Origin of the sequence: Gordonia sp. ALPHA1B1, from assembly GCF_005502615.1 — a bacterium.
GTDB classification, from domain to species: Bacteria; Actinomycetota; Actinomycetes; order Mycobacteriales; family Mycobacteriaceae; genus Gordonia; species Gordonia hongkongensis.
Genome location: NZ_SCOC01000004.1, coordinates 1 through 56931 on the forward strand (window position 1 = coordinate 1; position 56931 = coordinate 56931).

A 56931-nucleotide genomic window follows, 5' to 3' on the forward strand; every position below is an offset into this window, starting at 1 on the left:
GCCCTGCTCGCCATGACGATCGACTGGCTCGGCCGCCTCGTCGAACTCGTCGCAACACCACGGGGGATCGCATGATGACACGGTCGCAGTCGGCCCGCTCGCTGCGCTCCCGGCGCCGGTCGCAGTCGGCCCGCTCGCTGCGCTCCCGGCGCCGGTCGCAGTCGGCCCGCTCGCTGCGCTCCCGGGCACTCGCAATCCTGGCCGCGTCGGCGGCCCTCGTGATGACGCTGTCGGCGTGTGGTCTGGTGAGTTCGTCCGGAACCTTCCGTCCCGCTTCCCTTCCCGGCGGTGAACGCCCGCTGGAGGGTACGTCGGTCGCCGTGACGTCGAAGAACTTCACCGAACAGGTCCTGCTCGGCAAGATCACCGCGACCTATCTGGCAGCGGCCGGGGCCGACGTCGACGACCTCACCAACGCACCGGGTTCGATGTCCTCGCGGCAGGCGGTTCTCAACGGTGACGCCGACATCGTGTGGGAGTACACGGGCACCGCCTGGCAGACCTATCTCGGTGAGACCGAGACCATCGCGGATCCGCAGCAGCTGTACGAGCGCGTCCGCGACGCCGAACGCGCCAACGGTGTCGAGTGGCTACCGCCGTCGTCGTTCAACAACACCTACGCCTTCGCCGCCTCGGCACCGACGGCCGAGCGGTTGAACGTCACCAAGATGTCCGACATCGCGAAGCTGCCCGAATCCGAGCGGACGTTCTGCATCAACGACGAGTTCCTCTCGCGCGCGGACGGTTTCATCCCCATGCTGGAGGCCTACGACATCCCGCTCGACGCCCCCGGCGGCGTGCCCAAGAGCAACGTGACGACCATGGACTCCGGTGTCGTCTACACCTCGACCGCGCGCAGCGAACCCTGCAACTTCGGCATGGTCTACTCCACCGACGGCCGGATCAAGAACCTCGAGCTCGTCGTCCTGGAAGACGACAGGAAGTTCTTCCTGCCCTACAGCGGGTGTGTCGTCATCGACACCGGCCTCAACGAGGCCAACCCGGAGATCGCCGAACTCATGGCACCGGTGTCGGCGAAACTCACCGACGAGCTCATGCAGGAACTCAACGGACTCATCGACATCGATGGCGCCGACCCCTCCGACGTCGCCTACGACTGGCTCGTGAAGGAAGGCTTCATCGTCCCGGTCGACTGACCGTCGACTCGGAGTCAATGAGACTGGTTCGGTGCCTAGACCGTCATCCAATGCGGGTGCAGGCGAAAGTAGATGACCTCGACGTCCCAGTCGAACGCATCGTCGCCGTAGATCTTCTGGAAGTGGGCCACCAACTCGGGCCAGTCATCGGCGCGGTCGCCGTCGAGCGGGTTGAGGATCTCGACCGTCCCGTGGGTGAACACTCCGAGCTCCTCGCCCTGGATGTGAGCCGCGCTGGCGGCCGGACGGGCGGTGAGGTGCCGAGCCTTCGCAGCTGTGCGCGCCGTGCCGAAGATCCACTTCCCGTGGAGGAAATGCCCGTCGACGGCGCTGATTCTCGGCTCGCCCGCCGCGGTCACGGTCGAGAGCGCGAGAACACGCATGCCCGTCAGGATCTCGACCAATTGCGGTGCGCCGACCGTGTTCTGGCTGCTGATGATGGACCGCAGATGATCTGTCGATCGGGACAGGGACGCGTCGAGAAGGGTCTGCAGTTCGTGTAGTTCATCCGGGGTCTCGTACATGGTGGGCGTTCCTCGTGGCTGCTCGTCGGCGACGACCGTCGTCACCGGAGAACCTCATGGTGCCACCGGGACCCGGTTATGAGACCTTTCCGCGGCCGACCGTTCTTGCTGACTCCAACGGGAGACCCAGGGGCGGTGCCTCCGGATGCAGCGCCGCACACACGGCGAGTAAATCCACGTCGACGCGACGCCGGATGCCGGTGAACAGCACCCTCAACGACGACCGCACACCGGCGCGTCGTCCGAAACCCTCTGCCGCGTAGCCGGTCATCTCACTTCCCTCGCAATCCCCATGCGGCCGCCAGCAACTCATGCGACGCCAGCCGATGGTCGAAGTCGTGGGTGACACTGGTGACGAGCAGCTCGTCGGCGCCGGTCACCCGCACGAGGGTGCGCAGCCCGTCCACCACGGTGTCGGGGTCGCCGACGAACTGGGTGCGCACGCGATCGTCGACCAGCGGGAGCGCGTCATCGTCGAGCGGCCGTGCCGTGTCAGGGTCCGGGTACGGTTGCGCGCCCGCTCCGCTGCGGATGCCGTACACCCAGTGTCCGTAGGTGGATGCACGGTGCCGTGCGGTCGATTCATCAGCGGCGACAACGACATCCGCGGAGACGACCAGATACGGCTCGGCCAGTACCGGCGACGGCCGGAACGCACTTCGGTATGCCTCGACGGCCTCCAGGACCGTGCTCGGGCTGACGTGATAATTGGCGACGAACGGCAACCCGCGCGCACCTGCGGTCTGGGCACTCTGCCCCTTGCTGCTCCCGAAGATCCAGACCGCCACGTCGGCGCCCTGCCCCGGCACCGCGGTCAGTTCGACGTCGCGGTGACTGAACCCGCCCGTCAGGAGCGCCAGGACATCACCGACGGCGTCGTCGAAGTCCGGCGGCGACGCACCGTCGAACTGCGAGGCCTCGAACGCGGCGACGACCCGCGGCGCGTTCAGGATCGACTCGACGGGGAACGGCGACGGTATGAGCAGGCCGTCGACGACCTCGTCGGGCTGTCGGGGTGCGGGCTCGCGGGGTGCGGATTTCCGGTCGGCGGTCGCCAACTCGGTGCGACGCTGCGCGGAACGACCGAGACCCAGGTCCAGTCGGCCAGGGTGGAGCGCGTCGATGGTCCCGAAGGCCTCCACGATCGACACCGGGGTGTGCAGGCCGCTCTGGACCGCCGCAGATCCCACGCGGATGGACTCGGTCGCGCCGGCGATGAGTCCGATGAGCGTGGTCGTCGACGAGCTGGCCACTGCCACGAAGTGATGCTCGGCGAGCCAGAAGCGGTGATATCCCAGACGTTCGGCGTGCCGGGCCAAGGCAACGCTGCGACGCACCGCCGTCGCCGCGTCACTTCCCTCGGTGACCGGCGCGAGGTCGAGCACCGACAGCGGTATGGGTTCATGTCCCGTCATACCGCTCCCCGACCGTCTCGAGTCCTGTGCCGAACACACCTCATCCTGATCACCGAAGCGGCATCGGCGGGACATCGGAAGGGTTAGGCCCACGCCGATCCGATGACCGGGCCCTGGAATCCCGTGTCATGCCGCCACTGTTCGAGACGGAGACACACATCGACGACACGACTCGAGGGGAGACTCGATGACCGAACACGTACGCGTCGCCGTGGCGCTGGACGGTTGCGGGTCGCATCCGGGTGCGTGGCGTGCGCCCGGGGCCCGGGCAAACGCGCTCACGACAGCGGCGCACTGGCAGCAACTGGTCGGCGAGGCCGAAGCCGGGGTCCTGGACTTCGTCACCCTCGCGGATACCTTCGCCCTGCATCGCGGGCATCCCCGCACCGACCGGGCGACGGGAGGACTCGACTCGGTACTACTCGCCTCCCGTCTCGCTCCCACGACCCGTTCGATCGGGCTGATCCCGACGGCGACCGCCACCCACACCGAGCCGTTCCACGTCTCCAAGGCGATCGCGACCCTCGACTATGTGAGTCAGGGTCGCGCCGGGGTCCTGCTGCGTACGACCGCGGACCCGGACGAGGCCGCGCTGTTCGGCCGACGACGATTTCCCGACGATCCGGCGGTGCTCGCCGATCTCGCGTCCGAGGCCCTCGACTTCGCGACCGTGCTCGGTCTGCTCTGGGATTCGTGGGAGGACGACGCCGAGATCCGCGACGTCGCAACCGGTCGCTTCGTCGACCGGGACAAGCTGCACCACATCGACTTCGCCGGGGATCATTTCTCGGTGCGCGGCCCCGCCATCACGCCGCGCCCGCCGCAGGGCCGGCCGGTCATCGCCGCGACCGGCGCCCACCCCACCGATCTGCGGCTGATCGGTCGGGGCGCCGACCTCGGGTTCATCAGCCCGCGCGACGTCGACGACGCCGTACGCGCGGTGGACGCCGTGGGCACCGCACACTCCGACGCCGGTCGCGAGATCACCGATCCAGCACTCCTGTTCGTCGACCTGTTCGTCGTGCTCGCCGCATCGGAGGCGGAGGCCGACGACCGTCGGGCGCGGCTCGACGACTTAGCCGATGGACCGTTCACGCCCGACAGCGCGGTCTTCACCGGCACACCGGTCGGGCTCGCGGACGAGATCGAGCGCTGGGCCGCGGTGGCAGGGATCAGCGGAATACGACTGCACCCGGCCGCCTTGCCCGAGGACCTGCGCGCGATCACCCGAGAGCTCGTACCGGAACTCCGGCGCCGCAACCTGTTCCGCGATGAGTACAGCCATTCGACGCTGCGCGGGCACCTCGGCCTGGCGCGCCCGTCCAATCGTTTCGCCACTGGAAAGGCCGGTGTCGCATGACCAAACAGGTCCATCTCGCCGCCCACTTCCCCGGGGTCAACAACACCACGGTGTGGAGCGACCCGGCGTCGGGCAGCCAGATCGAGTTCGACTCGTTCGTCCACCTCGCGCAGACCGCCGAGCGCGGGAAGTTCGACTTCTTCTTCCTCGCCGAAGGACTGCGGCTCCGCGAGCAGAACGGGCTGATCTACGACCTCGACGTGGTCGGCCGACCGGACACCTTCACCGTGCTGTCCGCGTTGGCCGCGGTCACCACCCACCTCGGCCTGACCGGCACCATCAACTCGACCTTCAACGAACCCGTCGACGTCGCACGGCAATTCGCCACCCTCGATCACCTGTCCGCCGGACGCGCGGCCTGGAATGTGGTGACCTCGTGGGACGAGTTCACCGGCGAGAACTTCCGCCGTGGCGGCTATCTGCCCGAGGACCAACGGTACGCACGCGCGAAGGAATTCTTCACCGCCGCCGCGACGCTCTGGGACTCATGGCGCGACGATGACGTCGTCGCCGATGCCGAGAACGGCCGATTCCTGGCACGCCTCGAGGCGGGTGAATTCGACGTCACCAGTTCGCAATTCGACATCCGCGGACATTTTCCGACGCCTCGTCCGCCACAGGGGCGGCCGGTCATCTTCCAGGCCGGGGACTCCGACGAGGGCCGAGAGTTCGCGGCCGCGACCGCCGACGCCATCTTCTCCCGGCACGCCACCTACGACGCCGGCCGGGCGTTCTACACCGACGTCAAACGACGACTCGCCGCATACGGACGACGCCCCGAACAGCTCCTGGCACTGCCCGCCGCCACCTTCGTCGTCGGCGACACCGACGCGCAGGCAGCCGAACTCGCCCACGAGGTGCGCCTGCAACAGGTCAGCGGTCAGACGGCGATCAAGTTCCTGGAACAGCTGTGGAACCGGGATCTGTCCGATCACGACCCCGACGGTCCGCTGCCGCAGGTGGATCCGATCCCGGGCGAGAACACGGTCGCGAAGGGACGCGCGAGCGTGCGCATGCACCGTGACCCGGTCGCCGTGGCGCGCGAATGGCGCGACCTGGCCGAGGCGAAGAACCTGACGACGCGTGAACTCATCATCGAGGTCACCGGCCGCCAGTCTTTCGTCGGCTCGCCGCAGACGATCGCGCACACGATCAACGATTTCGTGCAGGCCGACGTCGCCGACGGTTTCATCCTGGTGCCCCACATCGTGCCCGGCGGGCTCGACCGGTTCGTCGACGAGGTGGTGCCGGCGCTGCAGGAGCTGGGCGTGTATCGCACCGACTACGAGGGATCGACGCTGCGGAACAATCTGGGACTTGCGCGCCCGGGGGGTTGAGCCTCGCCTGGGACCGGGCTGCTCGTCGTGAGACTCTCCGGAGGCCGCGGCTGCGCCGCGACTCATGAGCTCCGCCACCAGGACTCGAACCTAGAATGCCTGAACCAAAATCAGGAGTGTTGCCGATTACACCATGGCGGATCACTGCGCTGACGATTGTGCCACAGCCCGCGGGCACTCACGCCAGGTGACCACTCGACGTCAACTCGACTCACAGACTTCGATCGAGGTCTGGGAGTCGAGTCGACGTCTGGGAGTGATCAGTCCTTGGGGCCGCCGGCCACGTAGACGACCTGCCCCGACACGAAGCCGGCACCTTCGCTGATGAAGAACGACGCGGTGTGGGCGATGTCCTCGGGCACGCCGACGCGGTTGACCGGGATCTGGCCGGCGGCGGCGCGCTTGAAGTCCTCGAAGGGCACGCCGACGCGCTCGGCGGTGGCGGCGGTCATCTCGGTCTCGATGAACCCGGGCGCGATGGCGTTCGCGGTCACGCCGAACCGGCCCAGTTCGATGGCGAGGGTCTTGGTGAAGCCCTGCATGCCGGCCTTGGCCGCCGAGTAGTTGACCTGTCCCCGGTTGCCGAGTGCCGAGGTGCTCGACAGGTTGACGATGCGTCCCCACTCCGCCTCGACCATGTACTTCTGGGCGGCCTTGGTGACGTTGAACGCGCCCCGCAGGTGCACGGCCATGACGGCGTCCCAGTCATCGACGGTCATCTTGAACAGCAGGTTGTCGCGGGTGATGCCGGCGTTGTTCACGACGACGGTCGGCTTTCCGAGTTCGGCGACGACCTTGTCCACGGCCGCGTTCACCGAGGCCTCGTCGGCGACGTCGGCGCCGACCGCGACGGCCTTGCCACCGGCGTCGGTGATGGCCTTGACGGTGTCGGCGCAGGCGTCGGCGTCGAGGTCCAGGACGGCCACCGCGAGCCCGTCGTCGGCCAGGCGCTTGGCCACCGCCGCACCGATCCCCCGTGCGGCCCCGGTGACGATCGCCGTCTTCTGCGTGCTCATTCACTACCTCCGTGTGGTCGTTTCGCGAGCCGGACGACTCCGGCGCGCATGGTTGGTTCCCCCGCACCCACCCTGTTCCGTCAGCGACAACGGCAATGATCTACCGATTGATCGCTCGGCGTTGCGGTCCCTATGTGTTCTATCAGGCCCGGTCGCGAGGTTTCGCCACAAACAGCGCGCTGCATTTCTGCCATCGGGTACCGATGCGTAGGATCGCACCCGACGTGCGACCGCGAACCCGGTCAGCGACCCCCGCCGGCGCCGTCGGAGAGACATGATCGTGGCAGTCACCGATCAGGAAGAGGGTGGGCATTCGATGACGGGAACGTCGCCGTCCGTGGCCGTGATCGTCCTGGCCGCGGGTGCCGGTACCCGTATGAAGTCCAAGACCCCGAAGATCCTGCACACCATCGGCGGCCGCTCGCTCGTCGGCCACGCGCTCCACGGGACCGCGGGCATCGACCCCGAGCATCTCATCGCCGTCGTCAGCCACGAACGCGAACGGGTCTCGGCTGCCATCGGCGAGATCGGGGCAGGCCTCGGCGTCGAGATCGGGATCGCCGAACAGGACGCGCCCCGCGGGACCGGTGACGCCGCCCGCGTGGGACTCGGCGGACTCCCCGACGACTTCGACGGCACCGTCGTCGTCACCGCTGCCGACGTCCCCCTCCTCGACTCCGAAACCCTCCGCGCGCTCATCGACACCCATCTCGCCGACGGCGGGGCCGCGGTCACGCTGACGAGCTTCGTCGCCGACGACCCGACCGGATACGGACGCATCATCCGCGACGGGAAGGCCGTCACCGCGATCGTCGAACACAAGGACGCCTCCCCGGAGCAGCGCGCGATCACCGAGGTCAACGCCGGCGTGTACGCCTTCGACGCCGCTGCGCTGCGCGACGGGTTGTCGAAGCTGTCGACTGACAACGTGCAAGGCGAGTACTACCTCACCGACATCGTCGAGATCGCCCGCGGCGAGGGCCGGGCCGTCCGCGGACACACCGTCGCCGATCCCGTGCTCGTGGCCGGCTGCAACGACCGTGCCCAACTCGCCGCCCTGGGCGCCGAACTGAACCGCCGTATCATCCGTCGTCATCAGCTCGACGGGGTGACCGTCGTCGACCCCGCCACCACCTGGATCGACACCGACGTCACCATCGAGCCCGACGCGCACATCGCGCCCGGCACACAGCTGCACGGACGCACGCACATCGCCGCCGACGCCGTGATCGGACCCGACACCACTCTCACCGACGTCACCGTCGGACCCGGCGCGCAGGTGATCCGCACGCACGGCAGTCAGGCGGTCATCGGCGCCGAGGCCACCGTCGGGCCCTTCGCCTACCTGCGACCGGGCACGGCCCTCGGGGACGCGGGCAAGATCGGCACCTTCGTCGAGACCAAGAACGCGACCATCGGTGCCGGGTCCAAGATCCCGCACCTCACCTATGTCGGCGACGCCACCATCGGCGAGCACTCCAACATCGGCGCGTCGAGCGTCTTCGTCAACTACGACGGGGTTGCCAAGCACCGCACCGTGATCGGCGACCACTGCCGCACCGGCTCGGACAACATGTTCGTCGCGCCGGTCAGCGTCGGCGACGGGGCATACACCGGCGCCGGAACCGTGGTGCGGCAAGATGTACCGCCGGGAGCCCTCGCGGTCTCGGCGGGCGAACAACGCGTCATCGAGGACTGGGTCGTGCGTAAGCGGCCCGACACCGCGGCGGCGCGCGCGGCCCTCGATGCACGCGACAAGAACCCCGGGACGGCTTGACACCCCGACCCGCGCTCGACCCTGCAGATCCGAAACGACACGAACAGAAGAGTTTTCATGACCTGGACCACTGACAACCAGAAGAACCTGATGCTGTTCTCTGGTCGTGCCCATCCCGAACTCGCCGAAGCAGTCGCCGATGAACTGGGCATCAAGGTCACCCCGCAGACCGCCCGCGACTTCGCCAACGGCGAACTGTTCGTTCGTTTCGAGGACTCGGTCCGCGGATCGGACGCCTTCGTCCTGCAGAGCTGCCCGTACCCGCTGAACCAGTGGGTCATGGAGGCGCTCATCATGATCGACGCCCTCAAGCGCGGCTCGGCGAAGCGCATCAGCGTGATCCTGCCGTTCTACCCCTACGCCCGCCAGGACAAGAAGCACCGCGGACGTGAGCCGATCTCGGCCCGCCTCATCGCCGATCTGCTCAAGACCGCGGGCGCCGACCGGATCATCACCGTCGACCTGCACACCGACCAGATCCAGGGCTTCTTCGACGGCCCTGTCGATCACATGCACGCTCAGGGACAGCTCGCCGAGTACATCCGGGGCAAGTACGGCACCGACAACATCGCCGTGGTCTCCCCCGACTCCGGTCGCGTGCGTGTCGCCGAGAAGTGGGCCGACACCCTCGGTGGCGCGCCGCTGGCGTTCATCCACAAGACGCGTGACCCGCTCGTGCCCAACCAGGTCAAGTCCAATCGCGTGGTGGGCGAGGTCGAGGGACGCACCTGCATCCTCATCGACGACATGATCGACACCGGCGGCACCATCGCCGGCGCCGTGCGGGTCCTCAAGGACGCCGGCGCGGGTGACGTCATCATCGCCACCACCCACGGCGTGTTCTCCGATCCCGCGGCCGAGCGTCTCGCGTCCTGCGGCGCCAAGGAAGTCATCGCCACCGACACCCTGCCGATCCCGGCCGAGAAGCGGTTCGAGAACCTCACCGTCCTCTCCATCGCGCCGCTGCTCGCGCAGACGATCCGCGAGGTCTTCGAGAACGGTTCTGTCACAAGCCTTTTCGACGGCATCGCCTGAGTGTCCCCGCTCCCTGAGGTGCGAGCGAAGCGAGCCTCCCCCGCTCCCTGAGGAGGCCGGAGCTTGCGGAGGCCGTCACGAAGGGTCCTGGCGAGATGACGTCGCCAGCCCTTCGAGGCTCGTCGCTTGCGCTCCTCGCACCTCAGGGAGCAGAGGGATTGGCGCTTCTCAGGGAGCAGAGGGATTGACGCTCCTCAGGGAGCAGAGGGATTAGCGCTCCTCAGGGAGCAAGCTGCGGCTCCCCGCACCTCAGCCAACAAGCGGCGCCCCGCCGGGTACCGTGTCACCCGTGGACGCGACGATCTATCACAACCCGAAGTGTTCGACCTCGCGGAAGGCGTTGCAGGCCCTGCGCGACGCCGGGATCGAGCCGGCAGTCGTGAAGTATCTTGACGAGCCGTACAGCCGCGAACAACTCGTCGAGCTGTTCGCCGACGCCGGGATCACACCTGCGCAGGCCGTCCGCAAACGCGAGGCCCTCTACAAGGAGCTCGATCTCGCATCGGCCACCGACGAGCAGATCCTCGACGCCATGGTCGAGCACCCGATCCTCGTCGAACGTCCGATCGTGGTGACCGACAAGGGCACTCGCATCCCCCGGCCCATCGAGAAGCTCGACGAGATCCTCTGACTCCGGGGCGCGGCAGCGCTCAGGTCAGGCCGACACGGCCGGCGCGGGCAGCGGCCGCTGCACCGACGGCACGGCCAGTGCCGCGACCCCGCGCACCAGTGCCTTGGTCATGTCGAAGTAGTCGAAGTAGTCGCGCCACACCGTGATCCGGCCCTCGCGTACCTCGAACCGGCCGCACACCCAGAACTGGAGATGCAGCCGACCGAATCGGAGTTCGTCGACCCGCTCGGTCAGCACCACACCGGCGTCGTCGGCGCTCACGTTGATCATCCGGTAGTTGAATCCCACCGAGTCCTTGCGCGCCACCCCGCCCAGGACACCGGCCACCTTTCGCTTGCCGCGGATCGTCGGCAGCGAGACGTTCGTGTAGGCGATGTCGTCGTCGATGGTCTCCAGTGCTGCGGGGACATCGCCCCGCGCGAACTCGGTCAGCAGGGTCGTCACGATCTCGATCGGCGTCTGTGAGGTCATGGCAGACCAGTATCCCCGAGCGCGGCGTCGGTAGCGGGCGATGTGACATCCCGGCTGGTCATCGACTACTCTGGTCGCCGTTGTCTCGGCGAGGGTGACCCAGTCACCGTGATCGGCGCGGCCATCGCAGTACTCCTCACGCCCTCGGGGCAGGTGGATGCCCGCGGTCGGAGCTCGTGTCCGGTGGTGCTCGTCGCGACGCCGACAGAACACACCCACCGATCGCGAGGAGACCGTCATGGCCACCCAGACCAGCAAGCTGTCCGTCAGCACCCGTACCGAGAAGGGCAAGGGCGCAGCCCGCCGCGCGCGTCGCGAGGGCAAGGTCCCCGCCGTGCTGTACGGCCACGGAACCGACCCGCAGCACCTGCACCTCCCGGCCCGTGAGTTCGCCGCCATCCTGCGTAACAGCGGCCTCAACGCCGTCATCGACCTCGACATCGAGGGCTCCAGCCAGCTCGCGCTCACCAAGCAGGTCGACGTCCACCCGATCCGCAACTACATCGAGCACGCCGATCTGCTGATTGTCCGTCGTGGCGAGAAGGTCACCGTCGAGATCGCGATCATCGTCGAGGGCGACGCCGCCCCGGGCACCCTCGTCGTCCAGGACGCCAGCGTCGTCGAGGTCGAGGCCGACGCCCTGTCGATCCCCGAGCAGATCGTCGTCAGCGTGGAGGGTGCCGAGATCGGCCTGTCCGTGCACGCCTCTGATCTGGACCTGCCCGAGGGTGTGACCCTCACCGCCGATCCCGAGACCCTCATCGTGTCGGTCACCGAGGCGCAGCTCGCCGCCACCGAGTCCGACGCCGACGGCTCGGCAGACGCCGCGGCCGAAGGCGACGCCGAGGGCGAGGCGACCGAGGAAGCCGCCGAGGAGTCGGAGTAATCCGACCCCGGACTGCCCGGCTCGGGTGGTGAAACTGCGTAAGTGGTGAAACTCATTGTCGGACTCGGCAACCCCGGGTCCAAGTACGAGAAGACGAGGCACAACGTCGGCGCGATGGTCGCCGACGGCCTCGTCGCCTCGGCCGGCGAGCGCTGGAAGGTGCACAAGAAGTCCGGCGCCGAGGTCGCCGAGGTACGCCTCGGCGGCCAGTCGGTACTCGTGGCCAAACCCCGCACCTACATGAACGAGTCCGGCCGTCAGATCGGCCCGCTCGCCAAGTTCTACTCGGTCACGACTGACGACCTGATCGTCGTCCACGACGAACTCGACATCGACTTCGGCGCCGTCCGTCTCAAACGGGGCGGCGGCGAGGGCGGCCACAACGGGCTGCGGTCGCTCAGTCAGGCACTCGGTACGCGCGACTATCTGCGCGTGCGCATCGGCATCGGCCGGCCACCCGGCCGGCAGGATCCCGCCGATTTCGTGTTGAAACCGTTTCCGTCCTCGGCTCGGAGCGAGGTCGAACTCCTCATCGCCAACGGTTGCGACGCCGTCGAACTATTGCTCGGACAGGATCTGGAGTCCGCGCAGAACACCGTGCACGCCTGGTGAGGACACCGAATTCGGCGGCCGCGCGGCCGTAGAATCGCTGCGGCGGGCAATGCGAAGGGATCGGCAACAGTGGTCAACCTCTCGGTGAAGACCGGACACCAGAACGTCTCGATGCTCGGCATCGGCGCCTACCGTCCGCGACGCCTGGTCAGCAACGACGAGGTCTGCCAGGTCCTCGATTCCTCCGACGAGTGGATCTTCGAGCGGAGCGGTATCCGCAACCGCCGATGGATCAGCGGCGACGAGTCGGCGCGTTCGATGGCCGCCGCGGCCGCCGAGCGGGCCATCGCGAACTCCGGGGTGGCGAAGGAGAAGATCGGTGCGCTGATCCTCGCCACCAACAGTTGGAAGACCAAGATCCCGCACGGTGGCCCGAGCGTCGCCTCCGACATCGGGCTCAACGGCATCCCCGCCTACGACGTCGCCGCCGGGTGCGGCGGCTTCGGCTACGGACTCGGCGTCGCCGCCGACACCGTCCGCGCCGGCAGCGCCGAGTACGTCCTGCTCGTCGGCGTCGAGACCATGTCGGTGGTCATGGATCCCACCGACCGCAACACCGCGTTCATCTTCGGCGACGGAGCCGGGGCCGTGGTCGTCGGGCCGAGCGCGGACAACGGCATCTCTCCGACCGTCTGGGGCAGCGACGGCGAGAACGCCGAGGCGATCGGCCAGAACTGGGACATCCCCGAGTACATGGACCGCGCGCAGGCCTACCAGGACAAAGACCCCGAGACCGACCCGGTCGGTCGGATGGTGGTGACGATGGCGGGGCCCAAGGTGTTCCGCTGGGCGGCCGTCACCCTGCCCCGGGCCCTCGCCACCGTGCTGGAGACCTCCGGCGTCGGCGTGGAGGACATCGAGGTGTTCGTGCCCCACCAGGCCAATGCCCGCATCAATGACCTGATGAAGAAGAACCTCGGCTTCCCCGACGACCTGCCGATGGCGAACGACATCGAGAACACCGGGAACACCTCGGCGGCCTCGATCCCGCTCGCCATGGAGGAGATGCTCGCCACCGGCAAGGCGAGGGGCGGACAGACCGCGCTGCTCCTCGGCTTCGGCGCCGGCCTGAGCTACGCGGGTGCGGTCGTCACCCTTCCCCCGGCCCCGGCGATCACCAGTTTCGACTGACCCCCGGCTCCCTAATCCGAAGGAACGACAAAGCCATTGCTCCCTGAGGTGCGAGGAGCGTTAGCGACGAGCCACGAAGGGCTTGGCGACGAATCTCACCAGGACCCTTCGTGACGCTCGCAAGCTCGCTCCTCAGGGAGCAGGGGGCGGGCTCACGCCTCAGGCGTTCTCCTTGCGGAACACCGAAGTGCCCCACAGGGTTCCGAGTCCGGCCAGGATGAGCGACGCGAGGACGCCCCAGAGGACCTGAGCACTGGCGAGGTCGCCGGAGAAGGTGTCGCGCACCGCGTCGACGATCCACCGGAACGGCATGAAGTCGCTGAGACTCTGCAGCCACGACGGCCCGAGGGTCATCGGAAGCAGGATGCCCGACAGCAACAGGACCGGCATCATGACCATGTTGATGAGCGGCGCCATCACGTCCTCGCTCTTCGTGGTCAGTGCCAGTGCGTTCGACGCCGCGGCGCACGCGCCACCGATCAGCATCGTGATGATGATGCCGAGGATCACGCCGATCACCGAACCGCGCATGCCCATCAGATAGCCCAGCACCACCAGGATCAGCGCCTGCACGAGAAGTTGCAGCATGTCGCGCATGAGTCGACCGGTGAGCAGGGCGGTGCGGCTGGCCGGGGTCACCCGTTCGGCCTCGATCACACCCTCGCGCCATTCCCCGATCAGGCTGAATCCGGCGAACAACGCGCCGAACAGACCGAGTTGCACGAGCAGACCGGGGACCAGGAACGTGTACGGATTGTCGGCGCCGCCCGGGAACTGCGCGACGAGGGGCTTCAGCAGCGGCCCGAAGAGGACGAGGTAGAGGACCGGTTGCATCACCCCGATGAGGACCCAGGCCGGGTTGCGCAGGTTCATGCGGATCTGTCGGCGGAACACGATGGTGCTCTCGCGGAGGAACGTGGTCATCGGCTGACTCCCTGCTGGTTGAGTTCGACCGACGGGGCGTCGGCGCTCGTCGAATCGGTTGTTTCCGAATGGATCTCGTTGCCCCGCTCGGTCTCGGCGTCACGCAGCGACCGACCGGTGAGGGTGAGGAAGACGTCGTCGAGGGTCGGGCGGATGACCTCGATGGAGTCGAGGGTGATGCCCGCGGCGTCGAGGTCACGCAGCAGTCCGGGGACGGCCCGGCCCGCCCGCGGCACCCGGCTCCGGACATGCCGGCCGTCGATCTCGATCCGGCCGTCCGCGCGGCCACCGGTGACCGAGGCCAGTTTCTCCGCGGCGGTGGACACGGCCGCGGAGTCGGCGACCTCGAGTGCCACCAGGTCGCCGGACACCTGCGCCTTGAGGTTGTCGGCGGTGTCCGCGGCGACGATCCGGCCGTTGTCGATGATCATGATCCGATCGGACAGTTCGTCGGCCTCGTCGAGGTAGTGCGTCGTCAAGAAGACCGTCGCGCCGCGTTCGGTGCGCAACCGCCGGATGTGGTCCCAGAGATTGGCCCTCGCCTGCGGGTCGAGGCCGGTGGTCGGCTCGTCGAGAAAGACCAGGGACGGTTCGTGGACCAATCCCATCACGATGTCGAGTCGGCGTTTCTGCCCGCCGGACATGTTCTTGGGCTGGCGTTCCCACAGGCCGTCGAGTTGGAGCTGGGAGAACAGGGCGTGGCCGCGGCGGGTCGCCTCGGCCCGGGACAGCCCGTAGAGCATGCCGTGATCGACGATCTCATCGCCGGCCTGCGCCTGGCTGAAGGTGCCGCCGGCCTGTGACACGTATCCGATGCTGCGCCGGACCGAGACCGGGTCGGCCACCACGTCGAAGCCGTTGACCGTCGCGGTTCCCGCGGTCGGGCACAGGAGCGTCGTCAGCATGCGCAGCGTCGTCGTCTTGCCCGCGCCGTTGGGTCCGAGGAACCCGACCACCTCCCCTTCGGCGATGTCGAGGTCGACGCCGTCGACGGCCCTCACCTCGCGCTTTTTCTTTCCCTTCCCGGTGCTGAACACCTGGACCAAACCGCGTGCGTGGATCATGCGGACTCCCCTTCTCGATGTCGTCGAATGGTGTACTGACTCGTGCGTTCGGCGCTGCGCGCACGTCATCGTGTGCTGATCGTCGTGACCGCGGGCCGCTTTCCGACGCCCCGGCGGTGTTCGATCGACCTGCGGACCAGCATCCCGCTCATCGAGGACGACTTCGGTCCGCGTTCCGCGACCCCGTAACGATTAGGGGCGGGGTCCCGCTACTTCCCAGTAAGAGGCGGTGTGAGTACCGTCGTATGTCGGGTCACATATTCGCCGGGCACGTTTTGGGAAGGGTTCACCATGGCGGTCATCGCAGACACCACTGGCATCAACAACATCGGCATGCTCGGCATCGGCGCGTACCGCCCCGAACGCGTCGTCACCAACGAGGAGATCTGTCAGCACATCGACTCCTCCGACGAGTGGATCTACACCCGTACGGGGATCAAGACCCGCCGGTTCGCGCGTCGCGACGAGAACGTCATGGAGATGTCGGTCAACGCCGGACGCAAGGCGATCGCCAACGCGCTGCTGCAGGGGTCCGACATCGACGCCGTCATCCTCGCCACCAACACCCACCTGCTGCTGACCCCGGCGGGCGCGACCAAGGTCGCGACCGAACTGGGCTGCAACGGCGTGCCCGCCTTCGACGTCACCGTCGGCTGCGCCGGCTTCGGCTACGGCATGGCACTCGCCTCCGACATGATCCGCGGCGGCAGCGCCACCCACGTGCTGGTCATCGGCGCCGAGCAACTCTCGGTGACCATGGACATGACCGACCGCACCAACTGTTTTATCTTCGGCGACGGCGCCGGCGCGGTCGTCGTCGGACCCACCGAGCAGCAGCAGCTCGGCCCGGTGATCTGGGGCTCGGACGGCTCCCAGTTCAACGCGATCCGCCAGGACTTCGACTGGGTCACCTTCCTCGACAGCGACCGTACCCAGCGTCCCTACCTGCGCATGGAGGGCACCGCGGTGTTCCGCTGGGCCGCCTTCGAGATGGGCAAGGTCGCCCACCGCGCCCTCGAGGCCGCGAAGCTCGGCTCCGAGGACCTCGACGTCTTCGTGCCGCACCAGGCGAACGCCCGTATCAACGAACTGCTCGCCAAGAACCTCAAACTCCGCGACGACGCGGTCGTCGCCAAGGACATCGAGTACACCGGCAACACCAGCGCCGCCTCGATTCCCCTGGCCATGGAAGACCTGCTGTCCACCGGCAAAGCACAGCCCGGCCAGACCGCGCTGCTCCTCGGCTTCGGCGCCGGACTCTCCTACGCCGCGCAGGTCGTCACCATGCCGCCGGTTCCGTTCGAGTAGGGCGCCGTATCGAGTCCGGGGGCAATTTGATCCGCTCAGCGGCTCATGATGCCCCCGGATTGGTCATGCCGGCCGGTCGCGCTGCAAGCCGAGCGCCTGGCGGACACGCGCCACGACGTCGTCGGGCCGCTCCCGCAGATCACTCCACGTGAAGTTGAGGACGGTCCAACCCAATGCGATGAGGTCGTTTCGGCGTCGGCGGTCTCGCTGGAACGTCTCCGCGTCGCGGTGGAACGCCATCCCGTCGATCTCCACCGCCAACAGCCGATCCGGGAACGCGAGGTCGATGAAGTACCCGCTGGCCGGGTGACCGCACGACCAACCGCTCACACCTCCGGCGCTCAACACGTCGACAGCCAGCCGCTCCGCCACCGAGCGCGCGCCGGATTCGACGCCGTCGACGAGGGCCGCAATCGCGGGTCCATCCTCCTTGCCACGTCGACGATCAGCGGCGACGCGCAGCTGACGCAGCGAGACCTTGCGAACGAGCAGCGCGTTGTCGAGGACTCCGCTGTCGCTCTCGAGTGCGGCTTCCAGCACGGACAGCGGCAAGGCTGTCACGAGCAACTCCTTGCGGGTCACCACCTCCGCGTCCGCGAGGCAGCGGCGCCGGACCCGAACGCCCTCGACCGGAGAGCCATGCCGCGATCGCGGTGCGGTGACCGTGAACTTCTTCGGCGGCTCGTCGAGGAGCCCGTGCCACCACGCCGCTCCCGCTCCGGACAGCGCCGCACCGCGGCCCACGCTCGCGACTGCCAGTCGCGCACGGGTGGCCGGCGTCGTCGGATGATCGGCGAGCGAATACACCCCGCGCGTGTGCGGCATCCAGTCTCCGCAATCGACTCGACGCCGGACCGCGGACCGCGTGAGGCCGAATTCGAGCGCATCCGCCACGGTCAGTACCCCGTCACGGGCGAGAACGCGGCGCCGAAGGCCCGGTGGAAGCTGCACGACCATCAGACGCACAGCAACGGTGACGGGTTCCCAGTTCTCGGGGCGGGGGCACAAGGTGCCGCATACCGGCACAACCTGCCCCGGCACTCCACCGCGAGCGAGTTTGGCCGCCCCCTGCACGCCCGGTAGCCTGGAACCTCGTGAGTTCCGAGGTGATCAGTCGCGAAGTGACGCGTCGTCGTACCTTCGCCATCATCTCCCACCCCGACGCCGGTAAGTCGACGATGACCGAGGCGCTGGCGCTGCACGCGCGGATGATCAGCGAGGCCGGCGCCGTCCACGGCAAGGCCGGACGTAAGTCGACCGTCTCCGACTGGATGGAGATGGAGAAGGCGCGCGGCATCTCCGTCAGTTCGACGGCGCTGCAGTTCAACTACTCGGCCGCAGCCCAGGCCGACCCCGAGATCCCGAGTGTCATCAACCTCGTCGACACCCCGGGTCACGCCGACTTCTCCGAGGACACCTACCGCGTGCTGACCGCGGTCGACGCCGCGGTGATGCTCATCGACGCCGCCAAGGGACTCGAGCCGCAGACCCTCAAACTCTTTCAGGTGTGTCGCCACCGGGGCATCCCGGTCATCACGGTGATCAACAAGTGGGACCGGCCGGGGCAGAGTCCCCTCGAGCTCATCGACGAGATCACCGAGCGCATCGGCCTCACCCCGACCCCGCTGTTCTTCCCGGTCGGCATCGCCGGCGACTTCCGTGGTCTCCTCGACCGGCGCACCGGCGAGTACGTGCACTTCACGCGTACCGCAGGGGGCGCGAAGATCGCGCCCGAGGAGATCATGTCCGCCGACGACGCGCTGGCTCGCGAGGGCGACGAGTGGACCTCGGCACTCGAGGAGAGCGAACTGCTCACCGAGATGGGCCAGGACCACGATCAGGAATTGTTCCTCGCCGGGCAGACCTCGCCGATGATCTTCGCTTCCGCGATGCTGAACTTCGGTGTGCGGCAACTCCTCGAGGTCCTCGTGGAGCTCGCTCCCCCGCCCGGGCCGCGGGCCGACGTCGAGGGCATTCCACGGCCGGTGACCGACCCGTTCAGCGCGGTGGTCTTCAAGGTGCAGGCCGGGATGGACTCCAGCCACCGGGATCGCCTGGCGTACATGCGGATCGTGTCCGGCGAGTTCGAACGCGGCATGGTCGTGACCCATGCGCAGACCGGAAAGCCGTTCGCCACCAAGTATGCCCAGGCCGTCTTCGGCCGCGACCGCTCGACGGTCGACACCGCCTACCCCGGTGACGTGGTCGGTCTGGTGAACGCGACCGCGCTCGCGCCCGGCGACACTCTCTACGACGGCCCCAAGGTGCAGTTCCCGCCGATCCCGTCCTTTGCGCCCGAACACTTCTCGACCCTGCGTGCGACCACCGCAGACAAGTACAAGCAGTTCCGCAAGGGCATGGACCAGCTCGAGAGCGAAGGCGTGGTCCAGGTCCTGCGCAACGACACCCGCGGTGATGCGTCGCCGGTGCTCGCCGCCGTCGGGCCGATGCAGTTCGAGGTCGTGACCGCGCGGATGAAGGCCGAGTACAACGTCGACACCATCATCGAGCCGCTCGGTTACACCCTCGCCCGTCGCACGGATGCCGACAGCGCGCCCGAACTGAATCGGCAACGCGGCGTCGAGGTCTTCACCCGCACCGACGGCGCCGTTCTCGCGCTCTTCAGCGACAAATGGCGCCTGCAGTACATCGAGAAGGAACACCCCGACCTCACTCTCGAACCCCTTGTCGCGGCAGCGGACTGACCGGTCGACGAGCACACGGCGCCGGCCGGTGCGCGCCGCCGTGCTGATGTGCGCGGCGGTGTCGTCGCTCGTCACCGCCTGTGGCTCCGACGCCCCGCCCCAGTCCACGCCCACCACCTCGACGCCGGTGCCGACCGCACGCCCGGTCGACCCGACGCTCTGCACCGAGAAACCACCGCAGGGCAACGTCGACCGCAGTGGCCAGAACTTCGAGTTCCGTCACGGCGACATCAAGATCGCGGTCGCGGACACGCCGGCGGACTCCCGACGCGGACCCGCGGTGGGCGCCACCCCCGCCGACGAGCCCAACTGCTATGAGTTCGACCGGTGGGGCCCGGCGCGGCCCGATGTGCCGCCGGACTCGCTGCTCTTCGTGTTCAAGGACGCCGGCACCGGCGGCGCGCAGATCGAGTTCCTGATCAGCGAACTGACCGGCGGCCTGTTGCCACCGGTGGGCGCGACACGTCCGACCGTCGGGCCGTTGACACGACCGATCAACGCCCAGATCGGGGTCTCGATCAACGGCGACTACCACCACTCGTCCGCGTGCCAGCTCAGCGTGAGCGGCATGTCTGGCTCACTCGCGGCCGGCTCGTTCACCTGCCCGACGGCGACACGGGTCGAGGCCAACCCGCTCGCGCCCGACGACGACGTCCGCTACGACCTCGACGAGTCGTCGGCCACGAAACAGCCGGAGTCCGAGGGCAACTCGACCGACAGCGTGTCGTTGTCGGGGTGGTTTTACCTCACGCCCTGAGATCTGCCGGTCGAGCAGCGTCGAGCGAGCGTAGTAAGGACGCCAACCCCCGCTGGTCGAGCAGCGTCGACCGAGCGTAGCGAGGACGCCGCGTCCGTCGAGGCCACCTCGGCAACCGACCTCGCAAACCCGACCAGTGGCTTCGACAAGCTCAACCAGCGGGGAGGCGGCTCAACCAGCGGGGAGGCGACTCAACCAGCGGGGAGGCGACTCAACCAGCGGGGAGGCGGCTCAACCAGCGGGGAGGCGGCTCAGCCAGCGGGGAGGCGGCTCAACCAGCGGTGGCACCGACGATCCGGGCCACGACGGCGGGATCGACGTCGTCGATGCGCGCCGGGTCGAATTCGGGACTGCGATCCTTGTCGACGAGCACGGCCCGCACGCCCTCGCGGAAGTCGTGGGTCTTCGTGATCTCCTCTGCGGCATGCAGTTCCCGGTCGAAGCACTCGTCGATCCCCGACCTCGCCCCGGCGCTGATCATCGCCGCGGTGACCCACAGACTGGTGGGTGAGGCGCCCTCGAGCAGACCGACCATCTCCTGGGCCCAGTCGTCGCCGACCGCGCCGCGCAGGCCGCCGAGGATGGCGTTGACGTTGTCGTCGGCGAAGTACTCGCCGATCTTGCGCAACGGCACGTCGCTGGTGTCCTCGGTTCCCGACGTGGCCAGCGCGTCGGCCAGCGGGGCACCAGAACGGATGCTGTCGGCGACCGCCGGCAGGTCGGCGGAGGACACGAAATGCGTTGCCAGGCCGACGGCGACCGCGTCGACTCCGCGGATCCGGGCGCCGGTGAGTCCGAGCCACATGCCCACGCCCTCCGGGAGCCGCGGCAGGAAGTAGGTCGAACCGATGTCGGGGAAGAACCCGATCGCGGTCTCGGGCATGGCGATCATCGCCTTCTCGGTGACGACCCTGATTTCGCCGTGCACGCTGATCCCGAGACCCCCGCCCATGGCCGCCCCGTCGATCAGGCTGATGTAGGGCTTCGGGTAGTCGGCGACGAGCTGATCGAGCCGGTACTCGCCGGCGAAGTAGCGGCTGATCGAGGCGTGGTCGCCGTCGATGGCGTGCTCGCGGATCGCACGGATGTCGCCTCCGGCGCAGAACGCCCGGTCGCTCGCCGAGGTGACCAGGACGGTGTCGATCGCGTCGTCGTCACCCCATTCGCCGAGCGTGACGTACATGTCGTCGATCATGCTCTGGTCCAACGCATTGAGAGCCTTGGGCCGGTCCAGGACGATCTCGCCGACGCCGTTGGACACCGAGGTGCGGAGAAATGACATACCCCAACCGTAGCGGTGAGCCCGGATCCGACTCGTCGGCGGATAATCCGTTTGCAACTCCGCGCGCGTCCGCTACGGTGGTCACCACTTGCCCCCAGACCCTCCAGGAGTGATCCACGCGATGAAGAACTGAAGTGGCCCCGGCCGTCGGCACCGCCGACGGACCCCACCGACGCCCTGTCGGTGTACCCGACCCACTTCAGGAGCGCTCATGCCATCTTCCATCGTGCTGTCCGATGTCTCGTTCGCCTGGCCCGACGGGACAGTCGTCTTCGATCACCTGGACCTCGCCCTGGGCGCCGAGACCTACTCCCTCATCGGCGCGAACGGTGCGGGCAAGTCCACCCTCCTCGGCCTGATCGCCGGTCGATCACGCCCGGCGTCGGGCAGCATCACGATCGCAGGCGACACGTCGACGACCGATGTCGCTGTGGTCGTGCAGGACCCGCAGTCCGATCCGTCGTCGACCGTGGCACAAGCGCTCGGCATCGACGAGATTCGTTGTGCGATACGACGAATCGAGAGCGGCTCGGTAGATCCGCAGGACTTCGACGCAGTCGGGGACGACTGGGGCGTCGAGGAGCGCGCCATCGGACTCCTCGAGCAGATGGGACTGCCGCCCGACCTCGACCGCACGGTCGGCGCCATGTCCGGCGGGGAGGCGACCCTGCTGGCGATCGTCGCCGCACTCATCGCCGACCCGGCGATCCTGCTCCTCGACGAACCGACCAACAACCTGGACACCGACTCCCGCGCCCGGCTCTTCGACGCCATCGAGTCGTTCCCGGGCACGGTGGTCGTGGTCAGTCATGACCTCGAGCTCCTCGAACGTGTCGATACGACAGTCGAGCTGTACCGAGGTCGAGTGCGGCTGTTCGGCGGGCCCTACTCCCGGTACCGCGAGATCATCGACGCCGAACAAGACGCCGCCGAGGCAGCGGTTGCCACCGCCGCCGGCGATCTGCGCAAGCAGCGCCGCGAGATGACCGAGGCGTTGATCAAACTCGATCGGCGGGCCCGGACGGGCGCGACGGCCGAACGCGAGAAGCGGGTGCCGAAGATCGTGGCACACAACCGCCGGAGCGAGGCGCAGGTGTCGGCGGGCAAACTGCGCAACGCCCATCGTGACGACGTAGCCTCTGCGGCAACGCGTCTCGACGAGGCCCGCGAGGACATCCGCACCGACCGCACCGCACGGATCGTCGTGCCGACGCCGGAGGTGGCCCCGCGCGCCCAGATCGTCGTCGATGACCGCCTGCGCATGGACGGACCCGAGCGGGTGGCTCTGGTGGGGCCCAACGGTTCCGGGAAATCGACGCTGATCGCGGAGTTGATCGCCTCCGAATCCGTCGTCGTACCGTTCGCCTTCGTACCGCAGCAGATCACCTTCCCCGACCCGACCGTCTCGATCGCGGAGCACCTCGCGCGGACCCACCCGGACATCTCGACGCAGGAGGTGCGGGCGCATCTCGCGCGGTTCCTGTTCCGGGGTGCGCGCGCCGATCGCGCACTCGCCGAACTGTCCGGCGGCGAACGGCTGCGCGTCGCACTGGCCGATGCACTGCTCGGTGACCCGACACCCAAACTGCTGATCCTCGACGAGCCGACGAACAACCTGGATCTCGACACCGTCACGCAACTCGTGGACGCACTCGAGGCCTGGACCGGTGCGCTGCTGGTCGTCTCCCACGACGCCGGGTTCCTCGACCGCATCGGCATCGGTCGGCGCGTGTCACCGGTGCCCCCACCGGGCGAACCGTCGGGAACGCCGGGGCAGATAGGTGCCGAACAAACCGACGTCGAAGCAGATCGCTGACGAACAGTCGGTGACGCCGGCGGCGTCGAGAACCGTTCGGCGGCATACTGCGTGCGATGGCCGAGCCCGTACCCGTTCCCGTCGACGCGGCGGTGGTCGAACCCACGCCCGTCGTCCTCGTCCACGGTTTGCGCGTGAGCGGCGCGACCCTGCACCGGGTCGCGGCGGCTGTGGCCGGTCCCGACTCGAGGCGCGCGGTCGCCACCCCCGACCTCCCTGGCCACGGGCAGCGCCGCGACGAGACGTTCACGATGTCCGGCGCGGTGGACGCCGTGCTCGCCGAGATCAGCAGGTTCGGCCGGCCGGCGGTCGTGGCCGGGATGTCGATGGGCGGTTATGTGGCGATGGCGGTCGCCGGACGCCATCCGGAAGCCGTCGCGGCCCTGGTCCCGATGTGCGCGACCGCGCAGCCCAGTCCGCTGCTGGCCGCGCCGTTCGAGACGTTCGGTGCGGTCACCGCGTTCCTGCCGCGTCAGGCGGCGATCATCAGTCAGGTGGCCACCCGCCTCGCCGTGGGACGTCGGGTGTCCGCCGACATGGAGATCGGCGGACTGGCACTGGGGTCGATCGCCGACGTCGTCGCCGAGATCAAGCGGTTCGACGCGCTCGGCGAGGTCCGGCGCTACCCCGGCCGAACGATGTTCGTCAACGGTAGCCAAGACCAGTTCCGGGTCCACGAACAACGTTTCGTCGAGGCAGCACAGCACGCGTCGCTGACCGTCGTCCCCGGGGCAAGCCATCTGTTCCCGCTCATCCAGCCGGAACTCGCCGGGCGACTGGTGCTCGACGTCGCGGCGAGCTGCGACGGGGCCGCGGCCGGACTCGCCGACCTGGATCCATAGGTCCTACCTCAGGATGTCTGAGCCGCCCACAGCTTGAGCGCGATCGCCTCTCGTGATCGGATGACTGTTGATCACTGCAACGATCATCAGCGGTGTCACCACGCGACGGACCCGGCGGGAGGCTGGATGGGCACGATCGAGGTCACCGGCACGCTGCAGAAGCAGGCCTGGGCCGACAAGGTGTTGCCCCCGGTCGAGGAGGTCCGGCCGCAGCTGTGGTCGATCCCGGTCCCCATGGGATCCAATCCGTTGCGATACGTCCTGGTCTACGCCCTCGGATTGCCCGACGGCGGTCTCGCACTGATCGACGCCGGCTGGCCGTCCGACAAGTCGTGGGACATCCTCGTCGCAGGCATCCACTCCACCGGCCACGACCTCGCCGACATCAGGTCTGTCGGCGTGACCCATCTGCACCCCGACCATTTCGGGCTCGTGCCGCGTCTACTCGAGCACGTGGACGCCGAGCTGTGGATGCATCGCAACGATTCCCGGTACCTGCGCCACTACTCCGATGCCGAGGTGGAGACCCAACTCGGCCAGGCGCGATCCGAACTCCGCGCTCTCGGCGCACCGACCGAGGTCGCCGACGAGGGGCTGGTCGGTTTCATCCGCCTGCCCGACGGGCGGACCGTCGACCGCGAGCTGACCGGGGACGCCCCGCTCGACATCCCCGGCTGGGATCTCCGCGCCGTCTGGACCCCGGGCCACACCGCGGGGCACCTCTGCTTCGCCGACGACACCGCCGGCATCGTCTTCACCGGCGACCACCTGCTGCCCCGGATCAGTCCGAACATCTCGACCAATCCCATGCAGACCGACAGTCCCCTCGCCGACTACCTGATCTCGCTGGCCAACACCGAGAAGATGCGTGACCACGAGGCGCTGCCGTCCCACGAGTACCGGTTCCGAGGCCTCGGCGACCGCGTCACCGGTCTCCTCACGCATCACGAGGAGCGGCTCGATGAGATCGCCTCGACCGTGACCCGGTATCCGGAGAGCACGGCCTGGGAGATCACCCGGTCGGTGACGTGGTCGCGTCCGTTCGAGGAGCTGTCCCTCACCCTCAGCCGACTCGCGTTGCGGGAGACGCACGCCCATCTCGTCGTCCTGCAGGAACGCGGCGTCCTCGACGCCCACGTTCCCGATGAGACGGCGACCGATCCGACCACCCCGGAACCGATCCGCTGGTTTGCCGCCGGCGAGCCCACACCGGCTGAGCCGCAACAGATCTCCACATCCGAGAACACCTGACCGCCCATCCCGTCCACCAACTCCAGGAGTCCCCATGAGTGCCGTGCTCACCGAGTTCGCCGACGGCGTCGCCGTCATCACGATCAACCGCCCCGAGGCGAAGAACGCCGTGAATCTCGAGGTGTCGGAGGGTATCGCCGCCGCGATCGACGAACTCGAGTCGCGCGACGACCTCACCATCGGCATCATCACAGGTGCCGGTGGCACGTTCTGCGCCGGGATGGACCTCAAGGCCTTCGCTCGCGGCGAGAAGGTCGCGCTGGACGGACGCGGGTTCGGCGGCCTCACCGAGGCCCCGCCGACCAAGCCCCTCATCGCCGCCGTCGAGGGCTGGGCGCTGGCCGGCGGATGCGAACTCGCGTTGTCGGCGGACCTCGTCGTCGCGGCAAACGACTCCAAGTTCGGCATCCCCGAGGTCAAGCGCGGACTCGCCGCCGCCGCCGGTGGCCTCCTACGCCTCCCGAAGATCCTCCCCTACCAGCTCGCCATGGAACTCGCGCTCACCGGCGACCCGCTCACCGCGGCACGCGCCCACCAGTTCGGCCTGGTCAACCGGATCACCGAACCCGGCGAGGCACTCGCCGGGGCCCGCGAACTGGCCGCCGTCATCGCCGCCAACGGCCCCCTTGCCGTCCGCGCCACCAAACAGGTCACCTCCATGGCGATCCGCTACACCGATCCCGAACTGATCAAGAAGCAGTGGGACTTCCTCGGTCCGGTGTTCGTCTCCGACGACGCCAAGGAAGGTGCGATCGCCTTCGCCGAGAAACGCGCGCCGCGCTGGACCGGCAAGTGACAGATCCGGGCGCAGTACTCATTCGGCCCGCTCGCTCCGCTCCCGGCGCCGGGCTGATTCGGCCCGCTCGCTCCGCTCCCGGCGCCGGATAGAGTGACCGGGGTGGACCTGCACCTCGTGACCTACTTCGTCGCCGTGGTCGACCACGGCGGCATCACGAAGGCCGCCCAGTCGCTCTACATCTCACAGCCGTCGCTGTCCCAGGCGATCCGCACGCTCGAGAGACGTCTCGGCGTCACCCTGTTCGACCGCACCGGACGACGCCTCGAACTCACCGAGGCCGGACGCAAACTCGACGTCGCCGCCCGGCGCATCCTGGCCGACGTCGACCGCGCGAAGGCCAAGGTCGACGCCGTTCGGGAGCTGCGCGCCGGTCGTGTCGACATCGTGACCTACGCGGCGTTCAGCGTGGACCCGGTGGTCAACATCGTCCGCCTGTTCCGGGAACGGTTCCCGCGCTTGTCGGTTCGAGTCGTCTCCGCCGACAGCCCCACCGGGGTGTTGTCGGCGTTGCGATCCGGGGACGCCGAGGTCGGGATCATGGACTCGGCCGCCGAACACGCAGCCTTCACCGCCATCCCGATGGCCGAGCAGGAACTCATCGTCGCGGCGCCGACGACGCTCGCCGACGGTCTGCCCGAACCGATACCGCAGTCTGCGGTGCGCTCGCTGCCACTCGTCGTCGATCACAGCGACCCGATCACCGCGGAACTCCTCGGCGGACTCCTCGACGACAACGCCAAGAACGTGGTGGTCGACTGCCAATTACCGTCCGCGGTGTGGAGTCTGGTCAAGAAGGGCACGGGCGCAACGATTCTCCCACGCACCGTGGCCGACCGGCAGCTTGCGGGACTCCGTCGACTCGCGCTCGACCCACCACTCACCCGACCGTGGGGTCTCGTGCTGCGATCCGGGCTCCCCTCACCGGCCGCCCTCGCCTTCATCTCCGCGGCGAAGGTCCACTGCGGGATCGCGCCGGACCACGCCGAACCACGGGATTGGTGACACACCATGGAATTGCGACAGGTCGAGTACTTCCTGGCGGTGGTCGAGAACAAGGGCATCGGCGGGGCCGCGTCGGCTCTCGGTGTCGCGCAACCCACAGTGTCCCAAGCACTCCGGGCGCTCGAACGCGAACTCGGAGTCCAGCTGTTTCACCGCATCGGTCGCGGGATGGTCCTGTCGGCGGCCGGGCGCACGATGGTCGGTCCCGCGCGACAGATCGTGCGCGACATGGACGCCGTCGACGATCTGCTCTCCGCCTCGGAGGACGAACTCACCGGCCACCTCGAGATCCTGGCCTTCGCCGCGACCGCGGTCGGGCCCGTCGTCGATCTGGTCGCCCGGTTCCGGGCCGCCTATCCGCGGGTTTCGGTGCGACTCGGCGAGTTACGCGATGAGACCAGGGCCGCGTCGGCCATCGAGGACGGTCATTGCGAGTTCGCCGTCGCCCACCTACCCATCGCCGGCGACGACCTCGAGGTGATCGTGATCGGCGAACACGAACACGTGCTCGTCTACCCGCAGGGCACCGACGTACCCGAGGGCCCGATCCCGCTGAACAATCTGCCGGCGATCCCGATGGTGTTCGTGCCGCGCGGCTACTCGGTGGCCGACGAGTTCGAGGAGGCGATCCGCGTCGGGGGCGTCCGTCCGCCGCTGGCCGTGCTGTCGGAGATCCGCGAGGAACGGCTCCCGATGGTGGAGTCCGGAATCGGCGGCACTCTACTCGAACGATCGGTGGCGGAGTCGGCCGACGAGCCGGTCGTGATCCGTGAGATCGAACCGAATGTGGTGCGACCCTTTGCCATCGCATTCCACCCGCCGTCGCTGTCGGCCGTCGGTCAGGCCTTCGTCGACCTCGTGCGCGAAACTGCGGGATGACGGGTGGAACACCGGGCCCCACCGGTGCGGATCAGGTGGGGCCCGGTGAGTCTCGAGGTCAGCTGACGCGTTCGAAGACCGCGGCGAGGCCCTGGCCACCGCCGATACACATGGTCTCCAGGCCGTAGCGGGCCTCGCGCCGGTGCAGTTCACGCGCCAGGGAGGCCAGCATGCGTCCCCCGGTGGCGCCGACCGGGTGGCCCAGCGAGATGCCCGAGCCGTTGACGTTGGTGCGGTCGAAATCGCCGCCGGCACCGAACCGGCCGAAGCCCCACTCGCGGGTGACGGCGAGTGCCTGGGTCGCGAATGCCTCGTTGAGCTCGATCACGTCGATGTCGGCTAGCGTCAGACCGGCCTTGGCAAGCGCCTTCTCGGTCGCGGGGACCGGCCCGATCCCCATGGTGCGCGGCGGCACACCGGCCAGACCCCACGACACCAGCTTCACCAGCGGGCGTAGACCCAGCTTCTCGGCGACCTCGGGGGTGGTCACGATCGCCATCGACGCGGCGTCGTTCTGACCGCTGGCGTTGCCCGCCGTCACGGTTGCGTCCGGGTCGGTCTTGCCCATGATCGGCTTCAGCTTCGACAGCGATTCGACCGAGACATCCGGGCGTGGATGCTCGTCGGTGTCGATGACCTGATCACCAGATCGCGAAGCCACGGTGACCGGGACGATCTCTTCGGCCAGTACGCCATCCTTCTGGGCCCGCACCGCTCGTTCGTGCGATGCCACAGCCAGCTCGTCCTGTTCTTCCCGGGAGATCTCGTAGTCCTTGCGCAGGTTCTCGGCCGTCTCGATCATGCCGCCGGGCACCGGGTAGTTCTTGCCGCCGGCGGTCGAGCGCGCCCGGACGAGGCTGTCGTGCATGGCAATTCCGGTCCGGGCCCCACCCCACCGCATGTCCACCGAGTAGAACGACGCGTTGCTCATCGACTCAGCACCGCCGGCGACCACGACGTCGTTGTCCCCCGAGGACACCTGGTAGGCGGCCTGGATGACGGCCTGTAGTCCCGACCCGCAACGACGATCGATGTGCATGCCGCCCACTGTGATCGGCAACCCGGCATCGAGTGCGATGACTCGTCCCAGGGCGGGCGCCTCGCTGTTGCCGTTACAGTGACCGAGGATGACGTCCTCGACCTTCTCCGGGTCGAGTCCGGTCCGGTCGAGCATCCCCGTCAGCGCGGCGACCCCGAGATCAACGGCGGTGAGATTCTTGAACATCCCGCCGTAACGGCCGATCGGGGTACGGACCGGTTCGCAGATGACGACGTCGCGCATGGGTGACCTTTCGGTGTCAGAGGAGGCATGGAGCAGGGCCGGCGGTCACATGAAACGGCCGCCGGTCACCTCGAGGACGGTGCCCGTCATGTACGACGACATGTCACACGCCAGGAACAGCGCGACGCTCGCGACCTCACCGACCTCGCCGGCGCGCCGCATCGGGATCTCCGCCATCTTCTGGTCCCACGCTTTCTGCGGCATCGCCTCGGTCATCGCCGACCGGATGAGGCCGGGCTGGATCGCGTTGACCCGCACGCCGTGATGGGCCATCTCCTTGGCCGCGGCCTTGGTGAGGCCGACGATGCCCGCCTTGGCGGCCGAGTAGTTGGTCTGCCCGACCATGCCGACCTTGCCCGACAGCGACGAGATGTTCACGATCGCACCACGCTTGGCCTCGCGCATGATCGCCGCCGCCTTGCGTGTGCCGTTCCAGGTGCCTTTGAGATGCACCGAGATGACCTGATCGAAATCGTCTTCGGTCATGGTGCGTCTCGTCGCGTCCCGGGTGATCCCGGCGTTGTTCACCAGCACATCGAGTGCCCCGAACCCGTCGACCGCGGCCGCGAGCAGCGCGTCGACCTCCCCCGCGTCGACGACGTCGCACCTCACCGCGCGGGCCACGTCGCGGCCGCCGAGCTCGTCCGCGGCCGCCTGCGCGGCGTCGAGGCTGAGGTCACCGAGCACGACTCGCGCGCCGGCGTCGACGAACGAGCGGGCGATCTCGAAACCGATGCCCTGGGCTCCGCCGGTCACGACGGCCGTACGACCCTCCAGCAACGCGGCGGCGGGCGGGTGCGATGACATGTATCGGAGTCCTTTCGAGGGCGGCGGGGTGACGGTCGTCGGGCAACCGGTCGCGAAGCGCCGGGCCCGCGGTGAGTGCCGCGGGGACAAATCTATCGAGGTTCCGCCCCGATCGACCCGTCCGCGCTCATACGCAACGGCTATCGCAGCGATCCCGGTTTCGTATTGGACCCCTCGCCCGCCGGCCGCGAGAGTGACAGCATGACCGGAGTGATGCATTCAGCGCGGACGACCTCCTCCGAGGTGGGCGACGAGGACTTCGCCGACATCCTCGCCGCGACGCGCGAGTTCGTCCGCGAGGTGGTGGTCCCGCGGGAGCAGGAGATCCTCGACACCGACGCCATCCCCGACGACATCCGCCAGACGGCGAAGAGCATGGGCCTTTTCGGCTACGCCATCCCGCAGGAGTGGGGCGGTCTCGGCCTCGATCTGACCCAGGACGTCGAACTCGCGATGGAGCTCGGGTACACATCCCTGGCGCTGCGCTCGATGTTCGGCACCAACAACGGCATCGCCGGCCAGGTCCTCGTCCACTTCGGCACCGACGAGCAGAAGTCCGCGTGGCTGGAGAAGATCGCGTCCGGCGAGGTCGTCGCCTCGTTCGCGCTGACCGAACCGGGGGCCGGGTCCGATCCGGCCGGGCTGCGCACGAAGGCCGTCCGCGACGGTGACGACTGGGTGATCACGGGCGAGAAGCGGTTCATCACCAATGCGCCGCTGGCCGATCTGTTCGTCGTGTTCGCACGTACCCGTCCGGCCGACGAGAACGGCACGGGCATCGCGGTGTTCCTGGTCCCCGCCGACGCCGCCGGCCTCAGCGTCGGCGCCAAGGACCGCAAGATGGGCCAGGAGGGCGCCTGGACCGCCGACGTGCACTTCGACGCCGTGCGGGTGCCGGCGTCGGCACTGGTCGGCGGCAGCGAGGACGTGGGCTACAAGGCCGCGATGATGAGCCTGGCCCGAGGCCGGGTGCACATCGCGGCTCTCTCGGTGGGCACCGCGCAGCGTGCGCTCGACGAGTCGGTCACCTGGGCCGCCACCGCCACCCAGGGCGGTACCGCGATCGGCGAGTTCCAACTGGTCCAGGCCATGCTCGCCGACCAGCAGGCCGGGGTGATGGCCGGACGCGCGCTCGTCCGCGAGGCCGCCCGGGCGTGGGTCGACGACACCGACCGCCGCATCGCCCCGTCGGCTGCCAAGCTGTTCTGCACCGAGATGGTCGGCAAGGTCGCCGATCTCGCCGTGCAGATCCACGGCGGCAGCGGTTACATGCGCGATGTCGCGGTGGAACGCATCTACCGCGAGGTGCGGTTGCTGCGCCTGTACGAGGGCACCAGCGAGATCCAGCGACTCATCATCGGGCGCAACCTGGTCAAGCGCGCGCAGCGCTGACCACACGCGCGTGCGCCGGCGCCTCGGGCGCCGGCGCTGACCCTGTCAGGCGTTCGCCAGGCGCTCCCGCAACGCCACCTTCTGGACCTTGCCGGCCGCCGAGGTGGGCAGCTCGTCGACCACGTACACGTCCCGGATCTTCTTGTAGGGCAACACCTGCGCGGCGACGAAGTCCGACACCGCATCGGCGTCGATGACGTGACCGTCCCGGGCGACGAGAAAGGCCACCGGCTCCTGCCCCACCGCGCCCGCCTCCCGGGCGACGACCGCCGCCGCACCGACGTCCGGATGCGTCACCAGGATCTCCTCGAGCTCGCGTGGATACACGTTGTAGCCCTTGTAGATCAGCATGTCCTTGGCGCGGTCGCAGATGTAGAGGTACCCGTCGGCGTCGCGGTAGGCGATGTCACCGGTGTCGAGCCACCCGTCGACGAACTGCTCGGCCGTCTTCTCGGGGTGATCGAGATAGCCGTCGGTGACCTGCGGGCCGCGCACCCACAACTGTCCCTTCTCCCCCGGCGCGAGGACGACAGCCGGATCGTCGACGGCGCGGATCTCGATCTGGGTGTCGAACGTCGGCAGACCCACACTCCCGAGCCGGTATCGACCCCCGGACGTCAGGGGCGCCGAGGACACCAGGCAGGTCGCCTCGGTGAGGCCGTATCCCTCCACGATCGCCGCTGCCGGGAACGCCTTCTCGAGCTGCTCCAGGGTCACGTGATCGATCGGCGCCGCGCCGGAGGAGACCACCCGCACCGAGGTCAGGTCCCGTGCGGAGACGTCGGGGTGCACGGCGAGCGCATGCCACATCGCGGGACTCCCGGTCACGTACGACGCCCGATGCGCCTCGATGAGGGCCAGCATCCGCCCGGGCTCGAACCGACCGGCGAACACGTGCGTGGCGCCGCACAGCAGGAGAAACGACATGTTGATGAGGGCGTGCGCGTGGAACAGCGGGGACACGACGACCGTCGCCGCATGCCCGGGCACCACCCCCGGGTTCTCCGACGACCGGGGAGTGAGGGTCAGGAGACCGTCGGTTCCCACCGCCACGGAATGACCTGCCCGCCAGGCGATCATCTGCGTGACGTTGCCGAGCACGTTGCGGTGCAGGACCCGAACGCCCTTCGAGACACCCGTGGTGCCGCCGGTGAAGGCGAGGTGCGCGACATCGTCGCTCGTGGTCGAGACCGGCGGGGCCGTCTCCTGCCCGACGACGAACTCCGCCAGGGGGACGGTGTCGATGCCCTCCGGCGCATCCGCGGCCCCGTCCACCGTCACCACCGTCGTCAACGCCGTCCCGACGGCGGCGGACAGGAGACGCGCGGACTGCTCGACCTGCGTGAAACCCACCACCGCAGCGGTTTCCGCGATCTGACGTCGCAGACCCGGTACGGGCTGCAACGGATTGACCAGGGTCACCGCCGCACCGGCCCGCAGTGATCCGTAGTAGGCGACGACGAACTCGACGCTGTTGGTCAGGTACAGCAGGACCACATCGCGATCGCTCACTCCGACCGCACGCAGGGCCGACGCCACGGCGGCCGAACGCGCGTCGAGCTCGGTGAACGTGAGCGTCGTCGCGCCATCGACGACGGCCGCGCGCTCGCCGTAGAGGGCGGCCATACTCGCCGGCAGCACCGCCATCGTGGCGTCGGGATAGCTCAGAGTGGTGGGCGCCGTGACAGACATCGCGATGATTCCTCTCGAAAGGCGTTGTGGAGACGCAGAACGGACGTGCCGGGGTTCGGGTTACCGCGGCGCCATCCGGATCGCCCCGTCGAGGCGAATGGTCTCGCCGTTGAGATAGGTGTTCTCCAGGATCGACGCGGCGAGTTGACCGAACTCCTCCGGCCTACCGAGCCGCGCCGGATTGGGAATGCTCGCGGCGAGCGCATCGCGCACGTCGTCGCGCAGCCGGGCGAGCAACGGCGTGTCCATCGTGCCCGGCGCGATGGTGTTGACGCGAATGAGCTTGCTGGCCAGGTCCCGTGCGGCGACCAGCGTCATCCCGACGATGCCCGCCTTCGACGCCGAGTAGTTGATCTGGCCGATCTGTCCCTCGTACGCCGCGACCGACGCGGTCATGATGATGGCGCCCCGCTCCCCGTCGACGGGCTCCTGTCGCGCGATACGTTCCGCGCCGAGCGAGAGCGCATGGAACGACCCCACGAGGTTGAGCTTGATGACGAACTCGAAGTCCTCCACCGAACCCGCCTTGCCCTCCTTGTCCAGGATGCGCATGCGCCGGCCCGCCCCGGCACAGTGCACGAGTCCGCGCAGGCCCCCTCGGTCGTCGGCGACATCGAGTGCGGCGGCGAACTGTTCACGATCGGTGATGTCGGCGGCCGCGAACGACGCTGCGGCGCCGAGTCCGTCGGCCACGGCCTGACCGTCCGAGGTCGGCAGATCGATCAGGGTGACCAGGCCACCGGCGTCGACGACGCGCTGAGCAGTTGCGAGCCCGAGACCGGATGCGCCGCCGGTGATCGCGACCGACAGTCCATTGAGTTTCATTGTTATCCAGTACCTTTCGATGTGATTTATCGTGGACCCTAAAGTGCGAGCGAAGCGAGCCCAACCCTGCTCCCTGAGGAGCGAGCTTGCGAGCGTCACGAAGGGTCTCGCAACCTCCGTCGCCAGACCCTTCGAGGCTCGTCGCTATCGCTCCTCGCACCTCAGGGAGCAGATGGCCACCCCTGCTCCTCCTGCTCCCTGAGGAGCGAGCTTGCGAGCGTCACGAAGGGTCCTGGCGAGGTGCGTGGCAGACCCTTCGTGACGCGTCCTCCGCAAGCTCCGGACGCTCCTCAGGGAGCAAGAACAACCGCCTCTTCCGCAAGCTCCGGACGCTCCTCAGGGAGCAAGAACAACCGCGTCCTCCGCAAGCTCCGGACGCCCCTCAGGGAGCAAATGGGTCGCTTCTTTCGGATTAGGGCAGGGAGCAGGAGGGCCAGCGGTGCTGCGCCTTTTTTGGATCAGAGCAGTTCGAGGATGGTGGTGTTGGCCATGCCACCGGCTTCGCACATCGACTGCAGTCCGTACCGGATTCCGTTGTCGCGCATGTGGTGGACGAGCCGCGTCATGAGGATGGCGCCCGAACCGCCGAGCGGGTGGCCGACGGCGATCGCACCGCCGAGCGGGTTGAGACGCTCGATGTCGGCACCCGTCTCGGCCTGCCAGGCCAGCGGGACGGGGGCGAACGCCTCGTTGATCTCGAAGGCCCCGATGTCGTCGATCGACAGCCCGGATCGCTTGAGCGCCTTGGCCGTGGCCGGGATCGGCCCGGTCAGCATGATCACCGGGTCATCGGCTGCGACGACCGCGGTGTGGATGCGGGCGATCGGCGTGAGACCGTGCGACTTCGCGGTCTCGCCGGACATGATCAGCAGGGCACCCGACCCGTCGGAGATCTGCGAGGAGTTGCCGGCGTGGATCACGCCGTCCTCGCTGAAGGCCGGCTTGAGCTTGGCGAGCGATTCGAGCGTCCCACCGCGGCGGATGCCCTCGTCACCCTCGAGCACCCCCGGGATCGGCGCCAACTGGGCGTCGAACGCACCACGGTCGGCCGCCTGCGCAGCGAGTTCGTGCGAGCGCAGCGAGTACTCGTCGAGGCGGGTGCGGTCCAATCCCCATTTCGCGGCGACCATCTCGGCGCCGATCCCCTGGCTGAACTTGTCGACGCCGTAACGGTCGAGGACCGTGGGCGGCTGATGCTCGCCATTCGGTGCGGCGCTGCCCATCGGGACACGACTCATCGACTCGACCCCGCCGGCTATCACGACATCCTGCTGGCCGGACACCACCGCCGCGGCCGCCATGCTGACCGCCTGCTGGCTGGACCCGCAGGCGCGCGTCACGGTGGTTCCGGGGACGCTCTCGGGCCAGCCGGCGGCGAGCACGGCCGTCCGCGCGACATTGCCCGCCTGCTCGGCGGCTTGGCTGACACATCCCCAGACGACGTCGTCGACGACGGCCGGATCGATGCCGGTCCGCTCGACGAGGGCCTCCAGTACGTGGGCGGACAGGTCGGCGGGATGGATACCGGACAGGGCGCCGCGGCGGCGGCCGATGGGCGCGCGGACCGCGTCGACGATCACTGCATCACGCATGGGGACTCCTCGATGTCAGGGCAAGGGATGAAGTTGTGTCCGACGTGCACCACGCCGGCGGACGCCGATCGCCCGCTGTGACGAGCCGACCACCGGGGCGCTTGGCAGACAAGTCGATTCACACTCACAGTCGATGAGGCCCTACCTATGGGACGCGCAAGTCACGAGGTGGCGCCTTCGACGGTCGGCGCGTGCGGACGCAACCGAGCACGATCGCGCTCGGGATCGGCGAAGACCAGCGCGAGCACCGCGCACACCGCGGCGACGATTCCGAGCACCTGGAACGCGGTGGCGTAACCCTCGGCCGGCGTGGCGGCCGCGTCGACGATGACACCCGTCGAGTACGGCGCGACGAGACCGCCGATCGCCATGATCGCCAGGAAGACACCTAGCGTTCCGGCGGTCTGCCGGGGCGGGCAGATCTCGGCGACGGCCGCGTTGAACAGCGGGAACACCGTGGCCGCGAAGCCATAACCGATCGACAGGATCGCGACCGCGACGATCGGTGTGCCAACCGAGGGCAGCAGGAACAGCAGGACGCCGGAGACGAGAACCCCGACCGACGGCACGACGATGCGCAGCATCCGCGAGGTCGCCCCTTTCGAGATCATCCGGTCACTCGTGATCGAACTCAGCACCATCAGGACCAGGCCGACGATCGAGGGGAACGCGAACATCGACCCGGACTGCAGGCGGCTGTACCCCAGCCCCTCTTCGAAGTACGACGGCAACCACGTGAGCACGACACTGACCAGCGCATAAACGCTCATCACGACGAGCGCGCCGGTGACGAACGTGCGTGAGCGGAAGATCGAGATCCACGGCGTCGCGGGTTCGGCGCCGGCACCCGCGGTCGGCGCGTCCTTCGACGTCTTCCCACTCGCGATGTACGGGCCGTTGCGCCAGGTCGACAGCCAGACGACACACCAGACGAGGCCACCGGCGGCAAGGGAGATCAGTGCCCAGCGCCACCCGAAGCTCACTGTGATCACGGCGAGCAGCGGAGCGATCGCGATCTTCGAGATCGACGCGGCACCGGCGAGGAGGGCACCGGGCAAGGCGCGCCGGGCCGGCGGATGCCAGGAGTAGGCCGCCGTGTGCAGGAGCGCCGAACTCGGACCTTCGGCGAGACCGAGGAACAGCCGGCTGAGGACGAGGACCGCGAACGACGCCACCACCACCATGGGGAGCATGGCCGCGGCCCAGCACAGGGCCAGCAGGACCAGCGACCAGCGCAGGGTCATCCAGCGGTTGAGCAGTCCCGCGAAGAATCCGCCGATCGTGAACGTCAGGAAGAACAGGCTGCCGACGAGACCGATCTGCGAGGAGCTCAGGCCCAGCTCCTCGCGGAGCGGTTGCGCGATGATGCCCAGCACTGCCTTGTCGGCGTAGTTGATGACGTAGAGGCTGACCAGCAGAGCCGTGAGACCCCAGGCGCCGGCGCGTGATTCGCCGCGTGGGCCGAGACCTCGCGGCGTCTGGGCCGCTTCGAAGTCGACGGTGTGGGCGGGACCAGCGGGTCCCGTGCGCGCCGCTGACCCGGGCTTGTCGCCGGCTCCTGATCCGGAGGCGGTGGAGACCGTCATGGCATTACCTCTTCCAGCCGAGTGATCTGGGTTGCGATGCGCTCCGTCAGTGTTATGGCTCACATCCGTTCCGATTCAAACCAGGGTCGAACCCATGTGACAACGTTCGCTCGGCGAACGACCTGACTGTCGCTGCCTATGTGTCGAGGACACGGAGTTGCGAGCGGGGTCATCGGCGATGGCTATCGGACCGATAGGCGCCGGTGGCGCAGCCGAGAGCCATTGGCTCGCGCTATCGCTCCCTTAGTTCACCGCGACTACTTCGCCGGGCCGCCGCCGGGCATGCTGTGAGACGGACGCGTGCCGGTCGCGCACCACGTCCGCCCGACGGTGCGAGCGCACCCCGACCGACTTCGGAGACCAGCCACCATGACCCGCCTCGCGCAGACCCTGGGCCTCACCGAGATCCAGACGGAGATCCTGGCCAACGTCCGTTCGTTCGTCGACAAGCAGATCATCCCCACCGCACAGGAACTCGAGCACGCCGACGAGTATCCGCAGGCCATCGTCGACGGCATGGCCGAGATGGGCCTGTTCGGCCTGATGATCCCCGAGGAGTACGGCGGACTCGGCGAGTCCCTGCTGACCTACGCGTTGTGCGTTGAAGAACTGGCACGTGGATGGATGAGCGTGTCGGGCGTGATCAACACCCATTTCATCGTGGCGTACATGATCCGCCAGCACGGGACCGACGAGCAGAAACAGCGCTTCCTCCCCCGCATGGCGACGGGCGAGGTGCGCGGCGCGTTCTCGATGTCCGAACCGGAACTGGGGTCCGACGTCGCGGCGATCAAGACCAGCGCGAAGCGGGACGGAGACGACGGATACGTCATCAACGGTCAGAAGATGTGGCTGACCAACGGCGGGTCGTCGACTCTCGTTGCCGCTCTTGTCCGTACCGAGGAGGGCAACGAGAAGCCGCACAAGAACCTCACGACGTTCCTGGTGGAGAAGCCGGCCGGCTTCGGCGAGGTACTCCCAGGCCTGACTATCCCGCGCAAGCTGGACAAAATGGGCTACAAGGGCATCGACACCACCGAGCTGATCTTCGACGGTTACCGCGCGCCCGCCACCGACATCCTCGGGGGCGAACCCGGCCGCGGCTTCGCGCACATGATGGACGGCGTCGAGGTCGGGCGCGTCAACGTGTCGGCCCGCGCCTGCGGAATCGCCCAGCGCGCCTTCGAACTCGCGGTGAAGTACGCGCAGCAGCGGTCCACCTTCGGCAAACCCATCGCCGAGCACCAGGCCGTTGCGTTCTCGCTGGCCGAGATGGCGACGAAGGTCGAGGCGGCACACCTGATGATGGTCAATGCGGCACGACTGAAAGACTCCGGCGAGCGCAACGACGTCGCCGCCGGGATGGCCAAGTACCTGTGCAGTGAGTACTGCGCCGAGGTCACCCAGGCCAGCTTCCGCATCCACGGCGGTTACGGCTACTCGAAGGAATTCGAGATCGAGCGCCTCATGCGCGACGCGCCCTTCCTGCTGATCGGCGAGGGCACCAGCGAGATCCAGAAACAGATCATCTCCAAGGGGCTCCTACGCGAATATCAGGAGCGATGACCACTTGAGGTGAATGTCGTCAGACCCGTCCGCCCACAACAGTTTCGAGGGACCAATGCAGCGTCGCATCTTCACCGAGGACCATGAGTCCTTCCGCAAGACCATCCGTGACTTCATCGCCAAAGAGGTCGCGCCGGTGTACCACGATTGGGAGAAGCAGGGCCATCCGCCGCGCGAGTTCTACAACAGGCTGGGCGAACTCGGCGTCCTGGGCATCGAGGCACCCGAAGAGTTCGGGGGCGGTGGCGTCTCGGACTTCACCTATTCGATGGTGATCGCGGAGGAGACATCGGCGGCCGGTGTCACCTTCGGCAGTTACTCGGTGCACTCGAACCTGATCCTCCCCTACCTCGTCGAGTACGCCACCGACGAGCAGAAGCAGCGGTGGTTGCCCGGATTCTGTTCCGGCGAACTCATGTTCGCGATCGCCATGACCGAACCCGGCACCGGGTCGGACCTCGCCAACATCTCGACCACCGCCAAGCTGTCCGAGGACGGGTCGCACTACGTACTCGACGGCGCGAAGACGTTCATCACCGGCGGCGCCTTGGCCGACCGCATCCTGGTCGTCGCCCGGACCGCACCGTTCGACGAGTCGAATCGTCGTGCGGGCCTGTCGATCCTGGTGGTCGACACCTCGTCGGAGGGTTTCGCCGTCGGACGCAAGATCGAGAAGATCGGCCTCAAGGCCTCCGACACCGCCGAGCTCTCGTTCAGCTCGGTCAAGGTGCCGGTCGAGGACCGGCTCGGCGAGGAGGGTGCCGGCTTCTCGTACCTGGCGCACAATCTCGCGCAGGAACGACTCACCATCGCCATCGGGGCGTCGGCCACCGCCGCCGCGGCCGTTCAGCACGCGATCGCCTACACCAAGGAGCGCGACGTCTTCGGCAAACCCGTTGCGGCGTTCCAGAACACCAAGTTCGTCCTCGCCGAGTGCTCCGCCGAGGTCGAGGCCATCCGGCAGTTCGTCGACCGCGCACTCGAACTCCACAACGAGGGTGAGCTCACCGTCCCCGATGCGGCCCGCGCGAAACTGTTCGCCACCGAGACCGCCGGCAAGGTCATCGACAAGTGCCTGCAGTTGCACGGCGGGTACGGCTATGTCCTGGAGTACCCCATCGCCCGGCTCTACGCCGACACCCGCGTCACGCGGATCTACGGCGGCACCAGCGAGGTCATGAAGACGATCATCGCCAAGGATCTCGGCCTGTAGGTGGTCCAGAGCTCTTCCAAAGTGCGGGATTCGTAACGGTTTCCAGTACGAATCCCGCACTTTGCGGAGGGTGATCAGACGGTCGCTCGTCGCACCTGCGACGCGACGTATCCCGGGCGTTCCACGAGATCCGCCCAGGTGAAGTTCAACACCGTCCAGCCCAGGGCGATGAGGGTGTTGCGGCGGGTGCGGTCGTGCTGGAACGCCTCGGCGTCCCGGTGATGAGCCATGCCGTCGATCTCGACCGCCACCTTCCTCCCGACGAAGGCGAAGTCGATTTGGTAACCGGACACCGGGTGGTTGGCGACCCAACCCGCTATGTCGTGCTCGGCGAACAGTTTCACGGTCAGCCGTTCGGCAGCCGAACGGGCACCAGAACCGACGAGCACGAGCATCTTCGCCATCTCGGTGGCACCACGGCAGCGGCGTCGCCGCTGGTAGGTCTCGAGGAGAGCGTCAACCGTGACCTTCTTGTTCTGAAGTGCCCGGTCGAGTACGTCCATCTTTCCTTCAACGGCGCCTTCGAGGACGGACAACGGCACCGCGGTCACCGTGAGTCCCTTCTCGACCACGACGTCGGCCGCGTCGAGGGATCTCCGGATGACCACCGTCCCCTTCTCCGGCGAACCGTGCCAGCTTCGGGGAGCGGTGACGGTAGTCGTCGTCGGCCGCTTGGTCACGAGGCCGTGCCACCACGCCGCCGCGAGTCCGCTGAGAACGGCGTCCGCGGAGACCTGCAGGGTCGCCAGTCGGGTCCGGGTCCGTGCGGTCACCGGATGATCGGCCAGGCGATAGACGCCGGAACTCGCACGAACCCACTCACCGGACTTCACCCGCCGGGCCACCGAGGCACGACTTAGACCTTGCTCGCGGGCCTGCGCCGCGGTGATCACGCCGTCGCGCGTGAGGATGAAGGTCCGCAACGCAGGTGCAGTAGCCATGTGGTTGTAGACGCACCCGGGATCGCGCCGGTTCCACTTCCCGCAGAGTGCGGGATTCGTGCCGGTTTCCAATACGGATCCCGCACTCTGTCGTCGGACCCGAGGTCGTGCCTTAAGATTCCCTGAGCAAACTCGGTGGGCAGTGGAAGCGGTGTTCGGTGGTAGGCAGGTTTCGGGGCGGGGTCCAGATCTTGGCGACGGTGCTGGTCACCGCGTTCGTGGTGTCGATGATGGCGGCGGTGGCCGCGCCCGCGCAGGCGGCCCCGACGCGCTACACCGGCGGTACCTACGTCGCTCTCGGTGATTCGCGTGCGTCCGGCAGCTTCTACACCCCGACGCCCGCCTACTTCGGCGGATGCAAGCGGTCGGCGTTCAACTACCCCACCCTCGTCGCCGCCGCGACCCTGCCGCGACGCTTCATCGACGCCTCGTGTGCGGGCGCGCAGTCGGCACATCTGTACCGGGCCCCGCAGCACACCAGCGGTGGCATGAAACCCATTCAGCTGCACCTGGTTCCGCGCGACGCTCAGCTGATCACCGTGAGCATCGGCGGCAACGACATGCGGTGGGGCGCGATCTTCGGCCAGTGCCGGACCCCGGCGTTCACCGACCGGCGCTGCCGCCACAACCGTGCCCTCGAGAACGAGGTCCGGTGGCGGATCGAACTCATGGAGAACCGCGTCACCCCCGCTCTGCGCGCGATCCGGAACAAGGCGCCGCACGCCCAGATCATCGTCGTCGGTCTGGGCGGCTTCATCGGGTTCACCGGGTGCTGGCCGCTGGTCCCGCTGAGTGACCCCGACGCCCGGTGGATGCGCGAGGTCTTCAACCGCGCCAACGGCGCGCTCTGGCGGGCGTCGACCGAGGTCGGCGGCACCTTCATCGACGCCAACCGAGGATCGGCGGGACACGATGCCTGCAACCTCATCAATCCCTGGTACGAGAGCGCGCTGTCGAATCGGATCGCGCTGCCCTTCCACGTCAACCAGGCAGGCGCCGTCGCGTTCGCGGCCATGATCAACGGGGCCATCCGCCGTTAGGCCGAGACCGGTCACCCACTAGCGTTTGTCGGGTGGCTCATCTACTCGGCGCGGAAACCCTTGGCCTCGAATACCCGACCACCAAGGTCTTCGAGTCGGTGTCCCTCGGGGTCAACGAGGGCGACCGGATCGGCATCGTGGGCCGAAACGGCGACGGTAAGTCGAGTCTGCTGGCGATGCTCGCCGGACGGATGCAACCCGATTCCGGTCGCGTCACCGTCCGCGGCGGCGTCCGCATCGGCGTGCTGGACCAGGTCGACGTCTTCGACGACGACGAGACCGTCGGGCACGCCGTCGTCGGCGACCGTCCCGAACACGAATGGGCGGGCGACGCGAAGGTCCGCGACGTCATCGGCGGGTTGCTCGGCGACGTCGAATGGACGGCGCCCACCAGTTCGTTGTCGGGTGGTCAGCGCCGCCGCGTGTCGCTGGCACGCCTCCTCGCGGGCGAGCATGACGTCCTCGCGCTCGACGAGCCGACCAACCACCTCGACGTCGAGGCCATCACCTGGCTCGCCGACCACCTGAAGCGACGCTGGCCGGCCAACGCCGGCGGATTGCTGGTGGTCACCCACGACCGGTGGTTCCTCGACGAGGTGTGCACGGTCACCTGGGAGGTCCACGACCGCATCGTCGAACCCTTCGAGGGTGGCTACGCGGCGTACATCCTGCAGCGGGTGGAACGGGACCGGCAGGCCGCCGCCATCGAGGCACGACGACAGAATCTCGCCCGCAAGGAACTGGCCTGGCTCCGCCGCGGCGCGCCGGCCCGGACGTCGAAGCCGAAGTTCCGCATCGACGCGGCCAATGCCCTCATCGCCGACGTCCCACCGGTCCGCGACACGGTTGCGTTGCAGTCACTGGCCACCGCTCGTCTGGGCAAGGACGTCGTCGACCTGCTCGACGTGTCGGTCTCCTACGGTGACCGCACCGTCCTCGACGGCGTCGAGTGGCGGCTGGCGCCCGGTGAGCGCACCGGCATCCTCGGGGTCAACGGCGCGGGCAAGTCGACGCTGCTCGGCCTCATCGCCGGAACCGTGGAACCGACCGGCGGCCGGGTCAAACGCGGCAAGACGGTCAAGGTCGCCACCCTGACCCAACGCCTCGACGACCTCGACCGGTACCTCGACGACCCCGTCCGTGTCGTTATCGCCCAGTTGCAGACCACGTACCTATTCGGCTCCGGGTCGAAGGCACAGGAACTGTCGCCGTCGCAGTTGCTCGAGCGCCTCGGCTTCGACGGCGCGCAGCTCTCGACCCCGGTCCGCGACCTGTCGGGCGGGCAGAAGCGGCGGCTGCAGTTGCTGCTCATCCTGCTCGACGCGCCGAACGTGCTGATCCTCGACGAGCCGACCAACGACCTCGACACCGACATGCTCGCCGCGCTCGAGGACCTGCTGGACTCGTGGCCCGGCACGCTGATCGTCGTCTCGCACGACCGATACTTCCTCGAGCGGGTCACCGATCAGCAGTTCGCCGTCCTCGACGGCGGGCTCCGCCACCTCCCCGGCGGCGTCGACGAGTTCTTGAGACTCCGCTCGGCACAGGCGAAGACGTCGGGTTCCGGATCGACGTCGGGCGGATCCGGTGCGAGCGCCACAGCTTCGGGGAACGGCGGCGTGTCGGGCTCCACCCTCAGCGGCGCCGAGCTGCGCGCGGCCAACAAGGAGCTCGCCTCGCTCGAGCGTCGGATCGACAAGCTGCACAGCAAGATCGATGCTGCCCGGACCGCGCTCGCCGACCATGATCAGTCCGACTACCAAGGCCTCGCCGCGGAGACGGAGAGCATCCGCAGCATGGAATCCGAACTCGAGGAACTCGAGGAACGCTGGATGGAACTCGGCGAGAGCGTCGAGTGATCGACTCCGCGAGAACCGGTCGGCCCGACCTCAACGGCCGAACGACTCCCGGATCGCGGCCAACACGTCCGGCAGCGACTCGTCGACGACGCCGCTGTGATCGGCCCGCGCGTAGGTCTTGAGGTCCACATCCGTGCCGGCGTCGCGCATCGCGGACCGCAGCGAACGACTCAGCGGGTACGGCAGCACGGGATCGAGAAGACCATGTGCGAGCGTGACTTTCACCGGGTAGCCAGAGACGGGCACCTCGGCGTACTCCCGCAGGGCGTCCCGGAAGTCCTGCTCCGCAGTGAACGACGACGCCACGAGTGAGCCCGGCGGCACCGACCGCAACGCATCCACGAGATCCCCGTTGCACCGGGCACGCGCGCGGTCGAGAAAACGCTTGCCGTCCGACGTCAGGGAATCGGCGACGCGGAGTTCTGGATTCGCGTGGTCAAGGCCGGCGAGGGTGAACAGGAACGGCGCACTCAGCACATTGAGCGCGCCGAGGCCGGGCACGCGGGGACCGAACAGACCGAACAGGTTCTCCAGCGACGAGACCGGGGCGATCGCGATGATGCCGGCGACCGGCAGTTCCGGTGCGAATTCCGCGGCGAGACGGCCCGCGTGCAGCGCAGCGTGGCCGCCCTGGGAGTGCCCGGTCGACACCCAGCGTGATCCGAGCGAGGCGTCGACCGACCGCGCCGCGCGGATCATGTCGATCACCGAGTGAGCCGCCGCGCGACCGCCGAGGTATTCGGTCTCCCCCGCCGACCCGAGCCCCGCGTAATCGGTTGCCGTGACCGCGAACCCGGCGTCGAGCGCCGCGCGCACCGGGGCCTCGACACCGTCGCCCAGCCGGTGCAGGGTCGGCGCGCACTCGTCGGCCAGGCCGACCGTCCCGTGTGCCCAGGACACGACGGGCCAGCCACCAGCGGGCGGCGTACCCTTCGGCACCCAGTACACGCCGCTCGACATCGCCGGGCGGCCGTTCTGATCGCGCGTCGCATAGGTGAGGCGGGTGCCCGAACCGGCCGCCGACGGGAGTTCGTCGTCGGGAACCTCGGAGGTGGTGAAGACGAAACCGTCGGCGGGTGCGGCGGCCGTCGACGGGCCGGCCGTGACGATGCAGAGCGCGAGCAGTAGAGCGACGACTGCGCTGACCGCGAGCAGTGGGGCGACGACTGCGGAGGGTCTGCGGGACATCAGGCAACCGTAGGCGATCAGTGGCGGACGTCGGCTCCGAGGACGCGCGTACCGGCGGCGGGACCGCTGGCGGTGCGGACCGACCGGGCGACGCCGGCGCCGGACAGTTCGGCGGCGACGTTCACGGCGCCGGTCTCGTCGGCGCACAGGAAGGCGCATGTCGGACCGGAGCCGGACACGATGCCGCCCAGTGCTCCGGCGTCGATTCCGGCACGCAGGGTCCGGCGGAGGGTGGGTTGCAGCGACAGCGCCGCCGGTTGTAGGTCGTTGTGCAGCAGGGGCGCCACCGCATGCGGGTCGCCGGACGCCAGAGCCTGCATGAGTTCGTCCGGGCGGCGGAGGAGGTCCCGCTCGTCGTCGGTGGCGCATTCTCCGGAACGGCTGTCGCGCAGCCGATCCAGTTCGCGGTACACCGCGGGCGTGGACAGTCCGTCGCGTGCGAGCGCGAGCACCCAGTGGAAGTCACCGCGGGAGAGGACCTGCATCAGCCGCTCGCCGCGTCCGGTACCCAGGGCGGTGTTGCCGTGCAACGCGAACGGGACGTCGCTGCCCAGGTCCGCCGCGATCGCGGCGAGGTCGTCGCGGCCGATGTCGAGCTTCCACAGTGCGGCGAGTGCGACCAGCGCCCCGGCGGCATCCGCGCTGCCACCGGCCATGCCCCCGGCCACCGGGATCGTCTTGTCGATGTCGATCGCGACCTTGCCGGGACGGTCCGCCCACTCGGCAAGTGCCAGCGCCGCCCGGACCGCCAGATTGGACTCGTCCGTCGGGACCGACCCGGCGCCTTCGCCACGAACCGTGATGCTCATCTCGTTGGCCCGAGCGACCCTGATGTCGTCGTGCAGGGACAGCGCCTGGAAGACGGTCACGAGGTCGTGGTAGCCGTCCTCGCGGCGCGGACCGACCCCGAGGTGCAGATTGACTTTCGACGGAGCCCGCGCGGTGACGGAGTCCGACACCACAGACAGCGACGTTCGCGACACAATGATCCAGCCTAGCGCCCCGGCGTCGGCCCCGCGCCCACCGATGCGGTCGGTCCGGCGATCCAGCCGCCGTCGATCAGGGGCGCCAGCCGCGGTCGACGAGTTCACCGACGTGCTCGACGACCAGCACCGCGCCCGCGTCGCGCAACTCACCCTCCGCGAATCCACCGGACCGTACCGCCACGCACTCCGCCGGCAGGCGATGCGCCGAGGCCACATCCCACACGGTGTCGCCGACGACGACGGCCTTACCGCCGCCGGCCTCGTCCAGGGCGACCGACAGGATGTCGGGCGCCGGTTTGGACGAATCGGCGTCGTCCGAGGTGGTCACGGCGGCGAAGTCGTTCCGCGACAATCCCATCGACTCGAGCGCGGCGTCGGTGAACTCCGACTTGCCCGACGACGCGAGCGCCACCCGGTAGCCGGCGTCCAGCAGTCCCTTCACCAGATCGGCCGCGCCGGGCAGGGGCCGCACGTCGGGCAGCAGGTCGCGATAGGCCTCCTCCCACTCGTCGCGCAAGGTGTCACCGAGCGATTCCTCCACGTCGTCGCCGAGCAGCTCGCCGACGAGACGGTCGCCGCCCATGCCGATCGCCCGGTGCACCTGCCACCACTGCGGCATCAGGTCGTGAGCAGCGAAGGCCCGCATCCACGCCAATGCGTGGAGGTAGGTGGAGTCGACGAGCGTACCGTCGACATCGAGCAGCACGGTGTCGACCGACCCGTCCGCTTTCTGGTCTGGCATCTGCGCCTCGTTTCCGGGGTCGAGAACCGCGCCCCGTCGTCGAACGTCCGTCGTCCGGGCACCACCGTCTCGAGCGTCCCGGGTTTCGGACCCATGACTCATGGCTACACCGAAGCGACCCATCTCGCAGAGGAGACCTCCATGGCAACACGTTTCGGCTACACCCTGATGACCGAGCAGGCAGGCCCGAAAGAGCTGGTGCGGTACGCCGTCGGCGCCGAAGACGCCGGCTTCGACTTCGAGGTGTCGAGCGACCACTACTTCCCGTGGCTCTCGGCCCAGGGACACGCCCCGTACGCGTGGACGGTCCTGGGAGCCGTGGCCCACGCGACCGAGCGGGTCGACCTGATGACCTACGTGACGTGCCCGACGATCCGCTACCACCCGGCGATCATCGCGCAGAAGGCTGCGACGCTGCAGATCCTCGCCGACGGTCGCTTCACTCTCGGCCTCGGCTCGGGCGAGAACCTGAACGAGCACGTGGTCGGCGAGGGCTGGCCCTCGGTCGCCGACCGCCAGGACATGCTCGCCGAGGCGATCGAGATCATCCGCAAACTGCACACCGGTGAGCTCGTCGACTTCCGCGGCGAGTTCTTCCAGGTCGACGCCGCCCGGATCTGGGATCTGCCCGACCAGCCCGTCCCGATCGGCGTCGCAGTGGCGGGCAATGCGGGTATCGAGACCTTCGGGCCACTGGCCGACCACCTGATCGCCGTCGAACCCGACGCCGACTTCATCAAGGCGTGGAACGAACATTCGTCGACCCCGACCGTCGACGGGCAGCGGTCCCGCGCGATCGGGCAGATCCCCATCAGCTGGGATCCCGACCGCGACAGGGCGATCGAGCGCGCCCACGATCAGTTCCGGTGGTTCGCCGGCGGGTGGGATGTCAACGCCGACCTGCGCACCACCGCGGGCTTCGCCGCGGCGACGCAGTTCGTCACGCCGGACGACGTCGCGGGCAACATCCCCTGCGGCCCGGACCTCGACCAGATCGTCGAGGCGGTGAAACCCTTTTGGGAGGCGGGGTTCACCGACATCGCGCTGGTGCAGATCGGGGGCGACACCCAGGACGCGTTCCTGCGCGACGCCGCTCCCGAGCTACTGGAGAAACTGCGCGCCGCGTCGAACTGAGTCCGATTGCTCGAGGTCCCAGGACTGCGGGGTGCGGTCCTCGCCCGCCCGCAGCACGGCGGTGTGCACATCGCCGACGTGGCGACCCGACGGGAGCTGATCGATCTCGTCCTCGGGGCGTCGGCCGGTGTAGCGGAAGCCGGCCGACGCCGCCAGCCGCGCCGAGGCCACGTTGTCGACAAGCGCCCGCCAGATCACGCGATCGAACCCGGCTCCGCCGTCGGCGGGGTCGGCGAAGGCGTGGTCGAGGACCGCGGCGAGCGCCTCGGTGAGGTAGCGATGGCCCCGATGCGACGGCGCGCACCAATAGCCCAGTGACGCAACGCCTTTCTCGACGGTTCGCAGTCCGATGGTGCCGACGAGTTCACCGCCGGGGATCTCGATCGCCCACACCGACGACCCGGCGGCCGGGGCGATGTCGCGGACGAAACGTTCGGCGTGCGCACGCGTATACGGGACCGGGACCAGTGTGAAGCGCTGGATGTCCGGATCCTGGCAGGCGCGGAAGGTCGGTTCGATGTCACGGTCGGCGGGTGGGCGCAGCCGCAGCCTCGGCGTCGTCAGAGTCTGTGGTGGAACCATGCCGGACCTCGTCGTCGATGCTGCGGATGCACAACACGGTACGAGCCTCTCCCCGCCGACGGCGAGCGGTTTTGCGCCCGCCCCCACGACGAGCCGCGGTCTCCCGCGATCAGCGACCCGGCGTCGAAATCAGGTCGTGCGAGCGAGGCGGACGAAGTCGTCGACGTCGAGCTTCTCGCCCCGCACACCCGGATCGATACCGGCCTCACGGAGTCGGCGTTCGGCCTCGGCCGCCGAACCGGCCCAGCCGGCCAGCGCTGATCGCATCGTCTTGCGTCGCTGGGCGAATGCGGCGTCGATCGCGGCGAACACCTGTTGCCGCACAACGGGATCGGTCGAGTGGTCGTCGGTTCGTTCGATGCGGACGAGACCCGACTCCACCTTCGGTTCGGGCCAGAAGACGTTGCGCCCCACCGCACCGGCCCGGCTCACGCGACCGTGGTAGCGCGCCTTGACGCTCGGCACCCCGTAGGTGCGGCTGCCCGGGCCGGCGGCGAGGCGGTCGGCGACCTCGGCCTGCACCATCACGAGGGCGGTGGTGATCTCCGGGAAGAGTCCGAGCAGGTGCAACAGGACCGGCACCGACACGTTGTACGGCAGGTTCGCGACCAGCGCGGTGGGGACCACCGGCAGGTCGTCGCGCGTCACCTGTAGCGCGTCGGCGAGGATGACCTCGAAGTTGCCCTGCCGACTCGGGGCATACTCCGCGATCGTCGCCGGAAGACGTTCCGCGAGCACCGGATCGATCTCGATGGCGACGACCCTGCCCGCCGCCCCGAGGAGGGCGAGGGTCAGTGAGCCCAAGCCCGGACCGACCTCGAGGACGGTGTCGTCGGGCCCGACCCCCGATGCCGCGACGATCCTTCGCACGGTGTTCGCGTCGTGGACGAAGTTCTGTCCGAGAGTCTTGGTCGGCCGGACGCCGACCTCCGTCGCGAGCTCCCTGATCTGTGCCGGCCCGAGGAGACGCGGAGCCTCGTCGGGCGCGCCGTCGGGTGAACCCGCTGTCGAGTCGCTGATCAGCGCAGGCCCAGCTTGGACGAGCAGGACGGCCATGCGCCCCAGCCCTGGACCGCCTGGGTCTTCTTCGCGATGGCGATCTGTTCTTCGCGGGTCGCGAGGTCGGCGCGCGGCGCGTACTCGAGTCCGCCCCAGCGTTCCCAGGTGTTCTGGTCGAACTGGACGCCGCCGTAGAAGCCGTTGCCGGTGTTGATCGCCCAGTTGCCGGTCGCCTCGCACGCGGCGAGCGCGTCCCACACCGACCCCGGCGGCACGAACGGCGCACCCGGCTTGGTGCCGATGCGAACGGTGGCCGCGACGGGCTCGCTGAGCACCTCGCTGGTCAGCTTGTCGCGCTTGACGACCCGGCCGTTCACGGTGGTCACCTTGTAGGTGACACGCGCCTCGCCGGGCGTGCCCTTCTTCTCGACGACCTTGCGGTCGCGGACGAGGGTCGGGTCCTCTTTCTTGACCTCCGGCGGGGCGACCGGTTCGGTGAGCGTGACGTCCTCGGTCTTGATCCGGGTGACGACGATCTTGAGGTTCGGGGTGATCTTGGTGTCCGCTGCGGGGGTGACCTTGTCTTCGGCGCCCAGCGGGGTGCCGAGCGACTCGAGCAGATCCTTCACGGTGTGCGCGGCGACGGTCGGGCGCTTGCGGGCCGGTCCGTCGACGAGGTTCACCGGCTTGGGCAGCGCGACCTCGATCTGACCGCCGTCGACCGGCAGTTCCTCGCCGAAGGCGGTCTCCTCGGCGGCGTGGGTCAGTCCGCGTTCGGCCATCAACTGGTCCACGGTCGAGGCGTTGGTGACGATGGTCTCGCGCTTGCCCTCGATGTCGAGGGTGAGTTCCTTGAGCTTGTTGACCTTGATGGTCTGGCCGTCGCCGAAGCCCGAGTCGGGTGCCGGGCTCACCTTGTCACCGTCGGCGGGCGCCAGCCCCTCCGACTCGAGGAGACTCTCGACGGACATCGCCATGGTGGACACGTGCCGGATGTCGCCGTCCACGTCGATCGCGACGTTCTTGTGCATGCTGACGCCCATGACCCCGCCGGCCGCGACGGTGGCGCACACGGCGCCGACGGCGACGCGGACACGCAACGACTTCGAGCCGTTGATCTTGGCGAACACCGAATTGGACGATGTCGGAGCGGACGGCTCCGGGTTCGAGAGTTCGGGGTTTTGCAGCTCTGGGTTGGGCAGAGAAGACAAGGGCACGACATCCTGATAGGCAACACTGGCACCACGCCGGCCGAGTGGATCAGCACGTCGGCCAGCTGGATCACAGTACGATAACGAACCGGCCAGATTATGGCAAAGGGATGCCGTAGAAGCGCCGGGCGTTCGCCCCGAGGATGCGAGCCATCTCCTCGTCCGCCACGCCGCGCACGGCCGCGAGGGCCCGGGCCGTGTACGGCAGACAATAGGACTGATTGGGCTGGCCACGGTAGGGATGCGGGGTCAGGAACGGCGCGTCGGTCTCGACGAGGATCTGGTCGTCGGGGACCAACTCGGCCGCGACCCGGAGCTCATCGGCGTTGGCGAAGCTCACAGTGCCGGCGAAACTGAGCATGAACCCACGCTCGACACATTCGCGTGCAACATTTCGGTCACCGGAGAAGCAGTGCATGATCACGGATTCCGGGGCGCCCTCCGCGGCCAGGACGTCGAGTAGATCCCGGTCGGCCTCGCGGTTGTGGATCATCAGCGGCTTGCCGACCCGCTTCGCGAGGTCGATGTGCCAGCGGAACGTCTCGTGCTGCACCTCGGGCGACGCACAGTCGTCGGACTTCCCGGGCCAGTAATAGTCGAGCCCGGTCTCGCCCACCGCGACGACTCGCGGGTGACGCACCATTTGCTCGAGCTCGGCGGCGGTCTCGTCGTTCAGATCGCCGGCATGCATCGGGTGCAGGGCCACCGCCGCGTAGACGCGATCGTCCCACTCCGCGGCGGCGACCGCCCACCGTGCATCGACCATGTCGTCGGCGACGGTGACCACATGGCCGACGCCGACGCCCTGCGCGTGGTCGCAGATCGCGCGGACCGTCTCGGCGTCGCGTCCGCCGCATGCAGCGAGGTGGGTGTGCGCGTCGACGAGGCCGGGCAGCGGCCCCGGGTCCGGTGGCGGTTCGCGTCGACGTCGCTTCTTGCCGGCCTTGTTGCTCAGGGTCTCGCCGCCACTCGTCTCGGGATCACCCTTGTCCGGGTCGCCAGGGGCGTCGCTCATGGCACCCACCTTGGCACAGCGCGCCGACACCATCCGGTGCGGTCGCGACATCGCTAGAGCGTGACCGTGCCCTCGATCACCGTCGTCGTGTCGCCGCCGATCCAGATGTGCTCGCCGTCGTCGTGGACGTGGATGCGGCCGGCCCGACCGAGCGCCGCACCTTGCGCGGCGACGTAGGACGCCGGCGCCTGCCCGGTGGCCCGCAACCACATGGCGATGCCGGCGTTGAGACTGCCCGTCACCGGGTCCTCGGGGACCCCGATGCCCGGCACGAACGCGCGCACCTCGCCGAAGACCTCTCCGTCCCCCGAGCCGTACCGCCCGAACAACCCGACCTTGTGATCGCCGAGGGCAGGGATGTCCGGGGTCACCTCGAGCACCCGCTCGCCCGATTCGAGTTGCAACACCATCCATTCCGGCCCGTTGTCGACCCACTCGGCCGCGCGGACCTCGGCCGTGTCGACCCGTAGCGCCGCGGCGACCTCGGTGACGACGGCGGCGTCGACGGGTCCGGACCGCCGCAACGGCGGCGCCGCGAAGGCCAGCCGTGCACCAGTGCGCCGCAGTCGCACCAGGCCGACGCCGCACTCCTGCACGATGTCCTCCCCCGCAGGCCGGCCGCCCGTCGTCAGCCAGGCATGTGCCGAGCCGAGGGTGGGATGCCCGGCGAACGGCAACTCGCCGTCCGGGGTGAAGATGCGCAGACGGTAATCGGCGGCAGGGTCGGTCGGCGGCAGCACGAAGGTCGTCTCCGACAGGTTCGTCCAGCGCGCGAACGCGGCCATCCGGTCGTCGGGGATGTCGGTGGCATCGAGCACCACGGCAACCGGGTTACCACCGGTCCCGGTAGCGGAGAACACATCGATCTGAGCGAATCGTCGAGTCATCGGACCATCGTCTCACCTCCAGTTGTCGCCCGGTCAAAGCCTTTTCGGGCGCGCAGGCGTCGCCGGCGGAACCGCTGTCCGGGACGACGCGTGCGATCGCGCGCCCGCGGCCGGCAGAAAACGCCCGGGGTGGCCACGCAAATCGCGCCGGAGTCGCCCGGGACGGGTAGCGTGGCGAAGCGTGTTGGGATTGCCAGATTCGATCACCGTCGCACTGTTCGACCTCGACGGGGTTCTCACCGAGACCGCGGTGCTCCACCGCAAGGCGTGGAAGAAGGCGTTCGACGCCTTTCTCGCTGCCCGTGCGGGCGGCGCAGACCACGCCGATTTCGTCGAGTTCACCGATCAGGACTATCTGGACTACGTCGACGGACGTCCCCGTGAGGACGGCGTCCGGGCCTTCCTCGCCTCTCGCGGAATCGACGATGTCGACGCGCAGACCGTGACCGCGATCGGAGACGGTAAGAACGACATGTTCCTGGTCAGCCTGGCCGAGGACGGCGGGCAGGCCTATCCGGGGTCCGTGCGATATCTCGAGGCGGCGCGCGACGCCGGTCTCCGGATCGCCGTGGTGACCTCCTCGAAGAACGGAGCAGCAGTGCTGGATGCGGCAGACCTGTCGAAATTCGTCGAGGTCCGGGTGGACGGACTCGACATCGTGTCGAAAGGCCTGAAGGGCAAACCCGCACCCGACTCGTTCCTCCTGGGCGCCGAACTGATGGGCGTCGAGCCCGCCGCGGCGGTCGTCTTCGAAGACGCCATCTCCGGCATCGCGGCCGGCAGCGCGGGAGCCTTCGGCTACGTCGTCGGCATCGACCGGGTCGGCGGCGGCCAGGCCGAGGCGATGCGTGCCGCCGGCGCCGACATCGTCGTGAACGACCTCGTCGAATTGCTCCCCGCATGACCGCCGAGCACGGCCACGACTTCGGCTTCGAGATCCATCCGTGGCAGCTGAAGTGGCGCGGTGGCGTCGATCTGGACATGTTGGGCCGAACCGAGACGCTGTTCGCACTGTCCAACGGGCACATCGGTTTACGCGGGTCCTTCGAAGAGGGTGAGCCGGTCGATCATCCCGGCACGTACCTCAACGGCTTCTACGAGCTGCGCGGCCTGCCCTATGCCGAGAGCGGCTACGGATATCCCGAATCCGGACAGACCGTCGTCAACGTGACCGACGGCAAGATCATCCGGCTGCTGGTCGAGGACGAGCCGATGGACCTTCGGTACGGGCGTACCGAGGAGCACGAACGGACGCTGGACTTCCGGACCGGCACCCTGCGTCGTCACACGGTGTGGACCTCACCCACCGGCCGGAAGGTCCGCATCAAGTCCGAACGCCTCGTGTCCTTCACCAAACGCACGATCGCCGCGATCCGGTACGAGGTCGAACCGGTCGACGAGGACATGAAACTCGTTCTGCAGTCCGATCTCCTGGCCAACGAGCCGGTTCCGGCACCGGGCAACGACCCGCGCCTGGCGGCGGCACTCGACGCCCCGCTGGTCTCCGACCTCGCCACCTGCCGCAACTACTGGGGCATGCTGGTCCACCACACCAAGAAGTCCGGCCTCCACATGGCGGCCGGCATGGACCACGAGATCTACTTCCCCGACAAGGCCGACACCTTCATCCGCGCCGACGGCGACCTGGCCCGGCTCACCATCGCGGCCAACGTGCCGAAGGGCAAGAGCCTCACCCTCACCAAGTACATGGGGTACGGCTGGTCGGCCCGACGCTCGGTGCCGGCGCTGCGCGCCCAGGTCGACGCGGCCCTCGCGATGGCGATGGAGACCGGTTGGGATTCGCTCAAGGCCGACCAGGTCCGCTACCTCGAGGACTTCTGGCGCGACGCCGACGTCGAACTCGACGGCGATCCCGAACTGCAGCAGGCGGTTCGCTTCGCGTTGTTCCATGTCCTGCAGGCCGGCGCGCGCGGTCAGTCCCGCGCGATCCCGGCCAAGGGTCTCACCGGCCCCGGCTACGACGGTCACACCTTCTGGGACACCGAGAGTTTCATCCTCCCGATGCTCACCTACACCGTCCCCGCCGCCGCCGGCGAGGAATTGCGATGGCGCCACTCCACCATGGACAAGGCGAAGTCCCGCGCCGCCGAACTGGGGCAACGCGGGGCCATGTTCCCGTGGCGCTCCATCAACGGCGACGAGTGTTCGGGGTACTGGCCCGCGGGCACCGCGGGCGTCCACGTCTCCGCCGACATCGCCAACGCCACCGCGCGCTACCTGCGGGCCACCAACGACGAACAGTTCGAAACCGAATGCGGCGTCGAACTTCTCGTCGAGACCGCCCGACTGTTCGCCGGCCTCGGGCACCACGATGTGAACGGCAAGTTCCGCATCGACGGGGTCACCGGTCCCGACGAGTACACCGCCGTCGTGAACAACAACACCTTCACCAACCTGGCGGCGCAACAGAATCTGCGCGACGCCGTGGCGGCGGTGCATCGCCGTCCGGATCTCGCCGAGCAATTCGGGGTCACGACCGCCGAGGCAGCGCACTGGGAAGCGTGCGCCGACGACATGACGATCCCCTTCGACGATGCGCTCGGCGTGCACCAGCAGTGTGAGTCGTTCACGTTGTTGGGCGCCTGGGACTTCGAGTCCTCGGTGGGACGCTATCCGCTGCTGTTGAACTACCCGTACTACGACCTCTACCGCAAGCAGGTGGTCAAGCAGGCCGACCTGGTCTTCGCGACCTACCTGTTCGGCGACGCCTTCACGCCCGAGCAGAAGCTGCGCAACTTCGACTACTACTACCCACTGACCGTTCGTGACTCGTCGCTGTCGGCCTGCTGCGAGGCGGTCACCGCCGCCGAGGTCGGTTACCCCGATCTCGCCTACGACCTGCTCGCCGAGTCCGTGTTCACCGACCTGCACGACCTGCACAACAACGTCAGCAGTGGCCTGCACATCGCGGCTCTCGCCGGTGCCTGGACCGACTGCGTGGCGGGTTTCGGCGGTATGCGCGACTTCGGCGGGAACATCACGTTCGCACCGCGGCTGCCGAAGCGGTTGACCTACATGTCCTTCCGCATGATCATCCGGGACTCGAAGATCGTGGTGGCCGTCGACAAGGACAATGCGACATACCGGCTCCTGTCGGGTCCGCCGATCGACCTGGCGCACCACGGCGAGAAGTTCACGCTCGAATCCGCGCCGATGACCATGCACATTCCGGAACTGGAATACCGCGAACCACCGAAGGCCCCGCCGGGGTGCGAACCGTATCGCCGGGAGATCTAGTGGTGTGTCTCGGAAATAGGTGGCCGGTATCCGGTGGAGCGATCGGTGGTCTGGCAAGGCGGAGGAGGGAGGGATAGCGGAGCTATCTCGACCGACGACAACGCAGCCAGGCACCGATCGAGCGCCGGAGACCAGTCGCTTATTTCCGAGACACACCACTACATCTCAGCGCTTGACCTTCTCACTGTGTCAAGCGCTCAGATGGGTGGCGAAGGAGGTGGTCGACGATGACCGACCAGACAACCCACGCGCCCGACCCTGCCCTGCTGGCGGCGCTCGCCGCCGACGACGCCTCGACGAGGCTGCGTGCCGCGATGGCGGCGGGCAGCAACCCCCATCCCGGCTACGCCGAGGAGCTGATCCGACGCTGCGGCGTCGAGCCGGATTTCTTCGTGCGGGACATGCTGACCTGGGCCCTCACGCGGTTGCCCGCCGATCTCACGGTTCCCGGACTCGTGGCCGAGCTGGGGTCGGCGTCGCCGCAGGCGCGGGCGCAGGCCCTGCACACCCTGTCGAAGATCGGGGATCGACCGGCGTGGACGTCGATCACCGTCGCGCTCCTGCACGACGCGGACGACGAGGTGGCGCGCGCCGCGTGGCGGACCGCCGTCGGCCTGGTCCCGTCCGGGCGGGAGACCTGGCTCGCGAACGAACTGGCCGGCGAACTCGGCCGCGGGAGCACGGACGTACACCGGAGTCTCAGCCGTGCCCTGGCCGGGCTCGAAGGCTTCGCCGCCGGACCATTGACCGCCGCGAAGAGGCGCGGTGATCTGACGGTACGGGCACACGTGGCCGCCACCGAGCGGTTGATCGACGACCCGGACAGCGACTTCGCCGCTGCGTTGGAGTACGCGACACGGTTGGTGAACAGCGATGCCGCGGCGGAGGATTCGTCGACGATCGAGTCAGAGGACGGTACATAGCGGTGCTGATCGGCGAGGTGGCGCGGCACACCGGCCTGAGCAACCGGATGCTGCGCCACTATGACTCGCTCGGACTCGTCCGGCCCACGGGCCGGACGTCGGGCGGTTATCGCGAATACTCCGACGCCGACCTCGAACGGCTGATGCACGTCGAGAGTCTCCGCTCGCTCGGACTGTCGCTGCGGGAGGTGGGACTCGCGCTCGACGACCCTGAGTTCGCGCCGGACTCG

Annotated in this window: 53 protein-coding genes, 1 tRNA gene and 1 pseudogene (1 of these 55 only partly in view); 30 read left to right on the forward strand and 25 right to left on the reverse strand. The window is 68.4% G+C overall.

What is annotated here, in order from left to right; translation table 11 throughout:
- Window positions 1-75 (forward strand): annotated as a pseudogene (locus FFS52_RS23830) (ABC transporter permease); the annotation flags it as partial.
- Between the two features lie 146 nt (window positions 76-221).
- Entirely contained in the window at window positions 222-1157 is a 936-nt protein-coding gene (locus FFS52_RS03450) for a glycine betaine ABC transporter substrate-binding protein (RefSeq protein WP_137808962.1), read from the forward strand.
- A gap of 35 nt (window positions 1158-1192) precedes the next feature.
- Here FFS52_RS03450 and FFS52_RS03455 read toward each other — a convergent pair whose 3' ends face one another.
- The 3 genes from FFS52_RS03455 to FFS52_RS03465 all read right to left on the reverse strand — a co-directional run bounded on the left by FFS52_RS03455 (window position 1193) and on the right by FFS52_RS03465 (window position 3096).
- Window positions 1193-1681 carry a pyridoxamine 5'-phosphate oxidase family protein gene (locus tag FFS52_RS03455; protein ID WP_137808963.1) on the reverse strand — a complete coding sequence of 163 codons (489 nt, stop codon included), beginning with the start codon at window positions 1679-1681 and terminating at the stop codon, window positions 1193-1195.
- Window positions 1682-1757: 76 nt separating this feature from the next.
- Window positions 1758-1952: a hypothetical protein gene (locus tag FFS52_RS03460; protein WP_137808838.1), complete on the reverse strand. Its 195-nt coding sequence runs from the start codon at window positions 1950-1952 to the stop codon at window positions 1758-1760.
- A 1-nt stretch (window position 1953) separates the two neighbouring features.
- Complete coding sequence (locus FFS52_RS03465; protein ID WP_137808839.1) at window positions 1954-3096, reverse strand: LLM class flavin-dependent oxidoreductase; 1143 nt, start codon at window positions 3094-3096, stop codon at window positions 1954-1956.
- Between the two features lie 187 nt (window positions 3097-3283).
- On the opposite strand from FFS52_RS03465, the gene FFS52_RS03470 reads away from it, so the two are divergent.
- A complete protein-coding gene (locus tag FFS52_RS03470) occupies window positions 3284-4456 on the forward strand; it encodes an LLM class flavin-dependent oxidoreductase (RefSeq protein ID WP_137808840.1) in 1173 nt (390 codons plus the stop codon).
- A complete protein-coding gene (locus tag FFS52_RS03475) occupies window positions 4453-5793 on the forward strand; it encodes an NtaA/DmoA family FMN-dependent monooxygenase (protein ID WP_137808841.1) in 1341 nt (446 codons plus the stop codon). The genes FFS52_RS03470 and FFS52_RS03475 overlap by 4 nt, the downstream gene beginning before the upstream one ends.
- A 69-nt stretch (window positions 5794-5862) precedes the next feature.
- Here FFS52_RS03475 and FFS52_RS03480 read toward each other — a convergent pair.
- Both FFS52_RS03480 and fabG (FFS52_RS03485) read right to left on the reverse strand, forming a co-directional pair.
- Window positions 5863-5934 (reverse strand) — tRNA-Gln (locus FFS52_RS03480).
- 119 nt (window positions 5935-6053) lie between these two features.
- Window positions 6054-6809, reverse strand: a complete 756-nt coding sequence (gene fabG / locus FFS52_RS03485; RefSeq protein ID WP_137808842.1) for a 3-oxoacyl-ACP reductase FabG — start codon at window positions 6807-6809, stop codon at window positions 6054-6056.
- Window positions 6810-7125: 316 nt separating this feature from the next.
- Here fabG (FFS52_RS03485) and glmU point away from each other — a divergent pair, with 316 nt between their 5' ends.
- The 3 genes from glmU to arsC all read left to right on the forward strand — a co-directional run bounded on the left by glmU (window position 7126) and on the right by arsC (window position 10252).
- Window positions 7126-8586, forward strand: a complete 1461-nt coding sequence (gene glmU, locus FFS52_RS03490; RefSeq protein WP_137808964.1) for a bifunctional UDP-N-acetylglucosamine diphosphorylase/glucosamine-1-phosphate N-acetyltransferase GlmU — start codon at window positions 7126-7128, stop codon at window positions 8584-8586.
- A gap of 57 nt (window positions 8587-8643) precedes the next feature.
- Entirely contained in the window at window positions 8644-9621 is a 978-nt protein-coding gene (locus tag FFS52_RS03495; RefSeq protein WP_004022643.1) for a ribose-phosphate diphosphokinase, read from the forward strand.
- 289 nt (window positions 9622-9910) lie between these two features.
- The gene (gene arsC / locus FFS52_RS03500; protein WP_137808843.1) at window positions 9911-10252 is read left to right on the forward strand and encodes an arsenate reductase (glutaredoxin); all 342 of its coding nucleotides are present in this window, start codon (window positions 9911-9913) and stop codon (window positions 10250-10252) included.
- 24 nt (window positions 10253-10276) lie between these two features.
- Here arsC and FFS52_RS03505 read toward each other — a convergent pair whose 3' ends face one another.
- Window positions 10277-10723, reverse strand: a complete 447-nt coding sequence (locus FFS52_RS03505) for a limonene-1,2-epoxide hydrolase family protein (protein WP_137808844.1) — start codon at window positions 10721-10723, stop codon at window positions 10277-10279.
- 238 nt (window positions 10724-10961) lie between these two features.
- Here FFS52_RS03505 and FFS52_RS03510 point away from each other — a divergent pair, with 238 nt between their 5' ends.
- The 3 genes from FFS52_RS03510 (at window position 10962) to FFS52_RS03520 (ending at window position 13352) form a co-directional block, all read left to right on the forward strand.
- On the forward strand, window positions 10962-11609 hold the full coding sequence (locus FFS52_RS03510; RefSeq protein ID WP_137808845.1) for a 50S ribosomal protein L25/general stress protein Ctc: 648 nt from the start codon (window positions 10962-10964) through the stop codon (window positions 11607-11609).
- A gap of 45 nt (window positions 11610-11654) precedes the next feature.
- On the forward strand, window positions 11655-12221 hold the full coding sequence (gene pth / locus FFS52_RS03515; RefSeq protein ID WP_058250849.1) for an aminoacyl-tRNA hydrolase: 567 nt from the start codon (window positions 11655-11657) through the stop codon (window positions 12219-12221).
- A gap of 111 nt (window positions 12222-12332) precedes the next feature.
- Window positions 12333-13352: a beta-ketoacyl-ACP synthase 3 gene (locus FFS52_RS03520; protein WP_137808965.1), complete on the forward strand. Its 1020-nt coding sequence runs from the start codon at window positions 12333-12335 to the stop codon at window positions 13350-13352.
- Between the two features lie 159 nt (window positions 13353-13511).
- Here FFS52_RS03520 and FFS52_RS03525 read toward each other — a convergent pair whose 3' ends face one another.
- Complete coding sequence (locus FFS52_RS03525; RefSeq protein WP_058250851.1) at window positions 13512-14276, reverse strand: ABC transporter permease; 765 nt, start codon at window positions 14274-14276, stop codon at window positions 13512-13514.
- Window positions 14273-15340 carry an ATP-binding cassette domain-containing protein gene (locus tag FFS52_RS03530; RefSeq protein WP_137808846.1) on the reverse strand — a complete coding sequence of 356 codons (1068 nt, stop codon included), beginning with the start codon at window positions 15338-15340 and terminating at the stop codon, window positions 14273-14275. The genes FFS52_RS03525 and FFS52_RS03530 overlap by 4 nt, the downstream gene beginning before the upstream one ends.
- A gap of 42 nt (window positions 15341-15382) precedes the next feature.
- Between FFS52_RS03530 and FFS52_RS23605 the strand changes: the two genes are divergently transcribed.
- Together FFS52_RS23605 and FFS52_RS03535 are read left to right on the forward strand one after the other, a co-directional pair.
- Window positions 15383-15529 (forward strand): hypothetical protein, encoded by a 147-nt coding sequence (locus tag FFS52_RS23605; RefSeq protein ID WP_171011540.1) that lies wholly within the window; start codon window positions 15383-15385, stop codon window positions 15527-15529.
- Window positions 15530-15631: 102 nt separating this feature from the next.
- Window positions 15632-16648 carry a beta-ketoacyl-ACP synthase III gene (locus tag FFS52_RS03535; RefSeq protein WP_137808847.1) on the forward strand — a complete coding sequence of 339 codons (1017 nt, stop codon included), beginning with the start codon at window positions 15632-15634 and terminating at the stop codon, window positions 16646-16648.
- A gap of 63 nt (window positions 16649-16711) precedes the next feature.
- On the opposite strand, the gene FFS52_RS03540 is transcribed toward FFS52_RS03535, so the two are convergent.
- Window positions 16712-17599 carry a DUF559 domain-containing protein gene (locus FFS52_RS03540; protein WP_137808966.1) on the reverse strand — a complete coding sequence of 296 codons (888 nt, stop codon included), beginning with the start codon at window positions 17597-17599 and terminating at the stop codon, window positions 16712-16714.
- A 143-nt stretch (window positions 17600-17742) separates the two neighbouring features.
- On the opposite strand from FFS52_RS03540, the gene FFS52_RS03545 reads away from it, so the two are divergent.
- Window positions 17743-19353, forward strand: a complete 1611-nt coding sequence (locus tag FFS52_RS03545; protein WP_137808848.1) for a peptide chain release factor 3 — start codon at window positions 17743-17745, stop codon at window positions 19351-19353.
- Window positions 19354-19381: 28 nt separating this feature from the next.
- Window positions 19382-20110: a hypothetical protein gene (locus FFS52_RS03550; protein ID WP_249356223.1), complete on the forward strand. Its 729-nt coding sequence runs from the start codon at window positions 19382-19384 to the stop codon at window positions 20108-20110.
- Window positions 20111-20381: 271 nt separating this feature from the next.
- On the opposite strand, the gene FFS52_RS03555 is transcribed toward FFS52_RS03550, so the two are convergent.
- The gene (locus FFS52_RS03555; protein ID WP_137808849.1) at window positions 20382-21392 is read right to left on the reverse strand and encodes an enoyl-CoA hydratase/isomerase family protein; all 1011 of its coding nucleotides are present in this window, start codon (window positions 21390-21392) and stop codon (window positions 20382-20384) included.
- A 211-nt stretch (window positions 21393-21603) separates the two neighbouring features.
- Between FFS52_RS03555 and FFS52_RS03560 the strand changes: the two genes are divergently transcribed.
- The 6 genes from FFS52_RS03560 to FFS52_RS03590 all read left to right on the forward strand — a co-directional run bounded on the left by FFS52_RS03560 (window position 21604) and on the right by FFS52_RS03590 (window position 27981).
- Window positions 21604-23208: an ABC-F family ATP-binding cassette domain-containing protein gene (locus FFS52_RS03560; RefSeq protein ID WP_249356225.1), complete on the forward strand. Its 1605-nt coding sequence runs from the start codon at window positions 21604-21606 to the stop codon at window positions 23206-23208.
- Window positions 23209-23264: 56 nt separating this feature from the next.
- Entirely contained in the window at window positions 23265-24050 is a 786-nt protein-coding gene (locus FFS52_RS03565; protein ID WP_078112143.1) for an alpha/beta hydrolase, read from the forward strand.
- A 126-nt stretch (window positions 24051-24176) separates the two neighbouring features.
- On the forward strand, window positions 24177-25301 hold the full coding sequence (locus FFS52_RS03570) for an MBL fold metallo-hydrolase (RefSeq protein WP_137808850.1): 1125 nt from the start codon (window positions 24177-24179) through the stop codon (window positions 25299-25301).
- A gap of 34 nt (window positions 25302-25335) precedes the next feature.
- Window positions 25336-26097: a crotonase/enoyl-CoA hydratase family protein gene (locus FFS52_RS03575; protein ID WP_137808851.1), complete on the forward strand. Its 762-nt coding sequence runs from the start codon at window positions 25336-25338 to the stop codon at window positions 26095-26097.
- A gap of 102 nt (window positions 26098-26199) precedes the next feature.
- The gene (locus tag FFS52_RS03585; RefSeq protein ID WP_137808852.1) at window positions 26200-27102 is read left to right on the forward strand and encodes a LysR family transcriptional regulator; all 903 of its coding nucleotides are present in this window, start codon (window positions 26200-26202) and stop codon (window positions 27100-27102) included.
- Between the two features lie 6 nt (window positions 27103-27108).
- Window positions 27109-27981 (forward strand): LysR family transcriptional regulator, encoded by an 873-nt coding sequence (locus FFS52_RS03590; protein ID WP_137808853.1) that lies wholly within the window; start codon window positions 27109-27111, stop codon window positions 27979-27981.
- A 58-nt stretch (window positions 27982-28039) separates the two neighbouring features.
- On the opposite strand, the gene FFS52_RS03595 is transcribed toward FFS52_RS03590, so the two are convergent.
- Both FFS52_RS03595 and fabG (FFS52_RS03600) read right to left on the reverse strand, forming a co-directional pair.
- A complete protein-coding gene (locus FFS52_RS03595; RefSeq protein WP_137808854.1) occupies window positions 28040-29263 on the reverse strand; it encodes an acetyl-CoA C-acetyltransferase in 1224 nt (407 codons plus the stop codon).
- A gap of 45 nt (window positions 29264-29308) precedes the next feature.
- Entirely contained in the window at window positions 29309-30070 is a 762-nt protein-coding gene (gene fabG, locus FFS52_RS03600; RefSeq protein WP_137808855.1) for a 3-oxoacyl-ACP reductase FabG, read from the reverse strand.
- Between the two features lie 201 nt (window positions 30071-30271).
- Here fabG (FFS52_RS03600) and FFS52_RS03605 point away from each other — a divergent pair, with 201 nt between their 5' ends.
- Entirely contained in the window at window positions 30272-31462 is a 1191-nt protein-coding gene (locus tag FFS52_RS03605; RefSeq protein WP_137808856.1) for an acyl-CoA dehydrogenase family protein, read from the forward strand.
- A 45-nt stretch (window positions 31463-31507) separates the two neighbouring features.
- Here FFS52_RS03605 and FFS52_RS03610 read toward each other — a convergent pair whose 3' ends face one another.
- The 4 genes from FFS52_RS03610 to FFS52_RS03625 all read right to left on the reverse strand — a co-directional run bounded on the left by FFS52_RS03610 (window position 31508) and on the right by FFS52_RS03625 (window position 37157).
- Window positions 31508-33154 carry a class I adenylate-forming enzyme family protein gene (locus tag FFS52_RS03610; RefSeq protein WP_137808857.1) on the reverse strand — a complete coding sequence of 549 codons (1647 nt, stop codon included), beginning with the start codon at window positions 33152-33154 and terminating at the stop codon, window positions 31508-31510.
- A 60-nt stretch (window positions 33155-33214) separates the two neighbouring features.
- On the reverse strand, window positions 33215-33979 hold the full coding sequence (locus tag FFS52_RS03615; RefSeq protein WP_137808858.1) for an SDR family NAD(P)-dependent oxidoreductase: 765 nt from the start codon (window positions 33977-33979) through the stop codon (window positions 33215-33217).
- Window positions 33980-34437: 458 nt separating this feature from the next.
- Window positions 34438-35571, reverse strand: a complete 1134-nt coding sequence (locus FFS52_RS03620; RefSeq protein WP_058251438.1) for a thiolase family protein — start codon at window positions 35569-35571, stop codon at window positions 34438-34440.
- A gap of 161 nt (window positions 35572-35732) precedes the next feature.
- On the reverse strand, window positions 35733-37157 hold the full coding sequence (locus FFS52_RS03625; protein WP_137808859.1) for an MFS transporter: 1425 nt from the start codon (window positions 37155-37157) through the stop codon (window positions 35733-35735).
- Window positions 37158-37526: 369 nt separating this feature from the next.
- Between FFS52_RS03625 and FFS52_RS03630 the strand changes: the two genes are divergently transcribed.
- Complete coding sequence (locus FFS52_RS03630) at window positions 37527-38723, forward strand: acyl-CoA dehydrogenase family protein (RefSeq protein WP_068972399.1); 1197 nt, start codon at window positions 37527-37529, stop codon at window positions 38721-38723.
- A 55-nt stretch (window positions 38724-38778) separates the two neighbouring features.
- Entirely contained in the window at window positions 38779-39936 is a 1158-nt protein-coding gene (locus tag FFS52_RS03635; protein WP_065630893.1) for an acyl-CoA dehydrogenase family protein, read from the forward strand.
- A gap of 74 nt (window positions 39937-40010) precedes the next feature.
- On the opposite strand, the gene FFS52_RS03640 is transcribed toward FFS52_RS03635, so the two are convergent.
- Window positions 40011-40877: a type IV toxin-antitoxin system AbiEi family antitoxin domain-containing protein gene (locus FFS52_RS03640; protein WP_137808860.1), complete on the reverse strand. Its 867-nt coding sequence runs from the start codon at window positions 40875-40877 to the stop codon at window positions 40011-40013.
- Window positions 40878-41035: 158 nt separating this feature from the next.
- On the opposite strand from FFS52_RS03640, the gene FFS52_RS03645 reads away from it, so the two are divergent.
- Complete coding sequence (locus tag FFS52_RS03645; RefSeq protein WP_137808861.1) at window positions 41036-41917, forward strand: SGNH/GDSL hydrolase family protein; 882 nt, start codon at window positions 41036-41038, stop codon at window positions 41915-41917.
- A 32-nt stretch (window positions 41918-41949) separates the two neighbouring features.
- Window positions 41950-43776 (forward strand): ABC-F family ATP-binding cassette domain-containing protein, encoded by a 1827-nt coding sequence (locus tag FFS52_RS03650; protein WP_137808862.1) that lies wholly within the window; start codon window positions 41950-41952, stop codon window positions 43774-43776.
- Between the two features lie 30 nt (window positions 43777-43806).
- Here the strand turns inward: FFS52_RS03650 and FFS52_RS03655 are convergent, their stop codons facing one another.
- From FFS52_RS03655 to FFS52_RS03665, 3 genes are all read right to left on the reverse strand, one after another.
- Entirely contained in the window at window positions 43807-44964 is a 1158-nt protein-coding gene (locus FFS52_RS03655) for a lipase family protein (RefSeq protein WP_137808863.1), read from the reverse strand.
- A gap of 17 nt (window positions 44965-44981) precedes the next feature.
- On the reverse strand, window positions 44982-45947 hold the full coding sequence (locus FFS52_RS03660) for a 4-(cytidine 5'-diphospho)-2-C-methyl-D-erythritol kinase (protein WP_058251444.1): 966 nt from the start codon (window positions 45945-45947) through the stop codon (window positions 44982-44984).
- Window positions 45948-46023: 76 nt separating this feature from the next.
- The gene (locus tag FFS52_RS03665; protein WP_137808864.1) at window positions 46024-46692 is read right to left on the reverse strand and encodes an HAD family hydrolase; all 669 of its coding nucleotides are present in this window, start codon (window positions 46690-46692) and stop codon (window positions 46024-46026) included.
- Between the two features lie 141 nt (window positions 46693-46833).
- On the opposite strand from FFS52_RS03665, the gene FFS52_RS03670 reads away from it, so the two are divergent.
- Window positions 46834-47826: an LLM class F420-dependent oxidoreductase gene (locus FFS52_RS03670; RefSeq protein ID WP_137808865.1), complete on the forward strand. Its 993-nt coding sequence runs from the start codon at window positions 46834-46836 to the stop codon at window positions 47824-47826.
- On the opposite strand, the gene FFS52_RS03675 is transcribed toward FFS52_RS03670, so the two are convergent.
- From FFS52_RS03675 to FFS52_RS03695, 5 genes are all read right to left on the reverse strand, one after another.
- A complete protein-coding gene (locus tag FFS52_RS03675) occupies window positions 47794-48408 on the reverse strand; it encodes a GNAT family N-acetyltransferase (RefSeq protein ID WP_137808866.1) in 615 nt (204 codons plus the stop codon). The genes FFS52_RS03670 and FFS52_RS03675 overlap by 33 nt on opposite strands.
- Before the next feature lie 129 nt (window positions 48409-48537).
- Window positions 48538-49464 carry a 16S rRNA (adenine(1518)-N(6)/adenine(1519)-N(6))-dimethyltransferase RsmA gene (gene rsmA, locus FFS52_RS03680; protein ID WP_137808867.1) on the reverse strand — a complete coding sequence of 309 codons (927 nt, stop codon included), beginning with the start codon at window positions 49462-49464 and terminating at the stop codon, window positions 48538-48540.
- Window positions 49428-50594, reverse strand: a complete 1167-nt coding sequence (locus FFS52_RS03685) for a resuscitation-promoting factor (RefSeq protein ID WP_203235936.1) — start codon at window positions 50592-50594, stop codon at window positions 49428-49430. The genes rsmA and FFS52_RS03685 overlap by 37 nt, the downstream gene beginning before the upstream one ends.
- 121 nt (window positions 50595-50715) lie before the next feature.
- On the reverse strand, window positions 50716-51633 hold the full coding sequence (locus FFS52_RS03690) for a TatD family hydrolase (RefSeq protein WP_137808868.1): 918 nt from the start codon (window positions 51631-51633) through the stop codon (window positions 50716-50718).
- Window positions 51634-51686: 53 nt separating this feature from the next.
- Window positions 51687-52520 (reverse strand): PhzF family phenazine biosynthesis protein, encoded by an 834-nt coding sequence (locus FFS52_RS03695; protein WP_137808869.1) that lies wholly within the window; start codon window positions 52518-52520, stop codon window positions 51687-51689.
- 181 nt (window positions 52521-52701) lie between these two features.
- Here FFS52_RS03695 and FFS52_RS03700 point away from each other — a divergent pair, with 181 nt between their 5' ends.
- From FFS52_RS03700 to FFS52_RS03715, 4 genes are all read left to right on the forward strand, one after another.
- A complete protein-coding gene (locus FFS52_RS03700) occupies window positions 52702-53424 on the forward strand; it encodes a beta-phosphoglucomutase family hydrolase (RefSeq protein ID WP_058251450.1) in 723 nt (240 codons plus the stop codon).
- Entirely contained in the window at window positions 53421-55778 is a 2358-nt protein-coding gene (locus tag FFS52_RS03705; RefSeq protein WP_058251451.1) for a glycosyl hydrolase family 65 protein, read from the forward strand. The genes FFS52_RS03700 and FFS52_RS03705 overlap by 4 nt, the downstream gene beginning before the upstream one ends.
- A 227-nt stretch (window positions 55779-56005) precedes the next feature.
- On the forward strand, window positions 56006-56701 hold the full coding sequence (locus FFS52_RS03710) for a HEAT repeat domain-containing protein (protein WP_137808870.1): 696 nt from the start codon (window positions 56006-56008) through the stop codon (window positions 56699-56701).
- Between the two features lie 2 nt (window positions 56702-56703).
- Window positions 56704-56931: the 5' end (the start) of a HEAT repeat domain-containing protein gene (locus tag FFS52_RS03715; RefSeq protein WP_137808871.1), read on the forward strand. The gene runs 762 nt beyond the window's last position; only the first 228 of its 990 coding nucleotides appear in the window; the start codon lies at window positions 56704-56706; its stop codon lies off the right edge, out of view.

Coding starts and splice junctions, on each gene's coding strand:
- FFS52_RS03450 (WP_137808962.1), top strand. CDS start 222: ATGACGCTGTCGGCGTGTGGTCTGGTGAGTTCGTCCGGAACCTTCCGT.
- FFS52_RS03455 (WP_137808963.1), bottom strand. CDS start 1,681: ATGTACGAGACCCCGGATGAACTACACGAACTGCAGACCCTTCTCGAC.
- FFS52_RS03460 (WP_137808838.1), bottom strand. CDS start 1,952: ATGACCGGCTACGCGGCAGAGGGTTTCGGACGACGCGCCGGTGTGCGG.
- FFS52_RS03465 (WP_137808839.1), bottom strand. CDS start 3,096: ATGACGGGACATGAACCCATACCGCTGTCGGTGCTCGACCTCGCGCCG.
- FFS52_RS03470 (WP_137808840.1), top strand. CDS start 3,284: ATGACCGAACACGTACGCGTCGCCGTGGCGCTGGACGGTTGCGGGTCG.
- FFS52_RS03475 (WP_137808841.1), top strand. CDS start 4,453: ATGACCAAACAGGTCCATCTCGCCGCCCACTTCCCCGGGGTCAACAAC.
- fabG (WP_137808842.1), bottom strand. CDS start 6,809: ATGAGCACGCAGAAGACGGCGATCGTCACCGGGGCCGCACGGGGGATC.
- glmU (WP_137808964.1), top strand. CDS start 7,126: ATGACGGGAACGTCGCCGTCCGTGGCCGTGATCGTCCTGGCCGCGGGT.
- FFS52_RS03495 (WP_004022643.1), top strand. CDS start 8,644: ATGACCTGGACCACTGACAACCAGAAGAACCTGATGCTGTTCTCTGGT.
- FFS52_RS03505 (WP_137808844.1), bottom strand. CDS start 10,723: ATGACCTCACAGACGCCGATCGAGATCGTGACGACCCTGCTGACCGAG.
- FFS52_RS03510 (WP_137808845.1), top strand. CDS start 10,962: ATGGCCACCCAGACCAGCAAGCTGTCCGTCAGCACCCGTACCGAGAAG.
- FFS52_RS03520 (WP_137808965.1), top strand. CDS start 12,333: ATGCTCGGCATCGGCGCCTACCGTCCGCGACGCCTGGTCAGCAACGAC.
- FFS52_RS03525 (WP_058250851.1), bottom strand. CDS start 14,276: ATGACCACGTTCCTCCGCGAGAGCACCATCGTGTTCCGCCGACAGATC.
- FFS52_RS03530 (WP_137808846.1), bottom strand. CDS start 15,340: ATGATCCACGCACGCGGTTTGGTCCAGGTGTTCAGCACCGGGAAGGGA.
- FFS52_RS03535 (WP_137808847.1), top strand. CDS start 15,632: ATGGCGGTCATCGCAGACACCACTGGCATCAACAACATCGGCATGCTC.
- FFS52_RS03555 (WP_137808849.1), bottom strand. CDS start 21,392: ATGTCATTTCTCCGCACCTCGGTGTCCAACGGCGTCGGCGAGATCGTC.
- FFS52_RS03560 (WP_249356225.1), top strand. CDS start 21,604: ATGCCATCTTCCATCGTGCTGTCCGATGTCTCGTTCGCCTGGCCCGAC.
- FFS52_RS03565 (WP_078112143.1), top strand. CDS start 23,265: ATGGCCGAGCCCGTACCCGTTCCCGTCGACGCGGCGGTGGTCGAACCC.
- FFS52_RS03570 (WP_137808850.1), top strand. CDS start 24,177: ATGGGCACGATCGAGGTCACCGGCACGCTGCAGAAGCAGGCCTGGGCC.
- FFS52_RS03575 (WP_137808851.1), top strand. CDS start 25,336: ATGAGTGCCGTGCTCACCGAGTTCGCCGACGGCGTCGCCGTCATCACG.
- FFS52_RS03590 (WP_137808853.1), top strand. CDS start 27,109: ATGGAATTGCGACAGGTCGAGTACTTCCTGGCGGTGGTCGAGAACAAG.
- FFS52_RS03595 (WP_137808854.1), bottom strand. CDS start 29,263: ATGCGCGACGTCGTCATCTGCGAACCGGTCCGTACCCCGATCGGCCGT.
- fabG (WP_137808855.1), bottom strand. CDS start 30,070: ATGTCATCGCACCCGCCCGCCGCCGCGTTGCTGGAGGGTCGTACGGCC.
- FFS52_RS03605 (WP_137808856.1), top strand. CDS start 30,272: ATGACCGGAGTGATGCATTCAGCGCGGACGACCTCCTCCGAGGTGGGC.
- FFS52_RS03610 (WP_137808857.1), bottom strand. CDS start 33,154: ATGTCTGTCACGGCGCCCACCACTCTGAGCTATCCCGACGCCACGATG.
- FFS52_RS03615 (WP_137808858.1), bottom strand. CDS start 33,979: ATGAAACTCAATGGACTGTCGGTCGCGATCACCGGCGGCGCATCCGGT.
- FFS52_RS03620 (WP_058251438.1), bottom strand. CDS start 35,571: ATGCGTGATGCAGTGATCGTCGACGCGGTCCGCGCGCCCATCGGCCGC.
- FFS52_RS03625 (WP_137808859.1), bottom strand. CDS start 37,157: ATGACGGTCTCCACCGCCTCCGGATCAGGAGCCGGCGACAAGCCCGGG.
- FFS52_RS03630 (WP_068972399.1), top strand. CDS start 37,527: ATGACCCGCCTCGCGCAGACCCTGGGCCTCACCGAGATCCAGACGGAG.
- FFS52_RS03635 (WP_065630893.1), top strand. CDS start 38,779: ATGCAGCGTCGCATCTTCACCGAGGACCATGAGTCCTTCCGCAAGACC.
- FFS52_RS03640 (WP_137808860.1), bottom strand. CDS start 40,877: ATGGCTACTGCACCTGCGTTGCGGACCTTCATCCTCACGCGCGACGGC.
- FFS52_RS03655 (WP_137808863.1), bottom strand. CDS start 44,964: ATGTCCCGCAGACCCTCCGCAGTCGTCGCCCCACTGCTCGCGGTCAGC.
- FFS52_RS03665 (WP_137808864.1), bottom strand. CDS start 46,692: ATGCCAGACCAGAAAGCGGACGGGTCGGTCGACACCGTGCTGCTCGAT.
- FFS52_RS03670 (WP_137808865.1), top strand. CDS start 46,834: ATGGCAACACGTTTCGGCTACACCCTGATGACCGAGCAGGCAGGCCCG.
- FFS52_RS03675 (WP_137808866.1), bottom strand. CDS start 48,408: ATGGTTCCACCACAGACTCTGACGACGCCGAGGCTGCGGCTGCGCCCA.
- rsmA (WP_137808867.1), bottom strand. CDS start 49,464: ATGGCCGTCCTGCTCGTCCAAGCTGGGCCTGCGCTGATCAGCGACTCG.
- FFS52_RS03690 (WP_137808868.1), bottom strand. CDS start 51,633: ATGAGCGACGCCCCTGGCGACCCGGACAAGGGTGATCCCGAGACGAGT.
- FFS52_RS03695 (WP_137808869.1), bottom strand. CDS start 52,520: ATGACTCGACGATTCGCTCAGATCGATGTGTTCTCCGCTACCGGGACC.
- FFS52_RS03705 (WP_058251451.1), top strand. CDS start 53,421: ATGACCGCCGAGCACGGCCACGACTTCGGCTTCGAGATCCATCCGTGG.
- FFS52_RS03710 (WP_137808870.1), top strand. CDS start 56,006: ATGACCGACCAGACAACCCACGCGCCCGACCCTGCCCTGCTGGCGGCG.